At 59.9% G+C, this 56,002-nt stretch carries 56 protein-coding genes (2 of these 56 cut by a window edge); 13 read left to right on the top strand and 43 right to left on the bottom strand.

Features of this window, described 5'->3' with window-relative positions; translation table 11 throughout:
* The 4 genes from C7534_RS05820 to C7534_RS05805 form a co-directional block, all read right to left on the bottom strand.
* A protein-coding gene (locus C7534_RS05820; RefSeq protein WP_175649043.1) for a DsbA family protein crosses the window boundary here: on the bottom strand, positions 1-534 show its 5' portion. Its footprint begins 69 nt before the window's first position; 534 of the gene's 603 nt are visible here — the first part of the coding sequence; the start codon lies at positions 532-534; its stop codon lies off the left edge, out of view.
* Between the two features lie 39 nt (positions 535-573).
* The gene (trhO, locus tag C7534_RS05815; protein WP_046031738.1) at positions 574-1,515 is read right to left on the bottom strand and encodes an oxygen-dependent tRNA uridine(34) hydroxylase TrhO; all 942 of its coding nucleotides are present in this window, start codon (positions 1,513-1,515) and stop codon (positions 574-576) included.
* Between the two features lie 101 nt (positions 1,516-1,616).
* The gene (locus C7534_RS05810) at positions 1,617-1,916 is read right to left on the bottom strand and encodes a BolA family protein (protein ID WP_008151216.1); all 300 of its coding nucleotides are present in this window, start codon (positions 1,914-1,916) and stop codon (positions 1,617-1,619) included.
* A 12-nt stretch (positions 1,917-1,928) separates the two neighbouring features.
* A complete protein-coding gene (locus C7534_RS05805; RefSeq protein ID WP_046031737.1) occupies positions 1,929-2,453 on the bottom strand; it encodes a DUF2059 domain-containing protein in 525 nt (174 codons plus the stop codon).
* 192 nt (positions 2,454-2,645) lie between these two features.
* Here C7534_RS05805 and C7534_RS05800 point away from each other — a divergent pair, with 192 nt between their 5' ends.
* Complete coding sequence (locus C7534_RS05800; RefSeq protein WP_109785236.1) at positions 2,646-4,040, top strand: class II fumarate hydratase; 1,395 nt, start codon at positions 2,646-2,648, stop codon at positions 4,038-4,040.
* 131 nt (positions 4,041-4,171) lie between these two features.
* On the opposite strand, the gene C7534_RS05795 is transcribed toward C7534_RS05800, so the two are convergent.
* Positions 4,172-5,131, bottom strand: a complete 960-nt coding sequence (locus C7534_RS05795) for a DMT family transporter (RefSeq protein ID WP_109785235.1) — start codon at positions 5,129-5,131, stop codon at positions 4,172-4,174.
* Between the two features lie 198 nt (positions 5,132-5,329).
* Between C7534_RS05795 and C7534_RS05790 the strand changes: the two genes are divergently transcribed.
* Positions 5,330-5,524, top strand: coding sequence for a DUF6316 family protein (locus C7534_RS05790; RefSeq protein ID WP_046031734.1), 195 nt, complete (start codon positions 5,330-5,332; stop codon positions 5,522-5,524).
* Between the two features lie 110 nt (positions 5,525-5,634).
* Here the strand turns inward: C7534_RS05790 and C7534_RS05785 are convergent, their stop codons facing one another.
* The gene (locus tag C7534_RS05785; RefSeq protein WP_109785234.1) at positions 5,635-6,819 is read right to left on the bottom strand and encodes a thiolase family protein; all 1,185 of its coding nucleotides are present in this window, start codon (positions 6,817-6,819) and stop codon (positions 5,635-5,637) included.
* A 102-nt stretch (positions 6,820-6,921) separates the two neighbouring features.
* Complete coding sequence (gene pap / locus C7534_RS05780; protein ID WP_046031732.1) at positions 6,922-8,436, bottom strand: polyphosphate:AMP phosphotransferase; 1,515 nt, start codon at positions 8,434-8,436, stop codon at positions 6,922-6,924.
* Positions 8,437-8,596: 160 nt separating this feature from the next.
* Between pap and mnmC the strand changes: the two genes are divergently transcribed.
* From mnmC to C7534_RS05755, 5 genes are all read left to right on the top strand, one after another.
* Positions 8,597-10,576 (top strand): bifunctional tRNA (5-methylaminomethyl-2-thiouridine)(34)-methyltransferase MnmD/FAD-dependent 5-carboxymethylaminomethyl-2-thiouridine(34) oxidoreductase MnmC, encoded by a 1,980-nt coding sequence (mnmC, locus tag C7534_RS05775; protein WP_109785233.1) that lies wholly within the window; start codon positions 8,597-8,599, stop codon positions 10,574-10,576.
* A gap of 265 nt (positions 10,577-10,841) precedes the next feature.
* Positions 10,842-12,614: an N-acetylglutaminylglutamine amidotransferase gene (locus C7534_RS05770; RefSeq protein ID WP_109785232.1), complete on the top strand. Its 1,773-nt coding sequence runs from the start codon at positions 10,842-10,844 to the stop codon at positions 12,612-12,614.
* Between the two features lie 3 nt (positions 12,615-12,617).
* Positions 12,618-14,363 (top strand): N-acetylglutaminylglutamine synthetase, encoded by a 1,746-nt coding sequence (gene ngg / locus C7534_RS05765; RefSeq protein ID WP_109785231.1) that lies wholly within the window; start codon positions 12,618-12,620, stop codon positions 14,361-14,363.
* A gap of 34 nt (positions 14,364-14,397) precedes the next feature.
* Entirely contained in the window at positions 14,398-15,588 is a 1,191-nt protein-coding gene (locus C7534_RS05760) for an osmoprotectant NAGGN system M42 family peptidase (protein WP_109785230.1), read from the top strand.
* A gap of 166 nt (positions 15,589-15,754) precedes the next feature.
* Complete coding sequence (locus C7534_RS05755; protein ID WP_003199186.1) at positions 15,755-15,982, top strand: YheU family protein; 228 nt, start codon at positions 15,755-15,757, stop codon at positions 15,980-15,982.
* 5 nt (positions 15,983-15,987) lie between these two features.
* Here the strand turns inward: C7534_RS05755 and csrA are convergent, their stop codons facing one another.
* The 3 genes from csrA to C7534_RS05740 all read right to left on the bottom strand — a co-directional run bounded on the left by csrA (position 15,988) and on the right by C7534_RS05740 (position 17,539).
* Positions 15,988-16,173, bottom strand: a complete 186-nt coding sequence (gene csrA, locus C7534_RS05750) for a carbon storage regulator CsrA (RefSeq protein ID WP_077431567.1) — start codon at positions 16,171-16,173, stop codon at positions 15,988-15,990.
* A gap of 153 nt (positions 16,174-16,326) precedes the next feature.
* Positions 16,327-16,659, bottom strand: coding sequence for a YnfA family protein (locus C7534_RS05745; RefSeq protein WP_077431565.1), 333 nt, complete (start codon positions 16,657-16,659; stop codon positions 16,327-16,329).
* 64 nt (positions 16,660-16,723) lie between these two features.
* Positions 16,724-17,539 (bottom strand): SDR family oxidoreductase, encoded by an 816-nt coding sequence (locus tag C7534_RS05740; RefSeq protein WP_046031725.1) that lies wholly within the window; start codon positions 17,537-17,539, stop codon positions 16,724-16,726.
* 279 nt (positions 17,540-17,818) lie between these two features.
* Here C7534_RS05740 and C7534_RS05735 point away from each other — a divergent pair, with 279 nt between their 5' ends.
* Positions 17,819-17,977: a DUF3309 family protein gene (locus C7534_RS05735; RefSeq protein ID WP_172825980.1), complete on the top strand. Its 159-nt coding sequence runs from the start codon at positions 17,819-17,821 to the stop codon at positions 17,975-17,977.
* Positions 17,978-18,037: 60 nt separating this feature from the next.
* Here C7534_RS05735 and C7534_RS05730 read toward each other — a convergent pair whose 3' ends face one another.
* The 10 genes from C7534_RS05730 to C7534_RS05685 all read right to left on the bottom strand — a co-directional run bounded on the left by C7534_RS05730 (position 18,038) and on the right by C7534_RS05685 (position 27,578).
* Positions 18,038-20,131, bottom strand: a complete 2,094-nt coding sequence (locus tag C7534_RS05730; protein ID WP_109785229.1) for an LTA synthase family protein — start codon at positions 20,129-20,131, stop codon at positions 18,038-18,040.
* Between the two features lie 285 nt (positions 20,132-20,416).
* Positions 20,417-21,022 carry an START domain-containing protein gene (locus C7534_RS05725; protein WP_109785228.1) on the bottom strand — a complete coding sequence of 202 codons (606 nt, stop codon included), beginning with the start codon at positions 21,020-21,022 and terminating at the stop codon, positions 20,417-20,419.
* Between the two features lie 41 nt (positions 21,023-21,063).
* A complete protein-coding gene (locus C7534_RS05720) occupies positions 21,064-21,318 on the bottom strand; it encodes a YkgJ family cysteine cluster protein (RefSeq protein ID WP_046031722.1) in 255 nt (84 codons plus the stop codon).
* Between the two features lie 165 nt (positions 21,319-21,483).
* A complete protein-coding gene (locus tag C7534_RS05715; RefSeq protein ID WP_046031721.1) occupies positions 21,484-21,960 on the bottom strand; it encodes a hypothetical protein in 477 nt (158 codons plus the stop codon).
* 88 nt (positions 21,961-22,048) lie between these two features.
* Positions 22,049-23,488 carry an aminotransferase-like domain-containing protein gene (locus C7534_RS05710; RefSeq protein ID WP_046031720.1) on the bottom strand — a complete coding sequence of 480 codons (1,440 nt, stop codon included), beginning with the start codon at positions 23,486-23,488 and terminating at the stop codon, positions 22,049-22,051.
* Positions 23,489-23,699: 211 nt separating this feature from the next.
* Complete coding sequence (locus C7534_RS05705) at positions 23,700-24,512, bottom strand: OmpA family protein (RefSeq protein WP_109785227.1); 813 nt, start codon at positions 24,510-24,512, stop codon at positions 23,700-23,702.
* Positions 24,509-24,865: a DUF4398 domain-containing protein gene (locus C7534_RS05700; RefSeq protein WP_046031718.1), complete on the bottom strand. Its 357-nt coding sequence runs from the start codon at positions 24,863-24,865 to the stop codon at positions 24,509-24,511. Before C7534_RS05700 ends, C7534_RS05705 begins: the two co-directional genes overlap by 4 nt.
* 9 nt (positions 24,866-24,874) lie before the next feature.
* A complete protein-coding gene (locus C7534_RS05695) occupies positions 24,875-25,702 on the bottom strand; it encodes a substrate-binding periplasmic protein (protein ID WP_109785226.1) in 828 nt (275 codons plus the stop codon).
* A gap of 196 nt (positions 25,703-25,898) precedes the next feature.
* Complete coding sequence (locus C7534_RS05690) at positions 25,899-26,828, bottom strand: electron transfer flavoprotein subunit alpha/FixB family protein (protein WP_109785225.1); 930 nt, start codon at positions 26,826-26,828, stop codon at positions 25,899-25,901.
* Positions 26,829-27,578 (bottom strand): electron transfer flavoprotein subunit beta/FixA family protein, encoded by a 750-nt coding sequence (locus tag C7534_RS05685; protein WP_007945693.1) that lies wholly within the window; start codon positions 27,576-27,578, stop codon positions 26,829-26,831. It abuts the gene before it with no gap.
* A 547-nt stretch (positions 27,579-28,125) separates the two neighbouring features.
* Between C7534_RS05685 and C7534_RS05680 the strand changes: the two genes are divergently transcribed.
* Positions 28,126-29,790 (top strand): electron transfer flavoprotein-ubiquinone oxidoreductase, encoded by a 1,665-nt coding sequence (locus C7534_RS05680; RefSeq protein ID WP_109785224.1) that lies wholly within the window; start codon positions 28,126-28,128, stop codon positions 29,788-29,790.
* Between the two features lie 77 nt (positions 29,791-29,867).
* Here the strand turns inward: C7534_RS05680 and C7534_RS05675 are convergent, their stop codons facing one another.
* Positions 29,868-30,758 (bottom strand): AraC family transcriptional regulator, encoded by an 891-nt coding sequence (locus C7534_RS05675; protein WP_109785223.1) that lies wholly within the window; start codon positions 30,756-30,758, stop codon positions 29,868-29,870.
* A gap of 190 nt (positions 30,759-30,948) precedes the next feature.
* Between C7534_RS05675 and C7534_RS05670 the strand changes: the two genes are divergently transcribed.
* A complete protein-coding gene (locus C7534_RS05670) occupies positions 30,949-32,001 on the top strand; it encodes an NAD(P)-dependent alcohol dehydrogenase (RefSeq protein WP_046031713.1) in 1,053 nt (350 codons plus the stop codon).
* Here the strand turns inward: C7534_RS05670 and C7534_RS05665 are convergent.
* The 6 genes from C7534_RS05665 to C7534_RS05640 all read right to left on the bottom strand — a co-directional run bounded on the left by C7534_RS05665 (position 31,998) and on the right by C7534_RS05640 (position 37,815).
* Positions 31,998-32,801, bottom strand: a complete 804-nt coding sequence (locus tag C7534_RS05665; protein ID WP_046031712.1) for an IclR family transcriptional regulator — start codon at positions 32,799-32,801, stop codon at positions 31,998-32,000. The two genes, C7534_RS05670 and C7534_RS05665, sit on opposite strands and share 4 nt — an antisense overlap.
* Positions 32,802-32,861: 60 nt before the next feature.
* The gene (locus C7534_RS05660; RefSeq protein WP_046031711.1) at positions 32,862-34,172 is read right to left on the bottom strand and encodes an MFS transporter; all 1,311 of its coding nucleotides are present in this window, start codon (positions 34,170-34,172) and stop codon (positions 32,862-32,864) included.
* A gap of 175 nt (positions 34,173-34,347) precedes the next feature.
* Positions 34,348-35,496: a galactonate dehydratase gene (gene dgoD / locus C7534_RS05655; RefSeq protein WP_030131992.1), complete on the bottom strand. Its 1,149-nt coding sequence runs from the start codon at positions 35,494-35,496 to the stop codon at positions 34,348-34,350.
* Between the two features lie 47 nt (positions 35,497-35,543).
* Entirely contained in the window at positions 35,544-36,164 is a 621-nt protein-coding gene (locus C7534_RS05650) for a 2-dehydro-3-deoxy-6-phosphogalactonate aldolase (RefSeq protein WP_046031710.1), read from the bottom strand.
* Between the two features lie 19 nt (positions 36,165-36,183).
* A complete protein-coding gene (locus tag C7534_RS05645) occupies positions 36,184-37,176 on the bottom strand; it encodes a 2-dehydro-3-deoxygalactonokinase (protein WP_109785222.1) in 993 nt (330 codons plus the stop codon).
* A gap of 156 nt (positions 37,177-37,332) precedes the next feature.
* Positions 37,333-37,815, bottom strand: a complete 483-nt coding sequence (locus C7534_RS05640; RefSeq protein WP_109785221.1) for a GNAT family N-acetyltransferase — start codon at positions 37,813-37,815, stop codon at positions 37,333-37,335.
* A gap of 252 nt (positions 37,816-38,067) precedes the next feature.
* On the opposite strand from C7534_RS05640, the gene C7534_RS05635 reads away from it, so the two are divergent.
* From C7534_RS05635 to C7534_RS05625, 3 genes are all read left to right on the top strand, one after another.
* Complete coding sequence (locus C7534_RS05635; RefSeq protein WP_109785220.1) at positions 38,068-38,721, top strand: HD domain-containing protein; 654 nt, start codon at positions 38,068-38,070, stop codon at positions 38,719-38,721.
* A 112-nt stretch (positions 38,722-38,833) separates the two neighbouring features.
* Positions 38,834-40,039 (top strand): MFS transporter, encoded by a 1,206-nt coding sequence (locus C7534_RS05630; RefSeq protein ID WP_109785219.1) that lies wholly within the window; start codon positions 38,834-38,836, stop codon positions 40,037-40,039.
* 82 nt (positions 40,040-40,121) lie between these two features.
* Positions 40,122-40,445 carry a hypothetical protein gene (locus C7534_RS05625; RefSeq protein WP_109785218.1) on the top strand — a complete coding sequence of 108 codons (324 nt, stop codon included), beginning with the start codon at positions 40,122-40,124 and terminating at the stop codon, positions 40,443-40,445.
* A 218-nt stretch (positions 40,446-40,663) separates the two neighbouring features.
* On the opposite strand, the gene C7534_RS05620 is transcribed toward C7534_RS05625, so the two are convergent.
* The 16 genes from C7534_RS05620 to C7534_RS05545 all read right to left on the bottom strand — a co-directional run.
* Complete coding sequence (locus tag C7534_RS05620) at positions 40,664-41,563, bottom strand: PfkB family carbohydrate kinase (RefSeq protein WP_256594752.1); 900 nt, start codon at positions 41,561-41,563, stop codon at positions 40,664-40,666.
* Positions 41,564-41,585: 22 nt separating this feature from the next.
* Positions 41,586-43,052 (bottom strand): purine-cytosine permease family protein, encoded by a 1,467-nt coding sequence (locus C7534_RS05615; protein WP_109785217.1) that lies wholly within the window; start codon positions 43,050-43,052, stop codon positions 41,586-41,588.
* Between the two features lie 157 nt (positions 43,053-43,209).
* On the bottom strand, positions 43,210-44,208 hold the full coding sequence (locus C7534_RS05610) for an ADP-ribosylglycohydrolase family protein (RefSeq protein WP_109785216.1): 999 nt from the start codon (positions 44,206-44,208) through the stop codon (positions 43,210-43,212).
* The gene (locus C7534_RS05605; protein WP_046031700.1) at positions 44,205-44,918 is read right to left on the bottom strand and encodes a GntR family transcriptional regulator; all 714 of its coding nucleotides are present in this window, start codon (positions 44,916-44,918) and stop codon (positions 44,205-44,207) included. The genes C7534_RS05610 and C7534_RS05605 overlap by 4 nt, the downstream gene beginning before the upstream one ends.
* A 195-nt stretch (positions 44,919-45,113) precedes the next feature.
* Positions 45,114-46,082 (bottom strand): L-arabinose ABC transporter permease AraH, encoded by a 969-nt coding sequence (gene araH, locus C7534_RS05600; RefSeq protein WP_046031830.1) that lies wholly within the window; start codon positions 46,080-46,082, stop codon positions 45,114-45,116.
* A 12-nt stretch (positions 46,083-46,094) separates the two neighbouring features.
* Positions 46,095-47,639, bottom strand: coding sequence for an L-arabinose ABC transporter ATP-binding protein AraG (araG, locus tag C7534_RS05595; protein WP_109785215.1), 1,545 nt, complete (start codon positions 47,637-47,639; stop codon positions 46,095-46,097).
* A gap of 66 nt (positions 47,640-47,705) precedes the next feature.
* Positions 47,706-48,710, bottom strand: coding sequence for a substrate-binding domain-containing protein (locus tag C7534_RS05590; protein WP_046031698.1), 1,005 nt, complete (start codon positions 48,708-48,710; stop codon positions 47,706-47,708).
* 123 nt (positions 48,711-48,833) lie between these two features.
* Positions 48,834-49,652 carry an SDR family oxidoreductase gene (locus tag C7534_RS05585; RefSeq protein ID WP_109785214.1) on the bottom strand — a complete coding sequence of 273 codons (819 nt, stop codon included), beginning with the start codon at positions 49,650-49,652 and terminating at the stop codon, positions 48,834-48,836.
* 195 nt (positions 49,653-49,847) lie between these two features.
* Positions 49,848-50,723 (bottom strand): SMP-30/gluconolactonase/LRE family protein, encoded by an 876-nt coding sequence (locus tag C7534_RS05580; RefSeq protein WP_046031696.1) that lies wholly within the window; start codon positions 50,721-50,723, stop codon positions 49,848-49,850.
* Positions 50,724-50,753: 30 nt separating this feature from the next.
* Positions 50,754-51,470, bottom strand: a complete 717-nt coding sequence (locus C7534_RS05575) for a FadR/GntR family transcriptional regulator (protein WP_046031695.1) — start codon at positions 51,468-51,470, stop codon at positions 50,754-50,756.
* Between the two features lie 89 nt (positions 51,471-51,559).
* Positions 51,560-52,120 carry a DUF1285 domain-containing protein gene (locus tag C7534_RS05570; RefSeq protein WP_109785213.1) on the bottom strand — a complete coding sequence of 187 codons (561 nt, stop codon included), beginning with the start codon at positions 52,118-52,120 and terminating at the stop codon, positions 51,560-51,562.
* 15 nt (positions 52,121-52,135) lie between these two features.
* Complete coding sequence (locus C7534_RS05565; RefSeq protein ID WP_077431539.1) at positions 52,136-52,741, bottom strand: DUF4823 domain-containing protein; 606 nt, start codon at positions 52,739-52,741, stop codon at positions 52,136-52,138.
* 228 nt (positions 52,742-52,969) lie between these two features.
* Entirely contained in the window at positions 52,970-53,938 is a 969-nt protein-coding gene (locus C7534_RS05560) for a GTP 3',8-cyclase MoaA (RefSeq protein ID WP_077431537.1), read from the bottom strand.
* Between the two features lie 137 nt (positions 53,939-54,075).
* The gene (locus tag C7534_RS05555; RefSeq protein ID WP_008152317.1) at positions 54,076-54,714 is read right to left on the bottom strand and encodes a TetR/AcrR family transcriptional regulator; all 639 of its coding nucleotides are present in this window, start codon (positions 54,712-54,714) and stop codon (positions 54,076-54,078) included.
* A 342-nt stretch (positions 54,715-55,056) separates the two neighbouring features.
* On the bottom strand, positions 55,057-55,842 hold the full coding sequence (locus C7534_RS05550) for a TatD family hydrolase (protein WP_077431535.1): 786 nt from the start codon (positions 55,840-55,842) through the stop codon (positions 55,057-55,059).
* Positions 55,843-55,857: 15 nt separating this feature from the next.
* On the bottom strand, positions 55,858-56,002 hold the 3' end of the coding sequence (locus C7534_RS05545) for a PilZ domain-containing protein (protein ID WP_046031690.1). The gene runs 212 nt beyond the window's last position; the window shows 145 of its 357 coding nt (coding positions 213-357); the start codon falls outside the window, past its right edge; the stop codon is at positions 55,858-55,860.

Genomic DNA, 56,002 nt, shown 5'->3' with positions numbered 1-56,002 from the left:
GTTGGTCAGCAACGCCAATTGACCATTACGCTCAGCCAGCAAGGTTGGGAAACCGGCGATGCCCAAGTCCTGGACCCAGGTGAAGTCGGCCGCCGTGGCGGCGTGCATATCGGCACGGTCGAAGGCGGCGGCAAACTCAATGCGCGGCAAACCGGCCTGCTCGGCGAGTTCGACCAGCACGCTGGCGCGGGTGACGTCGCGACCTTCGGCGTAGAACGCGTGCTGAATCAGGCCCAGCAGCTTCCACGCGCAATCCGGCGCCAGGCTGCGCGCAGTGACCAGAGCCCGGCACGCGGGCTCGGTGTCGTAGACAAAACCGTCGGGCAGCGCCCCCTCAAGCTTGAACGGTTGGCCGGTGGCCTCGGTGACCGCTTGCCAATGTTCAAGAATGTAGCGCCGTGTGGTGGGCTCCAGCGCCGCGCCGCTGCCGGTGCGCAAACCACCGACGATCAAATGCACGTCGACGCCTGCCGCCTGTGCTTGCGCGACCAAGGCGTTAGCCACTGGCGCAAAGCCCCAGCACCAAGAACACATCGGATCCATCACGTAAAGCAGGCGGCGCGCTGACATGGTTCAAGCCTCGGAAGGAGTTTGCTTGTAGTTGTAGCCGATCGGGTGAGGCAAGTTGCGCGCCTTGGCCAGTTCGATCTGCTTCTGCCGATCAATGGCACTGCGCCGGGTTTTCTCGCTCAAGGTGTCCCAGCAATGCGGGCAACTGATGCCGGCCACGTAGTGCTCTGAGGCGCGGTCTTCAACACTGACTGGCGTACGACAGGCATGACACTGATCGTAATCACCTTCGCTGAGGTCATGACGAACGGTCACACGGTTATCGAACACAAAGCAGTCGCCCTGCCATTTGGTTTCTTCCTGCGGCACCTCTTCGAGGTACTTCAGGATACCGCCCTTGAGGTGGTAGACCTCATCGAAACCTTCGCTGAGCATGTAGCTCGACGCCTTCTCGCAACGGATGCCGCCGGTGCAGAACATCGCGACCTTCTTGTGCACGGCGGGGTCGAAGTTGGCTTTGATGTAGTCGGGAAATTCGCGAAAACTGGTGGTTTTCGGGTCGATGGCGCCTTCGAAGGTGCCAATCGATACTTCGTAATCGTTGCGGGTGTCGATCAACAGCACTTCCGGATCGTTGATCAACGCATTCCAGTCCTGCGGATCAACGTAGGTGCCGACCTTTTTGTTCGGGTCCACGCCATCAACACCCAGGGTGACGATTTCTTTCTTGAGTTTGACTTTGGTGCGATAGAACGGCTGATCGTCGCAGTACGACTCTTTGTGATCGATGTCGTCCATGCGTGGGTCGTTCTTGAGCCAGGCCATCAGTCCGTCGATGCCTTCGCGGGTACCGGACACGGTGCCGTTGATGCCTTCTTCAGCGATCAGCAGCGTGCCTTTGATGCCGTTGTCGACCATGGCTTGCAGCAGTGGCTCGCGCAGGGCGACGTAATCTTGCAGGGTGACGAACTTATACAGTGCCGCCACGACAATCTGTTGTGTCATGGGTGTTTCTCCAGGTGGCTACCCTCGCAAAGGGTGAACCGGATTCAAAAAAAACGCGCCGGGTGAGCGGCGCGTTGCGGATTCTAGCAAAAAACGCGGGTTTAATGCTTGCTGCCGCCAGCACAGGTCGGTGAGGCCGGGGCCGCGTCGATCTGTGCCCATTCCTCGGGCGTGTAGGTATGCAGCGCCAACGCATGGAACTCGCCCATCAACTCGCCGAGCGTGCCGTAGACTTTCTGGTGACGCTTGACGCGATTCAGCCCTTCGAACTGCTGGCTGACCACCACGGCCTTGAAGTGAGTCTGCAACCCACGGCTGTGCATGTGGCTTTCATCCAGCACTTGCAGGTGTTGCGGCTGTAACAGGCCCAGTGTCGATTCGATGCGTTGTTGCATGGTCATACCGAACTCCGCTTAAGGCTTTTTCTTGGCTGGAGCGGCGGCGCCTTTCGGCTCCAGCTCGGCCGTCATGTCAGCCAGCAGCTTGTTGACTACAGGCACTGCGCTTTCCAGCTTGGCTTGAGTCATCTGGGCCGATTGCTGAGTCAGCTGTGGCATTTTTTCCAGGACTTTCTTGCCCAGTGGCGACTGGTAGAACGCAACCAGGTCTTTGAGCTCGGACTCGCTGAAGTTGGCGGTGTAGAGCTTGACCATTTCCGGTTTCAGCTTGTTCCAGCCAATGGCTTGGTCCAGCGCAGCGTTGGCTTTGGCCTGATACGTTTCCAGCAACGCTTTTTTCGATTCAGGGGCTTTGGTCTGTTCAAAGCGCTGAGCGAACATTTGCTGCACTTGCATGTACACCGGAGTGCCCAATTTGTCAGCGTGCGCCAGGGTCAGGAAAGCTTCGGCACTGGCGTTATGGCTGGCGGTATCGGCAAAAACAGGGCCGCTGGCGCAAACCAGTGCAACCGCGGTACAGATGGCACGAAGACGAGTCATCGAGTTTCCTTTTCTAGCAGGCGAGGTAAAACCCCAAGGGCGTCCATTCTGCGCCTAAAAAAGTGTGTCGCTCAACCCCAAGCCTTGTCGGGCCTGAATTAGAGGGGTTGAAGGCTCAAAAACCTGTCAGATGGAACCACTGCCGACGATCACGGCCTAAACTGCGCTATCAGACCTACAGGAGTGTGCATGATGAGCCGTATCGAAACCGACAGCCTTGGCCAGGTGGAAGTCCCCGATGAAGCTTACTGGGGCGCTCAGACGCAACGCTCGCTGATTAACTTCGCCATCGGCAACGAAAAAATGCCGCTGGCGGTGCTGCATGCCCTGGCACTGATCAAAAAAGCCGCGGCGCGAGTCAACGACCGTAACGGCGACGTGCCCGCCGACATCGCCCGGCTGATCGAACAGGCGGCGGACGAAGTGCTCGATGGCAACCATGACGACCAGTTCCCGCTGGTGGTCTGGCAGACCGGCAGCGGCACCCAAAGCAATATGAACGTCAATGAAGTGATCGCTGGCCGCGCCAACGAACTGGCCGGCAACCCGCGCGGCGGCAAGTCGCCGGTGCACCCCAACGATCACGTCAATCGCTCCCAGAGCTCCAATGACTGTTTCCCCACCGCCATGCACATCGCCGCGGCGCAGGCCGTTCAGCAGCAGTTGTTACCGGCGATCAGTGAATTGTCGGGAGGCCTGGCCGAGCTGGCAGCGCGCCACATGAAACTGGTCAAGACCGGCCGAACGCACATGATGGACGCCACGCCGATCACGTTCGGCCAGGAAGTTTCGGCGTTTATTGCGCAACTGGATTACGCCGAACGGGCGATCCGCAGCGCGTTGCCAGCCGTGTGTGAGCTGGCCCAGGGCGGTACCGCGGTCGGCACGGGGCTGAATTCGCCTCACGGTTTTGGCGAAGCGATTGCCGCCGAACTGGCCGCCCTCTCCGGCCTGCCTTTCATCACGGCGCCGAACAAATTCGCCGCACTGGCCGGTCATGAGCCGCTGACGACCCTGTCGGGTGCACTGAAAACCCTGGCGGTGACCCTGATGAAAATCGCCAACGACTTGCGCCTGCTGGGCTCCGGGCCACGAGCCGGTTTTGCTGAAGTGAAATTGCCGGCCAACGAACCGGGCAGCTCGATCATGCCGGGCAAGGTCAATCCGACGCAGTGCGAAGCGCTATCGATGCTGGCTTGCCAGGTCCTGGGCAACGACGTCGCCATCGGGTTTGCGGCGAGCCAGGGCCATCTGCAATTGAATGTGTTCAAACCGGTGATCATCCACAACCTGCTGCAATCTATCCGCCTGCTGGGCGATGGCTGCAGCAACTTCCAGCAGCACTGCATTGCCGGACTTGAGCCGGACGCAGAGAAAATGGCTGAACATCTGGAGCGGGGCTTGATGCTGGTGACCGCGTTGAACCCGCACATCGGCTATGACAAATCGGCAGAGATTGCCAAGAAGGCGTATGCGCAGGGGCTGACGTTGCGGGAGGCGGCGTTGCAGTTGGGTTATCTGACCGATGAACAGTTTGATGCGTGGGTGCGGCCGGAAAACATGCTGGAGGCCGGGGCCAAGGGCTGAGATGTGTAGCGCCTGACAGTCAGCCATCGCGGGCAAGCCATGCGCCTACGGGTTTTGCGTCGATCAAAATGTCCGGTATCGACACAAAACCCGTAGGCGCATGGCTTGCCCGCGATGAACGATGACGCGGTTTAACCGGCCGCCATCCGCACCTTCCGGGCCTTGAGCCCGGCAATCAACGAAGGCCCCAACGCCACCAGCGCCGACCCCAGCACCACCAGCACGGCGCCGCCATAGCCCAGACCGTTGATCGTCTCGGCATGCACAAAATCAGGCCACAACCATGCCGCCACGGCCACCGCGGCAAACGTCACCAACGGCGTGATCGCCAGCGTCGCACTCACCCGCGAAGCTTCCCAATGGGCCAACGCTTCGGCAAACGCGCCATAGGCAATCAGCGTATTCATGCAGCACGCCAGCAGCAGCCAGCCTTGCAGCGGGCTCAGTTGCAGCGCTTCCAGTGGGTGCACCCACGGCGTCAGCAACAGCGCACAGAACAGGTAGATCACCATCATCACCTGCAACGAATTCCACACGGTCAGCAGTTGCTTCTGCCCCAAGGCGTAGAAGGTCCAGACCGTGGACGCCAGCAACACCAGCAGCACGCCGGTGGTGTATTCGGTCAACGAAGTGAGTAACTCGGCCAGGCGCTGATTGAAAAACAGGGCGAAACCGACCAGCAGCACCAGCAGCCCAACTCCCTGCCCCACGCTGAAACGTTCCTTGAACACAAACAGACTGGCGATCAGCAACATGATCGGGCCCATCTGCACCACCAATTGCGCGGTGCCGGCGCTGAGCAAGTTCAAACCCATCAAGTACAACACGTAGTTACCGACCAGACCGAGCACCGCCATCAGCACCAGCCAGCCACCGCGTGGACCGAGGGCTTTACGGCTCGGCAAGCGCTTGGTCGCCGCCAGATAAACGAACAGGCACCCGCCGGATACGATCAAGCGAAACCAGGTGACGGTCACCGGGTCCATCACCAGCAGCACTTGCTTGAGTTTGATCGGCAGGATTCCCCACAGCAGCGCAGTCAGCAGGGCCAGAAACAGACCGTAAACCCAGCGACCGGATGAAATGTGCATGCGAACCCCAACAGCCAGATGGCGAGAATCGTCATTCTAGGCGCAGAGAGGCCTGGCACACAGGGACAGTTGGCGAGCAGGCGCAAATGAAACTGTGCAGGTCGCAGCAACTAATTGACGATCGGCCGTCGATCAGTTGCTCAGGCGTGCCAAGGGGTTCGTGCATAAGCTCATCGGATCACTTTCAGGAGAATCGCCATGTACGGCATGCGCGCCCAGGACAAAGCCCCCGCGACACACTTTCGCAGTGACCGGTTGTGTCGCGTGAATGGGGAGTTGTTTTTCAGCACCCGTGAAAACACGCTGGAGGGGCCGTTTAATAATGCAGAGGCGGCGCAGCGCGAGATTCAGGCGTACATCGAGCGGATGCAGGCATCGAGTGCCCAGCTTTAGACCGAGGCGCTACCTTCGCGAGCAGGCTCGCTCCCACAGTTGATCGCATTCCAATGTGGGAGCGGGCTTGCCCGCGATAGCGGTTGATCAGGCGACACAGCTTTGCGAATTTAACGCACCGCCTCAAACAACCCCGTCGCGCCCATCCCGCCGCCCACGCACATGGTAACGATGCCGTAGCGCAAATTGCGGCGCTGCAACTCACGCACCAGATGCCCGACCTGACGCGAGCCGGTCATGCCGAACGGGTGCCCGATGGAAATCGAACCGCCATTGACGTTGTACTTCTCGTTATTGATCTCCAGCCGATTTCGGCTGTACAGGCACTGCGAGGCAAACGCTTCGTTGAGCTCCCACAGATCAATGTCGGCAACCTGCAAGCCCTTGGCCTTGAGCAACTTCGGCACCGAGAACACCGGGCCGATGCCCATTTCATCCGGCTCGCACCCGGCGACCGTGAAACCACGGAAAAACGCTTTCGGCTTGAGCCCCAGTTCCAGGGCTTTCTCCAGGCTCATCACCAGCGTCATCGAGGCACCGTCGGACAGCTGCGAGGAGTTGCCCGCCGTCACCGAGCCGTCTTCAGCAAACACCGGCTTCAGTCCCGCCAGGCTTTCCAGCGTGGTGTCCGCCCGATTGCAGTCATCGCGATCAACGATGCCATCGAGGATTTGAATCGCACCGGTGGCCTTGTCTTCCACGCGGTACTTCACCGCCATCGGCACGATTTCATCATCGAACAGACCGGCGGCCTGCGCCTGGGCGGTGCGCTGCTGGCTTTGCAAGGCGTACAGGTCTTGCTCCTGGCGGCTGACGTTGTAACGACGGGCGACGATTTCGGCGGTCTGCCCCATCGGGAAGTAAATGCCCGGCACCTGCTCCTTGAGCAGCGGGTTGATCAGGTTATCGGTGTTGACGCTTTTCATGGTCAGGCTGATGGATTCGACGCCACCGGCCACGATGATGTCGCTGCACCCCGAAGCAATCTGGTTGGCGGCAATGGCAATCGCCTGCAAGCCCGAGGAGCAAAAGCGGTTGAGGGTCATGCCGGCGGTACCAATGCCCAAGCGCGAGAGCACGGCGACATTGCGCCCGATGTTGTAGCCCTGCGCGCCTTCGTTGGAGCCCGCACCGACGATGCAATCCTCGACGCTGGCCGGGTCGATGCCGTTGCGCGCTAGCAACGAGTCGACACAATGCGCCGCCATGTCGTCCGGACGGGTCTGGTTGAACTTGCCGCGAAAGGACTTGGCCAGGCCGGTCCGCACGCTGTCGACGATCACCACTTCACGCATGGCATACCTCATTGTTGTTATCGGTTGAGAGTGGACCGAGCATATGTCCACCTCATAACCGACCGCGACAATCATTCATCCCGCGTATGCGCAACCATCGACTCAGTCCTTGTGTTTCTTCGCCTTCTTGTCGGACTTTTCGAACGCCTCTTCCAGCGCCAGATTTATGGTGCGCAACACCTTGACCCGCGCCCAGCGCTTGTCATTGGCTTCCACCAGGGTCCACGGAGAGATTTCCGTGCTGGTACGGTCAACCATGTCGCCGACCGCGGCGCGGTACGCGTCCCATTTGTCGCGATTGCGCCAGTCATCCTCCGTAATCTTGAACCGCTTGAAGGGGATCTGTTCGCGCTCCTGGAAGCGTTCCAGCTGCGTCTGTTTGTCGATGGCCAGCCAGAACTTGACCACGATCACCCCGGCATCAGCGATCTGCTCTTCGAAATCGTTGATTTCGCTGTAGGCGCGCAGCCAGTCCGCCGGGCTGCAGAATCCTTCGATGCGCTCTACCAGCACCCGTCCGTACCAGGAACGATCGAACACGGTGAACTTGCCCCGCGCCGGAAGGTGTCTCCAGAAACGCCACAAATAGGGCTGCGCCCGCTCTTCTTCGGTGGGCGCGGCAATCGGCACGATGCTGTACTGACGCGGATCAAGCGCCGCCGCCACCCGGCGAATCGCCCCGCCCTTGCCCGCCGCATCGTTGCCTTCGAACACCGCCACCAGCGCATGTCGGCGCATGCGCTTGTCACGCATCAACCCGGAAAACCGCGCCTGTTCAGTTACCAACTGCTCTTCGTAGTCGTCTTTGTCCAGTTGCTGGGTCAGGTCGAGGCTGTCGAGCAGGTTCACTTGATCGACGCTGGGGAATACGGGCGCGGCACTGACTTTTTCCGGGTGTATCTTCGGCCGCTTCAACGCGCCGTGCAGGCTATCGAGCAGAATCTTGCCCACCACCAGGCTGCGATAGCGTGCGTCCATTCCGGCGATTACATGCCACGGCGCGTAGTCACGACTGGTGCGACGCAATACCCGCTCGCCGAACTTCACGAACCGGTCATACGTTTGCGATTGCTGCCAATCCAGCGGGCTGATGCGCCAGCTGTGTAACGGGTCGTCGGCCAACGCTTTAAGGCGGGCCTTCATTTGTTTCTTGGAGAGGTGGAACCAGAACTTGACGATCAACGCGCCTTCATCGCACAGCATTTTCTCCAGACGCTCGGCCGCGTTGATGGCCTGGTCGAGCCGAGGGTCCTTGAACTCGCCATGGACCCGGCCTTGTAGCATCTGGCTGTACCAGTTTCCGAAGAAAATCCCCATGCGTCCCTTGGCGGGAAGCATCCGCCAATAGCGCCAGGCCGGTGGCCGTGACAGCTCTTCGTCGGTTTGCTGGTCGAACGTGCGGACCTCGATCAGGCGCGGGTCCATCCATTCGTTGAGCAACTTGACCGTCTCGCCCTTGCCGGCACCTTCGATGCCGTTGATCAGAATGATCACCGGAAACCGGCTCTGCTGGCCTAGCTCAAACTGAGCTTCGAGCAAGGCTTCGCGCAGTGCCGGCACTTCGGCGTCATAGGTTTCTTTGTCAATGGCGTGGTCGATTTCAGCAGACTCAAACATGGGCGGCTCCCTTCCAGATGTGAGCAAGACTAGCGGATTGATTCCTCCAGCGGGGGAGAAATCCGATTTTCACTGTCGGGACCGCCATGGACCTTGCCATGGATCAGGCAGCGTCCCGGCGATCGGCTAGAATGGCGGCCTTGCCGTTGCCGAGCCTGCCATGAAACCTGTATTGCCTCACGCCCAACTCGACTGGGATGACCAGGGTCGTCCGTACTCGCGAGTGTTCGACGATGTCTATTTTTCTGACAAGTCGGGCCTCGAAGAAACCCGTTACGTGTTCCTTGAGCAAAACGCTCTGCGTGAGCGTTTCAGCGCGTTGGCGGACGGCGGCCGACTGGTGATTGGCGAGACGGGCTTCGGCACCGGGTTGAATTTTCTGTGTGCCTGGCAATTGTTCGAACAGCACGCTGTGGCGGGTGCACGGCTGCACTTCGTCAGCGTCGAAAAGTACCCTCTGAGCTCGCCCGACCTGCAGCGAGCCCTGGCGTTGTGGCCAGAACTCAAACCGTTCGCCGATCAATTGCTCGCCCAATACGTGGCAATTCACCACGGCTTCCAGCGTCTGATTCTGGACAACGGCCGCGTGACGCTGACCCTGTTGATTGGCGATGCACTGGAACAATTACCGCAACTGGACGCACAGGTTGACGCGTGGTTTCTCGACGGTTTCGCCCCGGCAAAAAACCCCGACATGTGGACCGCCGAACTGTTTGCCGAACTGGCACGGCTGGCAGCGCCCGGCTCGACCATCAGCACGTTCACCAGTACCGGTTGGGTGCGACGCTTGCTCAATGGCGCAGGGTTCAAGATGAAACGCACGCCGGGCATCGGCCACAAGTGGGAAATCCTGCGGGGCGTGTTCCTCGGATGGCCCGAGGACGCCGTTGCGCCCATTGCCGTAAAACCCTGGTTTGCGCGTCCGGCGCCGTTGACGGGCGAGCGTCATGCCTTGGTCATCGGTGCCGGCCTGGCCGGTTGTGCAAGCGCTGCCAGCCTGGCGGCGCGGGGTTGGCAGGTGAGCCTGCTGGAGCGCCACGACGCGCTGGCGCAGGAAGCCTCGGGCAATCCACAGGGCGTGCTGTACCTCAAGCTTTCGGCCCATGGCACGGCGCTGTCGCAATTGATTGTCAGTGGTTTTGGCTACACCCGACGCCTGCTTGAACATTTGCAGCGGGGCCTCGACTGGGACGATTGCGGCGTCCTGCAACTGGCCTTCAATGCCAAGGAGGCGCAGCGTCAGGCGCAACTGGCGGCGGCGTTCCCCGAGGATTTATTGCACACACTGGATCGAGAGCAGGCCCAGAGCCGTGCCGGCATCGGCCTGCAATCGGGCGGCCTGTTTTATCCCGAAGGCGGTTGGGTGCACCCGCCCGCCTTGTGCCAATGGCAAGCCGGGCAACCGAATATCAAGCTCCTGATGCACCACGAGGTCCTGGAACTGCGTCGCCAGGATAATCAGTGGCAAGCCTGGGACGGCGAGACCTTGCTGGCGAGCGCACCGGTCGTGGTGCTGGCCGGCGCCGCCGAGATCAAGCGCTTCCCCTACAGCAGCGAACTGCCGCTCAAACGCATTCGCGGACAAATCACTCGTCTGCATCAGACACCTGGCAGCCAAAGCCTGAGTACTGTGGTCTGCGCCGAAGGGTATGTCGCGCCGGCCCGGATGGGTGAACACACACTGGGCGCCAGTTTCGATTTCAACAGCGATGACCTGACACCCACGGCGGCCGAGCATGCCGGCAACCTGAACATGCTCGAAGAGATTTCCGCGGATCTGGTCACACGGCTCGGCGCGCACACCCTGCAACCTGAAGCACTTGAAGGTCGCGCGGCGTTTCGCTGCACCAGCCCGGACTACTTGCCGATTGTCGGCCCCTTGGCCGATCACCAGGCTTTCGCCGACGCTTACATCGCCCTGAGCAAGGATGCCCGGCAAACGCCGGACATCCCTTGCCCATGGCTGGACGGCTTGTACGTCAACAGCGGCCATGGTTCACGGGGATTGATCACCGCGCCGTTAGCAGGCGAATTGCTTGCCGCCTGGCTCGATGACGAACCCCTGCCACTGCCCAGGGCCGTGGCCGAAGCCTGTCATCCAAACCGTTTTGCGCTGCGGCGTTTGATTCGGGGTCAATGACCCCGAAGCAACTCGCTCAACGACCGATGAACAACACGAAAATCTGGTCTGTTCAGTGGTTGATACAGCAGGATTTTCAATGCTTGGCAGCAATATGTACCGCACGTCCCCACCTTTTTTCGGGTAAGACCGCCCCGTCCACCACACGGGCTTATTACTTATCGATCTAAAACTCCCACAGTCCCACTGGGTCAGTTTCTGAGTACTCGCCGATTTGGCCGGGTATCGATTGACCCTCCCCAACGGAAAAACCGGTAAGGACTTTATGTGCGGATTAGCTGGCGAGTTACGCTTCGATCATCAACCTGCGGACCTCGCGGCCGTTGAACGAATCACCCATCACTTAGCCCCTCGTGGCCCTGACGCCTGGGGTTTTCATGCTCAAGGACCGATTGCCCTGGGCCATCGGCGCTTGAAAATCATGGACCTGTCGGACGGCTCGGCGCAGCCGATGATCGACAATCAACTGGGCCTGTCCCTGGCCTTCAACGGCGCGATCTATAACTTCCCCGAGTTGCGCACCGAGCTCGAAAACCTCGGTTATACGTTCTACTCCGGCGGGGACACCGAAGTGCTTCTCAAGGGCTATCACGCCTGGGGTGAAGCCTTGCTGCCCAAGCTAAACGGCATGTTTGCGTTCGCCATTTGGGAGCGCGACGCCCAACGATTGTTCATCGCCCGCGACCGACTCGGTGTGAAGCCGCTGTACCTGTCGCGCACCGGTCAGCGCCTGCGCTTTGCCTCAGCGTTGCCGGCGTTGCTCAAGGGTGGCGACATCAACCCGATTCTCGACCCGGTGGCGCTCAATCATTACCTGAACTTCCACGCCGTGGTCCCGGCGCCGCGCACCCTGCTGGCCGGCATTGAAAAACTGCCACCGGCGACCTGGATGCGCATCGAAGCGGACGGCAGCAGCGAACAGAAAACCTGGTGGACGCTGCCCTATGGTCCACGCGCCGACGAGATCGACCTGACCCTCGAAGACTGGCGTGACCGTGTCCTCGATAGCACGCGCGACGCCGTGGCGATCCGCCAACGGGCGGCGGTCGACGTTGGCGTTCTGCTCTCGGGCGGCGTGGATTCAAGCCTGTTGGTCGGGCTGTTGCGTGAAGTCGGCGTGGAAAACCTGTCGACCTTCTCCATTGGCTTTGAGGATGCCGGCGGCGAACGCGGCGACGAGTTCCAGTATTCGGACCTCATCGCCACCCACTACGGCACCCGGCATCATCAATTACGCATTGATGAAAAAGAGATCATCGAGCAACTGCCGGCGGCGTTCTGCGCCATGAGCGAGCCGATGGTCAGTCATGACTGCATCGCCTTCTATCTGCTGTCACGCGAAGTGGCCAAGCATTGCAAAGTGGTGCAAAGCGGCCAAGGTGCGGACGAGTTGTTCGCCGGTTATCACTGGTATCCGCAGGTCGATGGCGCAAGCGATCCGTACACGGCTTATCGCGAGGCGTTCTTCGACCGCAGCCATGAGGAGTACGCGGCCACTGTGCAGCCGAAATGGCTGACGGCGAATGACGCCGCCGGTGACTTCGTGAAGGAACATTTCGCACAGCCCGGTGCCGAGGCGGCAGTGGACAAGGCCTTGCGTCTGGACAGCACGGTGATGCTGGTGGACGACCCGGTCAAACGCGTCGACAACATGACCATGGCCTGGGGGCTGGAGGCACGCACGCCGTTTCTTGACTATCGCCTGGTGGAATTGTCGGCCCGCGTGCCGGGCAAATTCAAACTGCCGGGCGGTGGCAAACACGTCTTGAAAGAAGCCGCGAGATCGGTGATTCCGAGCGAAGTCATCGACCGCAAGAAAGGTTACTTCCCAGTGCCAGGCCTCAAGCATTTGCAAGGTGACACGCTGAACTGGGTACGCGACCTGTTGCTCGACCCCAGTCAGGATCGCGGCCTGTTCAACCCGGCCATGCTCGACCGGTTGCTGACGGATCCGCAGGGTCAATTGACTCCGTTACGCGGCTCAAAGCTGTGGCAACTGGCGGCCCTGAACCTGTGGCTCAGTGAGCAAGGAATCTGATCGATGAAACCCCACGCCACGGCTTATAGCCAACGCTTGCTGCGCGGCCAGCCACCTTCTTATGAACGCTTGCAGGCGCGTCTGGCCGAAGATGGCAGCGCCTTGAGCGCCGCGCCGATTGCCGTGCATTGCGGCTGGGGCCGGTTGCTGATCGGGCACACCTTCCCCGATCCGGCCAGCCTCGCCCAAGCGTTGCTCAACGAGCAGCCGGGCGAGCGCGACATTGCCCTGTACGTCGCCGCGCCCCAGCAAATCCTGGGGCTGGAGCCGGCTCAGCTATTTCTCGACCCCTCGGACACCTTGCGCTTGTGGTTCAGCGATTACCGTCAGGCCACTCGCGTGTTTCGTGGTTTCCGCATTCGTCGGGCACAAAGCGAGGCGGACTGGCAGGCCATCAACCAGCTGTATCAGGCGCGCGGCATGTTACCGATCGATGCAAGTCTGTTGACCCCACGGCATCTGGGCGGCCCGGTGTATTGGCTGGCCGAAGACGAAGACAGCGGCGCAATCATTGGCAGTGTCATGGGCCTCAACCACCACAAGGCGTTCAACGACCCGGAAAACGGCAGCAGCCTGTGGTGCCTGGCGGTCGACCCGCAGTGTTCACGACCGGGTGTGGGCGAAGTGTTGGTGCGTCACTTGATCGAGCACTTCATGAGCCGTGGGCTCAGTTGCCTGGACTTGTCCGTTTTGCACGACAACCGACAGGCGAAAAGCCTCTACGCCAAACTCGGGTTTCGCAACCTCTCGACCTTCGCCATCAAGCGCAAGAACGGCATCAATCAGCCGCTGTTTCTCGGACCGGGGCCGCAGGCCAATTTCAATCCATATGCGCGAATCATCGTCGAAGAAGCCCATCGGCGCGGCATTGACGTACAGGTGGATGATGCCGATGCGGGCCTGTTCACCCTCAGCCATGGCGGACGCCGGGTGCGTTGTCGCGAATCGTTGAGCGACCTGACCAGCGCCATCAGCATGAGCTTGTGTCAGGACAAAAGCCTGACGCACAAAGTGCTCAAGGCCGCAGGGCTGAACCTGCCTGCGCAACAATTGGCCGGTAACGCCGATGACAATCTGGCGTTTCTCGATGAGCACGAGCGCGTGGTGGTCAAACCACTGGATGGCGAACAAGGCCAGGGCGTTGCCGTGGATTTGCGCACGATTGAAGAGGTGCAGCACGCCATCGAAGCCGCCCGCCAATTCGACAGTCGCGTGCTGCTGGAAAGCTTCCACGAAGGGCTGGACCTGCGGATTGTGGTGATCGGGTTTGAGGTGGTGGCGGCGGCGATTCGGCGCCCGGCGCAAGTGATCGGCGATGGTCAGCATGCCATCGGCGCATTGATCGAAGCCCAGAGCCGGCGTCGGCAGGCCGCCACCCGTGGTGAAAGCAAAATCCCGCTGGATCATGAAACCCAGCGCACGTTGCATGCGGCGGGTTACGACTACAACAGCGTCCTGCCAGCGGGCGAGCAGCTGTTCGTACGCAAGACAGCGAATCTTCATACAGGCGGGATTCTGGAGGACGTCACGGCGATCCTGCACCCGACCCTGGCGGACGCCGCGGTGCGGGCGGCACGGGCGCTGGATATCCCGATGGTCGGGCTCGACCTGATGGTGCTGTCCGCCGACCAGCCTGAGTATGTGTTTATCGAGGCCAATGAACGCGCCGGGCTGGCCAACCATGAACCGCAGCCGACGGCTGAGCGGTTTGTGGACTTGTTATTTCCGCACAGTCAGCCGGCGGGCTAGCGCCCGTCATGATCGTTACTCATCAGGAGTTTCCATGATCAGCAAAATCCCTGAACCGGATCTCGATTACCTGCAAAAAGTCCTGCTGGAAATGCTCGCCATTCCCAGCCCGACCGGGTTCACCGACACCATCGTGCGTTACGTCGCCGAACGCCTGGAAGAGTTGGGCATTCCATTCGAAATGACCCGGCGCGGAACCATCCGTGCAACCCTCAAAGGCAAAAAAAGCAGCCCCGACCGTGCGGTTTGCGCTCACCTGGATACCATCGGTGCGGCGGTTCGTGCCGTGAAGGATAACGGTCGCCTGGCCTTGGCGCCGGTCGGTTGCTGGTCCAGCCGTTTTGCCGAGGGCAGCCGGGTCAGCCTGTTCACCGATAACGGCGTGATTCGCGGCAGCGTGTTGCCGCTGATGGCATCCGGGCATGCTTTCAACACGGCCGTGGACGAAATGCCGATCAGCTGGGATCACGTCGAACTGCGCCTGGATGCCTACTGCGCCACCCGCGCCGATTGCGATTCGCTGGGGATCAGCGTGGGCGATTTCGTGGCCTTCGACCCGCTGCCGGAATTCACTGAAAGCGGCCACATCAGTGCCCGCCACCTCGACGACAAGGCCGGGGTCGCCGCACTGCTCGCGGCGCTCAAGGCCATCGTCGACAGTGGTGAAGCGTTGATGATCGATTGCCATCCGCTGTTCACCATTACCGAGGAAACCGGCAGTGGCGCGGCGGCAGCGTTGCCGTGGGACGTCAGCGAATTCGTCGGAATCGACATTGCGCCCGTCGCACCCGGCCAGCACTCCAGCGAACACGCCGTCAGTGTGGCAATGCAGGATTCCGGCGGACCTTACGACTATCACTTGTCGCGCCATTTGCTGCGACTGGCCAGTGACAATGAACTGCCCGTGCGCCGCGACCTGTTCCGTTACTACTTCAGCGATGCGCACTCGGCGGTGACCGCCGGGCATGACATTCGCACCGCCCTGCTCGCCTTTGGTTGTGATGCGACCCATGGCTACGAACGCACCCACATCGACAGTCTGGCGGCGCTCAGTCGATTGCTCGGTGCCTACCTACTGAGCCCGCCGGTGTTTGCCAGCGATGCGCAACCGGCGACGGGATCGCTGGACCGGTTCAGTCATCAGATCGAACATGACACACAGATGGAAAGTGATACGCGGGTGCCGTCGGTGGACAGTCTGGTCGGGCAGCGGTCTGAAGGCTGATCCGGGTACTTCGTTGTCAGGTAGATCCCTTCGCGAGCAGGCTCGCTCCTACAACTGATCGCATTCCCCTGCTCGCGAAGGCGGTAGGTCAGAACGCATGAGGCCGAGACTAGTCGCAAGCGGTCATTCGCCGTAGCATCCCGACATTGTTTTAGCCGAGGTGCCCATGCTGATTCCCCACGACCAACTTGAAGTCGACACCCTGACCCGCCTGATCGAGGACTTCGTGACCCGTGACGGCACCGACAACGGTGACGATACACCGCTGGAAACCCGCGTTTTGCGGGTTCGCCAGGCATTGACCAAGGGCCAGGCGCTGATTGTCTTCGATCCGGAAAGCGAGCAGTGCCAATTGATGCTCAAGCACGATGTGCCCAAGCATCTGTTTGACTGAACGGTTCAGCGGCCCTTGGCCTTTGCCCGCTTGGCCTGGATGCGCTCATAGACTTCGGCGCGATGCACATTGACGTTTTGCGGCGCTTCGACGCCAAAGCGCACATTGGCGCCGTTGACGTTGAGGATACGCACTGAAATGTTGTCACCGATGGAAATCATCTCGCCCACAACACGACTGAGTACAAGCATGGCATTGGTCCTTCAGGATTACCGGTCCTTGAAGATGCCCGGCGCATCGAAGGGCTTCAATGCGATGACGACAAATCAGTCCGGCCCTACAGCACCGGACGACCACCACTGACGGAAACATCCGACAAATTGTTCGGACGCAGGAACAATCCTTCAGGAAACCGAGAAGCGCGGGCCGAACAAAATGACGCTCGCGCCGATCACGCACAACGCCACGCCGATCCAGTCCGAACTCAATGGACGAATCCGCTCGACGACCGCCAGCCAGCCAATTGAAGCGATGATGTAAATGCCACCGTAGGCCGCGTAGGCGCGACCGGCGTAGGCGGCTTCGACGCGGGTCAGCAGCAGCGCGAACAAGGTCAGGCTGAGCAGTGCCGGCACGACCCACCACACACTTTTGCCTTGGCGCAACCACATCCAGAACGCGAAACAGCCAGCGATTTCGAACAGCGCCGCGAGGAAAAACCACAGGTAATTGAGCATGCAGATGCCTCGTGAGGATGGCCGATGGCGGCCACCCTAACGACGCTGACACCCATGGGCAAGTTCAGTCAGCGTTTTGTTTGGCCTTGGCGCGCATTTTGTCGGCCATGACGGTCATTTCGTTGTAGAGCAGTTGCGGGTTCTTCTGTTTGATCGCCCACGCCATGCGGCCTTGTTCGTGAGGCAGGATCATGAATTCGCCGGCGGCCACCTGTTTGTAGATGTAGTCGGCAATGTCGGTGGCGGTGATTGGCGAACTTTCCAGCAATTTGCCGACCTGGGCTTTCATCGCCGGGGTCGGGCCGCGGAAAGAGTCGAGCAAGTTGGTCTGGAAGAACGACGGGCATACGACATGCACGCCTACTTCCTGTTGTGCCAGTTCGATCAACAGGCTTTCCGACAACGCCACAACGCCGGCCTTGGCCACGTTGTAGTTGCTCATGGCCGGGCCTTGCATCAGGGCGGCCATCGACGCGATGTTGATGATCTTGCCTTTGCTTTTCTCCAGCAGCGGCAAGAACGCCTTGCAGCCCTTGACCACACCCATCAGGTTGATCGCGATCTGCCAGTCCCAATCCTCCAGGGACAGTTCGCTGAAGAAGCCGCCCGACGCCACGCCCGCATTGTTGACGATGACATCGATGCCGCCGAGCTTCTCTTCGCACGCCTGGGCGAAGGCCGTCAGTTGGCTGTAGTCGCGTACATCGCAACGCTGGATAAAACCATCACCGCCGGCGTCGCGAACGAGTTTGAGGGTTTCTTGCAGGCCAGGCTCGCTGACATCCGACAAGGCCAGTTGCCAGCCTTCACGCGCCCAGCGCAGCGCGATTTCGCGACCCAGGCCCGAGCCCGCGCCAGTGATCATCATGCGATTTTGCATAGCAAACAGCCTTGTGGTTCCGGGGAAGATGCGCTGAGTGTAGCGAAGGACATAACCCGACCCACGCTGTATCAGATTGCTGAATGGCCCGAGCAAACCGCGGGCGCGTGTGCTCCAACTAATCCTGTGAAAAAGAAATAGCCGGGTCTTCAAAAAACATTAAAAAAACATGGAATTTTCCGACTCGCGCATCAGTCGGACTTTGTAAGCAGCTTGAAATTTTAACCTTCCAGCAGACAGTTAAAAGTCAGGTCATTCCATAACACTTCCAACAAGGTAATAGACATGGGCACAATTTTGATCGTTATTCTCATTCTCTTGCTGATCGGTGGTCTGCCGGTCTTCCCGCACTCCAGAAGTTGGGGCTATGGCCCGTCGGGTATCATCGGCGTGGTATTGGTGGTGCTGTTGATTTTGCTCTTGCTTGGCCGGATATAACGGTTTAACAGGCAAAAAAAGAGGCCCTTGAAAAGGGCCTCTTTTTAATGCGCTGGAAACTTAGTCCGGTTTGCCGTCAACCACACCGGCGGTGTTGTCGAGCAGGCTTTTGGTCGCCGTTTGCAGGAACGACTCGAGCTTGAGTTTCAACTCGGCAGTGCGCGGATCGTTAGGAACGATCTCGGCGTGCGGGTTGGCGCCCAGTTCGTAGCGGTACACCTTCGGCTCCATTTCCTTTTCTTTTGGCAGCACCAGGATCTGGTCAGCCGTAAGGATGGCGGTAGTCTGCTCGCTCCCCGACGGTTTGATCACACCAAAACCGGCATCGCCTTCAGGCAGGTTGAGCAGGTCACGTCCCCAGCACTGATGGCGCACTTCGCCACCGATACGGCCCATGATGGTCGGCACGATGTCGATCTGAGTGCCGACGGTGTGGTCACGCTGGCCGAACTTTTCCTGGATACCCGGCGCGATCATCAGCATCGGAACGTTGAAGCGGCCCAGGTCCATTTCGGTGATTTGCTGTTCGTTGCCGAAACCATGGTCACCCACGATCACGAACAGGGTTTCCTTGAAGTACGGCTCTTTACGCGCCTTCTCGAAGAATTGCCCGAGCGCCCAGTCGGAGTAGCGCATGGCGGTCAGGTGTTCGTTCAGGTTGCCGCGATCAGTCACGCGTTCAACCGGCAATGGCGTCGGCAAGGCATACGGCGTGTGGTTCGACAGCGTCTGCAGCAAGGCATAGAACGGCTTGCCATTTCCACGAGCCTTGAGCTCTACCAGGCCACGGTCGAACATATCCTGGTCAGACACGCCCCAAGTAGGGTCGGAGAACACCGGGTTCACGTAGTCGTTACGCCCGATGAAGTTGGTCATGCCCTGGTTGCTGAAGAAACCCGACTGGTTATCCCAGGCGAAATCGCCGTTGTAGACGTATACGTCGTCGAAGTCGCGGGCACTGAGCAACTGCGGCAGGCCGGACAATTTGTGGCTGCCTTCCGGGGTTTGCATCAGGTATTCGAAACCCGGCAGGTTCGGGAAGCAGGCCATGGTGGCAAACATGCCCTGGTGGGTGTGGGTGCCATTGGAGAAGAAGCGGTCGAACAACAGGCCTTCCTTCGACAGTTTGTCGAGGTAGGGGGTGATGTTACCCGGGCCGCCCAACGCGCCGACCGAGTGACCGGCCATGCTTTCCATCAGGATCACCACCACGTTCTTGATCGGCAGGGTCTTGTCGGCCGGTGGCATGTAATCGCGACGCACGGCGGCGATGTCGGCATCCACCAGTTTTTCGTCTTTCATCACCAGCATGTCACGCACGGTCTGCTGAGCCTGAGGCTGCGGCAGCGTAGCTTTCCAGATGTTGTCGCGATCTTCGGACATCCGGCTCTTGGCCGCCGCGATCAACGACAGTGTGCCGTTGAGGCCCAACTGGTTGGCGAAATTCGAGTCGGTGGTGTAAACGTCACCCCAGCGCAGCGGCGGGCCCTGACGCAAAGTGCCACGAGCGGCCACTACGCAGATCAGCAGGCAAACGACGAACACGCCGATGCGCGCATACCACGGGGCGATCTGGCGAGTGCCGATGCTGCCGCCGCTGAACGGGCCGCGAGGACGGGTCGCACGATCAGCGCCCTTGAACGCCAGGGTCAGAATCAATGTGCCAAAGGCCCAGGCCAGCAGATAGCGAACCACCGGGAAACCGTACCAGAGCATGCTCATCACGGTTTTCGGGTCTTCCTTCACGTACTGGAAGACCAGACCGTTGAGGCGCTGGTGGAACTCGCGGTAGAAGTCCATCTCCATCAGGCCGAGGAACAGCGCGATGCTCGACGCGATGGTCAGCCAGAAACGGAAGAAGCCGCGCGCAGCCATGGCCCGCGCGCTGAACAGTGCCAGCAACAGCGGAACGCAAAGGTAGACCACCAGTCGCAGGTCGAAACGCAGACCGTTGGCGAATGCTTCAAGGAAAGTGGAAGCCGGTGTGTCGAGGATCATCGAGCGGTTGTAGACCAGCAGCGCAACACGCAGCAGGCTGAACATGACCATCATGATCAAGGCGCACAGCAGCGTGTAGGCCAGGTGCGATTTGACGGTCGGTTGCAGCAGGCGACTAGAAGCTCGCTGCTGATTCAGGGCGTCCGGGTTTGCCATGTCGTTTTAGGACCCATTGGAAGTTGAAGTTTCAAAAAATACTGCGGCGCCCTGCCCTCTGTTAGCCAATACCTGGCCCCGGGGCTTGCGCGGTGCGCAAATGTTGCACGATCACCCGCCTCATTGCCATTGATTACTGTTTGACTGGCGGGTGCGGGCGGATTGTCTTGGAGCCATTGTGAAAATTTTGTGCAACGCATATCCGGAAACACAATAAAACCGGGGCCTGCGTTAAAACGCAAACGCCCCGAACCAGTCGGGGCGTTTTGTAGAACAACGCTGTGATTACTTCTCGGCGCGTTGTTTCAGGGCTTTCAAAGTATCGAACGGCGCATCGACCACAAACTTGTTGGCAACCATCGACGGCACGCTGCCGCCTGGCTCGGTGTGAACCTGATAGGTCACTTCAACCTGGTCACCCTTGGGTACGAACTTCCAGAAGCCGTCGACCTTGGTGACGCGCACGAAACCTTTTTCTTCCGGGACGTATTTCGGTACGCCTTCGAGCTTGCGGGTCAGGCTGCCATCGGCACCTTCGACGGTGGTGACGTGCAGCACCGAGTCACGCGGGGTAACCGGCCATGGGGTATTGAATTGGGTGTAGGTCCAGCTCTGGTCACCTTCATGCTTGAGCAGCTTTTGGGTTTTGCATTCGTGAATCCAGGCACAGGCACCGGACACGTCTTCCTGCAGTGCGCGCAGTTTGGCAACAGTGGTCTTCATCAATACGACGCCCTGGTAGGCCTTGTAGTCCGAGCCAGGCACTTCACTCAGGGAGACCTTGATGCCGTCCTCGTTCTTGGCGACTTTCCAGTCTTCAGCCTGAACGGCCGTGGTGGCCAACGCGGCGGTCAGTCCACACAAAACAGCAATACGATGCAGCGAACCCATAGTCTTATTCCTTATTGTTGAAGTTCCGTTGTTTGAACACATCACGCCGCGGTCATTTGCTCCCACCATCCCAGCAATTTGATCGCCTCGTCACTGCTGCTTCCGCACACTTCGACGTCGGCTTCAAATGCCGAACACACCGCGGGGCGCTCCGGGTTGCCGAAGATGCTGCACAGGTTATCGACCGAAAGTTGTACGCAACGTTCGCCCGCGGCTTTGCCATTGGGCATACCGGGAATCGGTGAACTGATGGAAGGGGCAATGCAACAGGCGCCACAGCCTTCACGGCATTTCATGACGACGAGCTCCTCACGAGGTGTGATATGTAAAAGGACGGGGCACAGAGTAACCGCTAAAACAGTTGTTTAAAATTACCTGAACCGGGGTTTTTTCGTTCAAATCAACGTGACTGACCAGTCTCCGACAAAGCGTCTGGCCTGCGGGTCACGGATGGGAATGATTTACTGCTTGAACTCGAAATCCAGCGCCGCCCCTTCGACTTCCCGGCGCTCTTCATTGCGCAGTTGCAACTGCATTTCGTTGCTGAGCAAACGGCCGTTCAATTGAAAAGGGCTGCTGTCCGGCTTTTTTTCGCCAAACATGGGCGGCAACAACGGATCGTGCCTGGGCAAAGGCACAGTGCCGAGCGGTTTGAATTCTTCTGCCATTTGCGGGGGCAGTCTCAAATCAAGATTGGCGGAAGGAAGCTGGGTTTTCACCACTTCACTGGCCGGTTTCGACTTGGAGGCAATGGGTGGTCGCTTTTTCACCACAGCCGCATTCTTTTTGGCTGGCGCGGCTTTCTTGGCGGGTGCCGGCTTTTTCGACGTTGCGCTGACTGCCGGTTTTTCCTGACCAGCCGCCGCCATGACGCCTTCGGCTTGAACGGTCATCAACAGGCAAAAAGACAGGCAGACGGCAGGAAAAATCGGCTTCATGAACCCAACAGCGCTAACGGCAGAGGGCCATATGCTCGCCTGTTGCACGTCACATGACAAGCACCGCGCAAAACGACCGCACGACGGCTTAGAAGCCGCCGGCCATCTCCTGGCAAAGTTGCGTCGCCAACATCCCCAAGGTCATCAAGGCACGTTCGGCTTCTCGATTCCAGGGGATGCCACAGTTCAGCCGAATGCAGTGATTGAACTGCTCGGTGTTACTGAAGATCAGCCCCGGCGCGATGCTGATGCCCTGCTGCAACGCCCGTACGTGCAGTTCCTGTGTGTTTACCCGTCCCGGCAAACTGACCCACAGAATGAAGCCGCCAGTAGGCCGGGTCATCTGCGTGCCTTCCGGGAAGTATTGCTGGACTGCGAGCTGAAAGGCGCTGAGGTTCTTGCGGTATTCCTGACGGATGTAGCGCAAGTGCCGGTCGTAACCGCCGTTTTCCAGATAAGCCGCAATGCCCATTTGCGTGACGCTGCAGGCCGAATGGGTACTGAACGTCTGCAAGCGCTGGATTTCCTGCTGGTACTTGCCAGCGATCATCCAGCCGATCCGCACGCCCGGCGACAAGGTCTTGGAGAAGCTGGAACAATAGATGACCCGATCCAGCCGATCGTAGGCCTTGAGCGATTTGGTGCGCCCCTGCTCGAACATCAGCTCGCCGTAAATATCATCTTCGACAATCTGGATGTCGAAATCCGACGCCAGGCGCAGCAATTGTTTCTGGCGCTCCTCGGGCATGGTTCCGCCCAATGGATTGCTCAGACGCGTGGTCAACACCAGCGCCTTGATCGACCATTGATTGGCCGCCAGTTGCAGGGCTTCCAGGCTCATGCCGGTAGCGGGGTCGCTGGGGATTTCGATCACTTTGAGACCGAGCAAGTCGGCCAGTTGCAGCAGACCATAATAAGTCGGTGATTCGGCGGCGATCAGGTCGCCGGGCCGAGTCAGTACCCGCAATGACATCTGCAATGCGTCGACGCAGCCGTGGGTGATGACCACTTCGGAGGGATCAACCACCACACCGGCATCGCGCATGCGGATCGCCACCTGCCGGCGCAACGGTTCAAAACCTGGGCTGAACATGTAGCTGAAGGCACGCGGGCTATGGAATCGGGTGACTTTGGCCAATTGCTGATGCAGCGCCCGCACCGGCAGGTAATCGACGCTGGGCACTGCGGCGCCCAGCGGAAAAACGCCTTCGCGGCGGGATTCGACCAACACTTGTTGAATGATGCTGCTGCGCGTGACCAGGCCTGGGCGCTCGACCCGGGCAATGTCGGGAGTCGGCGCGGTCAGGGCCGGTGTCTGGTGAACGTAATAACCCGACTGCGGCCGGGCACGGATCAGGCCCTGATCTTCAAGATTGGCATACGCCTGCAACACCGTCGCATGGCTGACGTTGAGCTGCGAACTCATCTTGCGCACCGAAGGCACGCGCTCTCCCGGTTGATAGACACCACGGCGGATGTCTTCGGCCAGTTGTTGAGCAATACGTTGGTAGAGCAAAAGATTGGTCATGACGCAGCACTCGATTTCACGGGCATTTTATTCTTGTGGGGAACAATACCGGAACAGTTTAGAAGTGTACTGGGACAGTTGCCACAATAGTCGACCATACAGTGCAGTGTCAGCAAAATCTGTACTGCTTTTTGGGAGAACGTGAAGCCGTTTGCAGGCGTAAAAAAACCCGGCGCTGACTGGCAGGCCGGGCTTTCCAATGACGCAGCCCTTAGCGAGCAGCGCCCAATTGGCCTTTTTCGTCGGAGAAAACAATTTCCACGCGGCGGTTTTGCGCACGACCGCGCTCGGAGGCGTTCACGTCCACCGGGTATTCATCCCCGTACCCTTCGACATGAATGCGCTTTTCATCGATCCCCAGATCCATCAGCACATCGGCTACCGACTGTGCACGGTCACGGGACAGCTTGATATTGTCCTGCTTGCCACCGGTGCTGTCGGTATACCCCTCGATCCGCACCACGCGGTTGGGGTTGAGCTGCAGGAACTGCACGATCTTCAATACCACGCGGTTGGCCGAGTTCTTCAGCTCCGCCTCGCCCGTATCGAACAGCATATCGCCCAATGTCATCACCAGACCGCGGTCGGTCTGAGTAGTGGTCAATGCGAGGATCTGTTCTTCGAGCCATTTGCCTTGCTGTTGCACGCTAACCAGTTTGGATTCACGCAGAGCCAATTGCAGACGCTGGCGCTCCAGTTCGAGCTTCACCGCGCGCTCTTCGTTGAGCACTTGATTGGTGTGCTCACGCGCAATTTCGCTGTAGCGCTGGCTCAAGTAGGCGTAATGCACGACGTCCCAACCACTGCCCCAATAGCTGGACAGACGATCGGCGCGGGCCAGGGATTCACCGGCGCGGATCACGTCTTTGGGCGCGATACGCAGCACATTGGAGTCTTCCTTGACCTTCTGGAAGTCTGCGCCAGCCTCTTGCAAGGCGGCTTCACTGTGTTGACCGGCGCACCCATACAGGCTTGCACAACCGGCGAGGATCAAGCCGCCGAGAACTGTTGACTTGAGGCTCATTGGGCATCTCCCAGTTGCTTGCGCAAACGAGTGATGCGGGTGTTGAGCACATTCAATTGCTCCTCGCTCTTGAGGGTCAGCACTTTGGCTTCAGCCAGACGCGCGTCCAGCTCGGCCTGCTCGGCCCGCATGCGCGCATGTTTGTAGGACTGGTCAGCCATGTTGCCTTGGGCACGGGCGAATTTTTCTTCGGCCAGCTTCATTTCCGGCACGTCTTCGGCGGTGGCACCCACGGCTTTGGCTTGTACGAGTGCCTGTTCGGTCAGGCGAATCTGTTCATTCGGCGCAGGGTCAGCTGCACAACCCGCCAGAGCCAGAACGGCCAGGGCAGCGAAAAGAGGTCGAATACTCACTAAAAATCCCTACTGTTTTGGGGCGCTGACAGGTTGTTGCTGTTGCTGCGCTTTCCAACGCTCGATATTGCGCTGCAATGCGGTGTCCGCCAGTCCTGAGGCGGGCAATTCTGTCATCTTTTTGGCCAGCTGTCCGCGCAACCAAGGATCGTTGCAGGCGGAGTTATGAGACACCGCGAGGAACAGGCCGGGTTTGTCGACGGGTTCGGCATGGGCGATCAGGTCGTTGGCCATGCTCAATGCCTGCGCGGCCGCCATGCCTGAATAGCGGCCCGCGAGAACAAACTCCACTTCACCCAAGAGCAGTTTCTGAAACGCCTGGGTCAGGTTGGGCGTGCGGCTGAGCGTCAGTTGCTGCTCGGCAAAAGTGCTGAATGCCGGGGTCATTCGAGACTTTTCCGACAATGCGCCGTGATGGCCGTGAAGGTCTTGCACGTTGTTGTAGACCAGTTTCGAGTCTTTACGTGTCCAGACCAGGTAGTCGTTTTCCAGTAGGGGCGGATGAATGTAATCGAGGGTTTCCAGCTCAGTGACCGTCAATGGCGTGTCCGCCAGCAGGTCCATGCGCCCGCTGCGCACTTCGTCCAGCGCCTGGGAGCGTTTGCCGGCGTAGAGCAACTCGACTTTGATGCCCAATTCCCCCGCCACGTGCTGCAACAGATCAGCACTGGCACCGATCAGGTGCTTTGGATCTTGCGGGTCTTGCCACAGGTACGGCGGCGCATCCGGACTTCCGGTTACCACCAGCCGCTCGCACTTGCCCGCTGCACTGGACAATGCCGGCAACACCGTCAAGCCCAGCAGTAATGACCAGCCACATACGCAGCGCAGATCCATGGCAACACTCTCCACTAAAACCCTGTTATCGCCTGTAGGAGCTGTCGAGTGAAACGAGGCTGCGAATTTTCAGGTCCACTCGAATCCCAAGCGGAAGATCAAAAGATCGCAGCCTCGTTTCACTCGACATCTCCTACAGAAGAACAAAAAAAAGCCCGACCAAAAGGTCGGGCTCTTTATAAGTCAGGCCGCTGGATTAGACCAGCTTCTCGAACTCGGGGATGGCTTCGAACAGGTCCGCCACCAGGCCGTAATCGGCCACCTGGAAGATCGGCGCTTCTTCGTCCTTGTTGATCGCAACGATCACTTTGGAGTCTTTCATGCCGGCCAGGTGCTGGATCGCGCCGGAGATACCGACGGCGATGTACAGCTGTGGAGCAACGATCTTGCCGGTCTGACCGACCTGCATGTCGTTGGGTACAAAACCTGCGTCGACCGCGGCGCGCGATGCTCCGACAGCAGCGCCCAGCTTGTCGGCCAGGGCGTACAGGTGTTTGAAGTTGTCGCCGTTCTGCATGCCGCGACCGCCGGAAACGACGATTTTGGCAGCGGTCAGTTCCGGACGATCGGACTTGGCCAGTTCTTCGCCAACGAAGCTCGAAGTGCCAGCGTCGTGAGCAGCCGCAACGGCTTCAACAGCAGCCGAACCACCTTCAGCAGCCACCGGGTCGAAACCGGTAGCACGCACGGTGATGACTTTCACCGAAGCGGTCGACTGAACGGTAGCGATAGCGTTACCGGCGTAGATCGGGCGCTTGAAGGTGTCAGCGCTTTCAACCGAGATGATCTCGGAGATCTGGTCAACGTCCAGCGCGGCAGCAACGCGCGGCAGGATGTTTTTGCCGTTGGAAGTCGCGGCAGCCAGGATGTGGCTGTAGCCCTTGCCCAATTCAGCGACCAGCGGAGCAACGTTTTCCGGCAACTGGTGAGCGTAAGCGGCGTTGTCGGCCAGCAGCACTTTAGCCACGCCAGCGACTTTCGCAGCGGCTTCAGCCACGGCGCCAGCGCCCTGACCTGCAACCAGAACGTGGATGTCGCCACCGATTTTGGCAGCAGCAGCAACGGTGTTCAGCGTGGCCGGGGCCAGCACTTTGTTGTCGTGTTCAGCAATAACCAAGATAGTCATTTAGATTACCTTCGCTTCGTTTTTCAGTTTCTCGACCAGTTCAGCCACCGACTTGACCTTGATACCCGCGCTGCGTGCAGCAGGGGCTTCGACTTTCACGGTCTTGTTGGTGGAGGCGGTGGAAACGCCCAAAGCATCCGGAGTCAGCACTTCGAGAGGCTTCTTCTTGGCTTTCATGATGTTTGGCAGGGACGCATAACGCGGCTCGTTCAAACGCAGGTCGGTGGTGACGATCGCCGGCAGTTTCAGGGAAACTGTCTGCGCGCCGCCGTCGACTTCGCGAGTCACGGCAACGCTGTCGCCGCTGATTTCGACTTTCGAAGCGAACGTGCCCTGACCGTAGCCGCTCAATGCAGCGAGCATCTGGCCAGTCTGGTTGTTGTCGCTGTCGATGGCTTGTTTGCCAAGGATCACCAGCTGAGGCTGTTCCTTGTCGACAACCGCTTTCAACAGTTTGGCAACGGCCAGGGAAGTCAGGTCTTCGGCGGACTCGACGAGGATGGCGCGGTCGGCACCCAGAGCCAGCGCGGTGCGCAGTTGCTCTTGAGCGGTGGACGGGCCGACGGAGACGACGACGATTTCAGTCGCAACACCTTTCTCTTTCAGGCGTACGGCTTCTTCCACTGCGATTTCGCAGAACGGGTTCATCGACATCTTCACGTTAGCGAGGTCGACGCCGGAATTGTCCGCCTTGACGCGAACCTTGACGTTGTAATCCACAACGCGTTTGACAGCTACAAGAACCTTCATGGATTCCTCGTTACTCTCCGGTGAAAAGAAAGTCGCCTAGGCGAACCTGGCGGTTGATGCTCATCGGGCGCAAGGGCACCTCTAAAAACGCCGGCAATCGTGTCAAGTGACCTTCGCTCACGATGATGATGACCGTTCGTCAGTAGTGACTGAGGAGTCATTCATTATCGCGGCGTGTAAACTGCGCGCCAAACCTGCGCTACGCATCACCTTGTACGGCCTTCGCCCTGTCTTTAGAGGTGCTCTTGAAACCAACAGCCAGCCTACGGCGAGCGCAAAACCGACCGTATCTTGACCGGAACGCCTATTCCGGTCAATACGGCAAAATGGCCGTTCGTAAGCCGCGTGACTTTGATTTCTCTGGCTTTGAGCCAATTCAAACAAACGTTTGTATTGGACGCTGAGAGTGGTGTAGATATAATGCGCCACCCAGAGAGAAAGGTGGCTCATCGATTATCCTCTCCTGGCATTGTGCCGGGATTCATGGATGCGACACCAAACCTCCAATTAGAAAAAAAACTGTTGAGCCTTGAGTAGGAGATAACCTGTGGAACGCGAATACATGGAATTCGACGTGGTCATCGTCGGTGCCGGCCCCGCTGGTCTTTCCGCCGCCTGCCGTTTGAAGCAGAAGGCCGCCGAAGCCGGTAAGGAAATCAGCGTCTGCGTGGTCGAAAAAGGCTCCGAAGTCGGCGCACACATTCTTTCTGGCGCGGTGTTCGAACCTCGGGCTCTGAACGAACTGTTCCCGGACTGGAAAGAACTCGGCGCCCCACTGAACACGCCGGTCACCCGCGATGACATCTTCGTTCTCAAGAACGCTGAAAGCGCGCAAAAAGTTCCGGACCTCTTTGTGCCCAAGACCATGCACAACGAAGGCAACTACATCATCTCCCTGGGTAACCTGTGCCGCTGGCTGGCCCAGCAAGCCGAGAACCTGGGCGTGGAAATCTACCCGGGCTTCGCCGCTCAGGAAGCGCTGTTCGACGAGAACGGCGTGGTTCGCGGGATCATCACCGGCGACCTGGGTGTTGACCGTGAAGGCAATCCGAAAGAAGGCCTGTACACCCCTGGCATGGAACTGCGTGGCAAATACACGCTGTTCGCCGAAGGCTGCCGTGGCCACATCGGCAAGCAACTGATCAAGCGCTTCAACCTCGACAGCGAAGCCGATGCCCAGCATTACGGCATCGGCCTGAAAGAGATCTGGGAAATCGATCCAGCCAAGCATCAGCCGGGCCTGGTGGTTCACACCGCTGGCTGGCCGCTGGACATCATGGGCACCGAGAACACCGGCGGCTCGTTCCTTTATCACCTGGAAAACAACCAGGTGGTCGTCGGCCTGATCGTCGACCTCTCCTACAGCAACACTTACCTGTCGCCGTTCGACGAGTTCCAGCGCCTCAAGCATCACCCGGTGCTCAAGCAGTACCTGGAAGGCGGCAAGCGCATCAGCTACGGCGCCCGTGCTATCTGCAAAGGCGGCTTGAACTCGTTGCCGAAAATGGTCTTCAAGGGCGGCGCGCTGATCGGCTGCGACCTCGGCACCCTGAACTTCGCCAAGATCAAAGGCAGCCACACCGCGATGAAATCCGGCATGCTCGCCGCTGAATCCGTGGCCGAAGCGCTGTTCGCCGAGAAAGACGGCACCGAAGAGCTGACCACTTACGTCGACGCCTTCAAGAAGAGCTGGCTCTACGACGAACTGTTCGCCAGCCGTAACTTCGGCCCGGCGATCCACAAGTTCGGCGCGATCGTCGGCGGTGGTTTCAACTGGCTGGACCAGAACATCTTCGGCGGCAAACTGCCGTTCACCTTGCACGATACCAAGCCGGATTACGCTTGCCTCAAGCTCGCGGTCGACTGCAAGAAGATCGACTACCCGAAACCGGACGGCAAGATCAGCTTCGACAAACTCAGCTCGGTGTTCATCTCCGGTACCAACCACGAAGAAGAGCAGCCGTGCCACTTGAAACTGGCTGATGCGAGCATCCCGATCGGCAAAAACCTGCCGCTGTACGATGAACCCGCTCAACGTTATTGCCCGGCCGGCGTGTACGAAGTGATCACCAAGGAAGACGGCGAAAAGCGCTTCCAGATCAACGCCCAGAACTGCGTTCACTGCAAGACCTGCGACATCAAGGACCCTGCACAGAACATCACCTGGGTCACACCGGAAGGTGCTGGCGGCCCGACTTACCCGAATATGTAAGCCGAACGCCTGAACATCAAGGCTCCCGAATGGGGGCCTTTTTGTTGCCCGCTAATATTGTAGGAGCCATTGCCAACTCAGGCGGCGCGTTCTTCCCCAGGATTACGCTCGAAGTACCGCTTGTACTCACGACTGAATTGCGACGTGCTTTGATACCCCACACGGTGCGCCACCTGCGCGACGCCCAGCCCCTCTGACATCAGCAACGCCTGCGCCTTGAGCAGCCGCAAACGCTTGAGATACTGCACCGGCGACAACAATGTGCTGCGCTTGAAGTGCTCGTGGAACGTCGACGCACTCATGTTCGCGCAACTGGCCAGGGTCTCGACATTCAACGGTTCGGTGTAATGCGCATGCAGATGACTGAGTGATGCTGCAATCCGGGCGAATTGCCCCTGTTGCTCCACCAGCGCCCGCAACACGTCGGCCTGAGGTCCACGCAGCGCCACAAACAACAATTCACGCAATCTCGCCGGGCCCATGATCCGGCTCTCCAGCGGATCGTGCAGACAACGCAGCAGCCGCTCGACACATCCGCGCATCTCATCATCGAGCACCGCCGAAGTCATGGACTCTGGCGTTTGCGCCGCAATATGACGCCCCGGCGCCAACCCCATTGCCAGCACCAACTCGCCCAGCATCACCCTGTCGATCGCGACCGACACCCCCAGCATCGGCCCGCCGGGTGCCGCAAAGGTTTCACACTCGAACGGCACCGGCAGCGCCTGAATCAGATAATGCCCGGCGCCATATTCAAGGGTGCGCGGCCCCAGATACGCCAGTTTGCTGCCCTGGGCGATGATCACCAGGCTCGGTTCATAGATCTGTGGCCCACGGGCGACATCGCAACTGGCGCGTAAAACCTGCACGCCCGGCAATGCAGTCGGCACGAAGCCATCACGGGTGGACAGTGGCTCGATGAGCGAAACCAGGGAGGCATTGGCATCGAGGTGACGGGTCAACTGCATGGAAGCTCTTCACAAAAAAGTCGCGAGAAAAGGGATGAAAGCATCATCGCAGGTCTGGTTACCAATGGGATCGGTCAAAGGCTGATGCCGGAGGAATAGGCATGACACCCGGAGGAATCGCCATGGCCGGTGATCGGCGTGGCGCCCAAAATGCGCCGCTTCACCTGTCACTGCTTTTGCGAGGTTCCTCATGTACACCGCCATCGGATACGCCGCCCAGTCGCCCTCCACGCCCCTCGCCCCGATGAAATTCGAACGCCGCAGCCCTCGCGCCGACGACGTTGCCATCGAGATTCTCTACTGTGGCGTCTGCCATTCCGACATCCACCAGGCGCGAAACGAGTGGGGCATTGCCGTGTACCCGCTAATGCCCGGCCACGAGATCGTAGGCAAAGTCACCGCCATCGGTGCGAACGTTACCCAACACCAAGTCGGCGATTTGGTCGGTGTCGGTTGCATGGTCGACTCCTGCCGCAGCTGCGAAGCCTGTCAGTCCAACCTTGAGCAATATTGCCTGGAAGGCCCGACGATGACCTACGCCACCCCGGACCGGGTCGATGGCAGCAACACCATGGGCGGCTACTCCGACAGCATCGTCGTCAGCGAACACTTTGTGGTGCGCATCCCGGAAAAACTTGCCCTGGCCAGCGCCGCGCCGATCCTGTGCGCCGGCATCACCACCTACTCGCCGCTCAAACACTACGGCGTGAAGCCTGGCGACAAAGTCGGGATTCTCGGCATGGGCGGCCTCGGCCACATGGGCATCAAGTTCGCCAAGGCGATGGGCGCCGAAGTCACGTTGTTCACCCGTTCGGCGAGCAAGGCTGAAGAAGCCCGGCGTCAGGGCGCGGACCATGTGATCGTGTCCACCGATGCCGAGCAGATGAAAACAGCGGCTGGCTATTTCGACTTCCTGCTGGACACCATTCCGGTGCAGCACGACCTCAATCCCTACCTCGACACCCTGCGCTTCGACGGCGTGCACATTCTGGTCGGCTTGATCGAACCGGTGGACCCGCCCGTGCACGCCGCCAAACTGGTGTTGGGCCGTCGCATGCTGGCTGGTTCGTTGATTGGCGGCATTGCCGAAACCCAGGAAGTGCTGGATTTCTGCGCCGAGCACAACATCACGTGCGACATCGAAATGCTCGACATTCGCCAGATCAACGAGGCCTACGCCCGCATGATCGCCGGCGACGTGAAGTACCGCTTCGTGATCGACATGGCGACCCTCAAGGTTTAAACCTTCAGGCCAAGCTCCGCCGACAGCCGGGCCGTGACCCCTTTGATCAGGGGAATCAGCTCGGCCATTTTTTCCAGCGGCATGTACGGCACGGTGCTGGCGATGCTGATGCCGGCGACGATGCGTTTGCTCGCATCACGGATCGGTGCCGCCACGCAACGGATCGACGGTTCGTTGTCTTCCAGGTCAAAGGCGTAACCACCCGCCACGTACTCGACCATGCGCTGCTGAAACTGCTCCCAGGACTGCTCCGGGTGCAGCGGCCAGAACTGATTTTTCCCACCCGCCGGCAAGCTGACTTCGTACAGCCGTTGCCACTCTTGCTGCGTGTCATCGAGCATCAACGCCTTACCGATCCCGGTGCGCGCCAACGGCATGCGATGGCCGACCCGCGAACGCATTTCCGGGCCATTGCGCCCCGGATTCTTGTGCAGGTACAGCACTTCGTCACCTTCACGAATCGCCAGGTGCACGGTGTCGCCAGTCAACGCCGACAACTCATCCAGATACGGCCCGGCCAGCGTCACCAACGGCAACTCTTCGCGCGCCTGGAAACCCAGTTCGATCAACTTGGGCCCCAACAGGTAACCGACCTGCGGCACCACGCGCAGATAACGTTCGTCCACCAGGCAACTGGCCAGACGATGGGTGGTGCTGCGCGTCGTGCCGATCAGCCGGGCGATTTCCTTGAGATCGCGGGCGCCGCTGGCCACGGCCTGAACCACACCCAGACCACGAAGCAGTGTCTGGGTGCCGGTCGGTGCGGCGTCCTTGGCGATTTTTGGGGCGTCTTCCTGCATATCCAGCCTTTACCGTTGAGCGAGTGAACGGGCGGCATTATGGTCGCCCGATGCCTGCGACTACAACTTGATACGCTCGACTTTGCCGACCAGCAAGATGTAGGAAAGCGCGCCCATCAACGCCAGCACCGAGATGTAGGTAATCGCCGGGGCAAACGAATCACCGGTCGCCAGGAAGCCGATGACAATGGGCGTGGCAATCGCCGACAGGTTGCCGATGAAATTGAACACCCCGCCGGTCAGTCCCAGCAACCGTGCCGGGGCCAGGGTCGATACCAGCGACCAAGTGATCGAAGCCAGACCGTTGCCGAAAAAGGCCAACGCCAGGAATGCAATTACCAACGGCGTCGACTCGACGAAATTGGCGCCGATGATCGAGGTGGAAATCAGCAGCCCACCAATGATCGGCAGCTTGCGGGCGAAGCCTACGGTGTAACCACGACGAATCAGAAAATCCGAGAAAAACCCCGAACACAGCACGCCGACGAAGGCCGCGAGAAACGGCAGCGACGCCAGCAGGCCGGACTTGATGAAGTCCATGCCGCGATATTTCACCAGGTAGGTCGGGAACCACGTCAGAAAAAACCACAACGTCGAGTTGAGGCAGAACTGCCCGAGGTAGATGCCCCACAGCTTGCGCTTGGTCAGAACAATCCCGAGGTCCGTCCAGCTGAATTTCGCTTTGACTTTGGCTTGTTCAGCCTGGATATCCACCAACCCGCCGCCCTCGCGAATCAAGTCGATTTCAGCGTCGTTGGCGCCTTTGAAATCCCGGGGCTCGCGGTACACCGCATACCAGATCACCGCCCACAGAATCCCCACTGCGCCGGTGCTGACGAACACCATGTGCCAGCCGTAGGCGTGTTGCAGCCAGGCCAATACCGGCGTCAGGAACGCCAGGCCGACGAACTGCCCGGAGGTATAGAAACCGATGGCCGTGGCGCGTTCTCGCTCGGGAAACCAGGTGGTGACCACGCGGCTGTTGATCGGGTATGCCGGTGCTTCCAGGGCACCGACCGCCATGCGCAACACGAACAACGCGATGAAACTGGCGGCGAAACCGAGCATCACCGTAGCGATCGACCACAGCAGCAAGGCGACGCTATAGAGGATACGCGGCGGTACACGGTCCACCAGCCAGCCGCCGGGGATTTGCATCGCGGCGTAGGTCCAGCCAAACGCCGAGAAGATCAACCCGACGTGGATCGGATCAATGCCCAGTTCGCTGGTCAGCGCCGGGGCCGCGATGGACAGGTTGCTGCGGTCCAGGTAGTTGATCACCACGGTGATGAACAGCAGGACCATGATGAAAAATCGCTTGCGACTGGGCGTCACCAACGACGCTTGCCCAGTGAGGGTTTGCGGTTGCATGAGGAGTGCCTCTTCTTATGGTTATTGAGGTCAGTGGGCGCAACGCACCCCTGTAGGAGCAAGGCTTGCCCGCGATTGGGCCTTACACGGTCCAGCGGATGGTCAGCGGCGTCAGTACTGACGCCATCGCAGGCAAGCCGTGCTCCTACAGGGGCGGTGTGGAGTCAGGGATCAATCACCACTCGGCAAAACTGCCATCGGCATGGCGCCAGATCGGGTTGCGCCAGCGGTGGCCGACCGCTGCGCGTTCGATCACGTATTCCTCGTTGATCTCGATCCCCAGGCCCGGGCCATTAGGGATCTTCACGAAGCCTTTGTCGTAGTCGAACACCCGCGGATCTTTCACGTAGTCGAGCAGGTCATTGCTCTCGTTGTAGTGGATGCCCAGGCTCTGTTCCTGGATGAACGCGTTGTAGCAAACCGCGTCCAGTTGCAGGCACGCCGCCAGCGCAATCGGCCCCAACGGGCAATGCAGCGCCAGCGCCACGTCGTAGGCTTCGGCCATGTTGGCGATTTTGCGGGTCTCGGTGATGCCGCCGGCGTGGGAGGCGTCCGGCTGAATGATGTCGACGTAACCTTCGCTCAGCACACGCTTGAAATCCCAGCGCGAGAACAACCGTTCGCCGAGGGCAATCGGGGTGCTGGTCAGTGGCGCGAGCTCTTTCAGCGCTTCATAGTTTTCGCTGAGCACCGGTTCTTCGATGAACATCAGTTTGTACGGATCAAGCTCCTTCATCAGCACCTTGGCCATGGGCTTGTGCACCCGGCCATGGAAGTCCACACCGATGCCGACGTTCGGCCCGACCGCATCACGCACGGCTGCGACGTTGGCCAGGGCGAGGTCGACTTTCTCGAAGGAATCGAGGAATTGCAGCTCTTCGGTGCCGTTCATTTTCACCGCCGTGAAACCACGGGAGACCGCTTCTTTCGCCGCACGCGCAGTGTCTGCCGGGCGGTCGCCACCTATCCACGAATACACACGAATCTTGTCGCGCACCTGGCCACCGAGCAGATCGCTGACCGACACGCCCAGGGCCTTGCCCTTGATGTCCCACAACGCCTGATCGATACCGGCCAGCGCGCTCATGTGGATCGCGCCGCCCCGGTAGAAGCCGCCGCGATAGAGCACGGTCCATATGTCTTCGATGTTGCGTGGGTCTTTGCCGATCAGGTAGTCGGACAACTCCTCAACGGCAGCCGCCACGGTGTGGGCACGGCCTTCAACCACGGGCTCGCCCCAACCGGTCACGCCCTCGTCGGTTTCGATCTTGAGGAAGCACCAGCGCGGCGGAACGATGAAGGTGGTCAGTTTGGTGATTTTCATTTTCTTGTCTCTCTTATTAGAGGCAGCGCTCACAGCGCCAAACAGTCTTAGCGAAGGGCTTTCCAGGCAGCCACGTAGGCCTTGGCATTGACGGCCACGTCCTCTGGGGTCATTCCCGGTTTGAACAAGCCAGAACCGAGACCGAAACCTTTGACACCCGCGTCGATAAACACCTGCATGTTGTCCGGCGTGATCCCGCCAACCGGCGCCAGAATGGTCCCGGCCGGCAATACCGCGAGCCAGGCTTTGACGACGGCCGGGCCCATCTGCTCGGCGGGGAACATCTTCAACACGTCGGCGCCTTCGGCCAGTGCGGCGAAGGCTTCGGTCGGTGTCGCCACACCCGGCGACAGGAACAACCCCGCCGCTTTCGCTGCGCGCAGCACTTTCGGATCGCTGTGCGGCATGACGATCACTTGGCCGCCAGCGGCTTTCACCAGCTCGACCTGCTCCGGTGTCAGCACCGTTCCCGCGCCGATCAGGCAATCGGCGGGCAAGGTACTGCGCAGGATGCGGATGCTTTCGTACGGTTCAGGGGAATTGAGCGGCACTTCGATGACGCGAAATCCGGCGGCGTACAGGACTTCGCCGATGGCCGCCGCTTCTTCGGGGCGCAGGCCGCGCAGGATCGCGATCAGGCCGTTTTGCGCCAAGGCGTGTTTGAGCATGTCAGACCTCCAGTCAGGTTTAACGGGATGGGTTGGAAGTGATCAGTCCGGCGGCGAGTGCCAGTTGCCACAATCCGCGTTCGGTGGCTTGTTCGGCCAGCGTCACCCGGGCAAATCCGCAGGCGTCGAGGGCCCGGCTGTAGCGGGCACAGAGTTGGGCATTACCGATGAGGACGATCGAAGGCAGGTGCACGCTGTTGCGTCGACGCCGCTGGGCCGTCGCCAGCGCCGCCAGCTCATGACCGATCAACAAGCCCGACAAATAATCCGCCTGGGCCGTGGCGCTCAGTTCGCCGGTCAGTCCGAGGCTGCGGGCACTGAACACCGTCGACAGCGGGCCGATCTCGCCGTCCGCCGACAACGCCACTTGCACCCCACGATCAAAAGCCTGGCCATCTAAGGACGCGCCTTGCTGCTGGGTGCGCCCCAGAATGCTGTGTTCGCTAAGCACGGCGAAGATTTCGCCGGTCATGAAGGTATCGAAATGCACGATGCAGCCATCGGCCACTTCCACCCATTTCGAATGACTGCCCGGCAGGCCGATCAACAGATCGTTGCCCGCCTCGCTCGACAGGGTTTGCAGAACACCCAGCACCTGGGTTTCTTCGCCGCGCATCACGTTCGGCAATCGCGACCGCTGAATCACACCCGGCACGATGTGCACATCGACACCGCGAAGACTGCGTACTGTTTGTAGGGAAGTTCCGAGAGTGGCGACGTTCGCCGGTGTATCGCGGTAAGCCGCTTCAAGCCAACCCTGGGCGCTGCCGACCATGCCACAGGCAATCACCGGCAAATCCGGCTGCGCATCGAGCCAGTCACCGCAGGCCTCATCGAAAGCCAGTTCAAAACCGTCAGCGCACACCTGACCGGCAATCACTCGCGGCGTGTTGGGCAACTGCATGATCCCCGACGACAGCGCACGCTGTTCGAGCACCTGGCCACCGTCGGCGAGTTTGTAAGCACGTAATGAGGTTGTCCCCCAATCGAGCGCGATCAATTGCGCCAGCATCGCTTCACCTGTTTTGTTTATTGGCAGTGAGTGAGCGGGACTATAAACCCGGAAGCGGGATAATCTCAATATATAAATATCACTCCCATATATTGGGATGCATGCAAAAAAAATCGCAGCTCATGGCTGCGACCTTTTAACCGACAAGGCTGACGATCAATGGCCCTCGGCAAACTCGCGCAATACCTTCCCATCCATCCGATACCGAACCCACTCCTCCTGCGGCTGCGCACCCAGCGATTTATAAAACTCGATCGCCGGTTTGTTCCAGTCCAGCACGCTCCACTCAAACCGTCCGCAATCATTGGCGCAGGCGATTTTCGCCAGGTGGCGCAGCAAGGTTTTGCCGGCGCCGCCGCCGCGCTGTTCGGGGGTGATGTAGAGGTCTTCGAGGTACAGGCAGTTGCTGCCAAGCCACGTGGAATAGCTGAAGAAGAACACCGCGAAGCCGATCGGCAGGCCGTCGCGCAGGCAGATCAGGCCGTGAGCGGTGGCCCCTTCGCTGAACAGGCTGCGCTCGATGTCGGCGACGCTGGCGATGACTTCGTGGCGGGCACGTTCGTAGTCGGCCAGTTCAGTGATGAACCCGAGGATTTGCGGAGCATCGCTGGGGGTCGCCGGGCGGATCTCGATCGTCATGGGGACGTGCCTTCGTCAAAGGTTGAAAAACGCCATACTAAGTCGCCTCGCGGCGCTCGTCACACTGGAAATTCAAAGCTGATCTGTAGAGCATGTGTAGCAGCTGGCGAAGCCTGCGTTCGGCTGCGCAGCAGTCGTAAAACCTGAGCACGCGGTTTTCCTGTAACACCCCATTGTCTGATCTCACGACTGCTGCGCAGCCGAACGCAGGCTTCGCCAGCGGCTACAACACTTTCACTTCAAAGGACTGTTATGACAATTCATGCTTTCTCCCCTCTGCAAACCCTTGCCGCTCAATTGCTGCCCCATGCGCTGGAACCCTCAGAGGACGGCGCCCACGATCTGTCGCATTTGCAGCGGGTCTGGCACACCGTGCGCACACTTCACGCGCAAGAAGGGGGTGATCTTGAGGTGCTGCTGGCAGCGGTGCTTTTGCATGATTGCGTGGCGATCGAGAAGAACTCGCCATTGCGATCGCAGGCGTCGCGAATGGCTGCCGAGAAGGCGTGCGGCGTGTTGGCCGACCTGCATTGGCCAAACGAACGAATCCGCGCAGTTGCCCACGCCATCGAAGCGCACAGCTTCAGCGCCAACCTTCCCCCCACGTCACTCGAAGCGAAAATCATGCAGGACGCCGATCGCCTCGACTCCCTCGGCATGCTCGGTGTAGCGCGCACGTTCTACGTGGCCGGGCGCATGGGCAGCGCGTTGTATGACCCGTTCGACCCGGAGGCGAAGCACCGCGACTACGACGACACGCGTTTTTGCCTCGACCATTTCCAGACCAAGCTGCTGCACCTGGCGGACGGTTTCCAGACCCCGACCGGTCAAGGCCTGGCGCAGATCAGGCATGCACGATTGAAGGGTTTCATGGAGCAGTTCAAGGAAGAGATCGGCGCCTGCTGACGGCAATACTCCGGCCAGCACTAACCCTGAAATCGGTAACCAGGGACCTAACATCGACGCCATGCGTGATAGATAGAGGACGCTCACTTCTATCGGGTCAAGGAACCGTTTCATGTCCAGCGCAACACCCCCAGTCTCCGGCCGGTTGTTCGGCTTGTTTTGCCTCGCCAGCTATTTGCTGTCGCTGTCCTATGGCTCGACCTTTTTGCTGTCGTTGCTGATCGGCTCACGCGGCGGCAATGAACACGATGCCGGCAGTGTGATTTCGGCCGCCATGCTCAGTACCTTCGCTGCGGTGATTGTCTCCGGGCACTTGTCCGATGCGCTCGGCGCTGCGCGTTCGATTGCCGTGTTTGGCGTGTTGCTGGCAGCGGCCAGCCTTGGTTTCGCCTTGACGCCTGGCTTCGGCAATCTGCTGTTGTTTTTCGGACTTCTGCTGGGACTGGGTTGGGGCGTGTTCTATACCCTCGGACCGATCATTGTCGCCAGTCTGGTGACGCCGGCCCAACGCGCGAAATACTTTGCGCTGCTGTCGGGCAGCATGATGACCGGGATCGGCAGCGGGCCGTTGCTCGGCCGGGCGGCCAGCGCGCTCGGCTATCCGGTGACGGCAGCGTTTTACCTTGCTGCGCTGGCCAGCCTGATCGGTGTTTTGCTGTTCTGGCGACTGGATGCACAGCTGAAAAAATCGCCCGCGCCGTCCACTTCGGCCGCCAGGATTTCCTGGCGGGCGACGGCGCAGGTGCTGTCGTCCAAAGCGGTGTTCCCGATCATCATGGTCGGCCTCGGCGGGTGCGTGTTCGGCGGGCTGTCGAGCTTCCAGACCAGTTACGCCGCATCGCGTTCGCTGGACTACTCGCTGTTTTTTTTCGGCTTCATGGGCGCGGCGATCAGCAGCCGGATGCTGATTGCCGGGATCGTGGTCAAGCGCGATCCGTTGCGGGCCTCCTGCCTGTTGTCCGGCCTGATGATGGGGTCGATAGTGATGTTTGGTTTCGTCGTCGACAGCGGGTTCAGCTATGTGCTGGCGGCCGTGATGCTTGGGGTCGGATACGGGCTGACTTATTCGGTGATCAATGGCCTGGCGGCCAACGAAGCGCCGCATGGCACCACGTCGCAAGCCTTGTTGCTGTTCAGCCTCTGCTACTTCATCGGCGTGTTTGGCTTTCCGCTGCTGGCGGGGAAAATCATCGTCGAGCACGGCATGCCGGCGCTGCTGATGACTGTGCTGGCCGTGGCCTTCGTCAATTGGTCGATCACCGTGGGCCGGTTGATCTGGCGTCGGGTGGCAGCACCTAAAGTCGTGCAGCAGGCCTAGACCATTCGTCGTTCATGAGGCACCAATCCAGATTGGGGCGGACCAACATCAGGTAAGGACTCTATTAAACGGAGACGATGCCATGATCCTGTCCAGGTTGACCGCCCTCTCCTTTACCGCCCTGTTGTCTTGCGCATCCCTGGCCGGAACGCTGGGCCCGAGCACCGGTCCGACCAACCCGATCGAGAGCCCGAAGGCACCCGCCATCCAGAGCGCCCCCGGCATGGACACCAACGGCACAGACCTCGACAGCAGCCTGCCGCCCTCCACCGGGACGGACCCGAGGACTCAGGGCAATGATGCCGGCCGCCAGGGCGGGTTGAATTTACCGGACACCAAGACACCCAGCGAAGGCGGTCTCGGTTCGAGTGATAGTTCGGGTAAAAAAGGTGGCCTCAGCCCATAACGATCAACATCCCTGAAGCCAGGAGAAATCCCATGCCTCGTGGAAGCAAAGACATACCCTGATCGAGGCGTTGCGCAATGCTGGGTAAGGTCAGAATAGCGGTTGAATCCACTGGCCCCTTCGCGGGCAAGCCCGCTCCCACAGGTTCGGTTGTGAACACAAGAATTGTGTTCGACGACGTTCATTGTGGGAGCGGGCTTGCCCGCGAAGGCGATAAATCAGACGCCAAACGTCTCGCGAATCAACGCATCCACTTCATCCGCCATCGGCGAAGTCGCCGGCCCCCACCGTGTCACCGCCAACGCCGCGGCCGCATTCGCCCGGCGTGCCGCCTCCAGCGCCGACAAGCCTTGCGCCAATCCGGCAACAAACACCCCGGCATGTGCATCACCGGCGCCGTTGCTGTCTACTGCCGCCACCTTGAAACCCGGCACATGCTGACGATCGCCACGCTGGCTGATCCAGCACCCTTGCGGGCCATCGCGAACCACCATCAGCACCTCGGCCGGCAGATGATCGACCAAGCGATCCAGCGCCAAGGCGATGTCCGGTGCGCCGGTAAAGCGCAGGGCTTCGACACTGTTGCTGGTCCAGATATCGATGCGCGCCAGCAAGGCTTGCATCAATGGCTTATCCGGCGAATCCACCAGCGGGCCCGGATCGAACATCACCGTGATCTCTTTCGGCAGTTCCAACACCCAATCCACCAGCGCCTGAGCCTTGCCAACCTGCAGCAGGCTGTATCCACTGACGTAGACAAAGTCGCCCGCCTGCGCCGGCACACTTGCCAGGTCGCCAGCAGTCAACTCGCCTTCGGCACCGATGTAGGAAATGAAACTGCGCTCGGCCGACGCTTCCGTCACCGCTACGCACAATCCCGTGTCCCGTTCAGCGCGGTGGGCGATGCCGATCCGGATGCCTTCAGCGCTCATCGCCTCACGCGCCAGGTCGCCGAAACGACCAGTGCCGTGACGTCCGAGGTAAACCACGGCCAGGCCATTACGCTGCGCGGCAGCCATCACATTGAAGCCACCGCCGGCTTCGAAACTGGCAGACTGGGCCAATACATCGCCGCCCGCCTGCGGCAGTTTATCCACGGCCATGACCAGGTCGATGATGACCTAGCCGGTGTGTAGCAATCTAGGCATGAGCATTCTCGGTCATGGCGGCGCGGCGATCTTTTGCGCCGCCGAGTACCCAGTAGATCCCGCCGGCCACCAGGAAGGTTACGATCCAGCCCAGGCCGTTATGACCCAGCCACGAATCGGACAGGAAGCCGCGGAACCACACAGTTTGTTCGGTGGTGCCGATGGTGGTGAAACTGAAGCCCAGCACGATCGCCACCGCCCACGCCCCGAACGCGCGCCATTCGATACCGCCGCTGTACCAGTAAGCGCTGCTCGGGCTGACGTCGAGCAGATCTTTGGGGCTGTAGTAGTGACGGTGAATCAGGTCGACGACGAAGATCCCGACCCACGCGGTGATCGGTACCGCCAGCAAGGAAATGAAGGTAATGAACGGGCCGTAGAAGCTGTCTGCAATCAGCATGAAGTAGATCGAACCGGCGAAGATCGCGACGATATCGACCACCACGGCGTGCACGCGCTTGACCTTCAGACCGAGGGTCAACGTGGTCAGCCCGGCGGAGTACACCGACAGGTTGTTCGACAGCAGTAACCCGCCGAACGCCGTGATCAGGTACGGCACCGCCATCCAGGTCGGCAGCATGTCGCGGATCGCGACGATCGGGTCGGTGGCCGAGGCCAGGTCGTTGTTACCCACCGACAGCAGGCCGCCGAGGGTGATCAGCAACACCAGCGGAATCCCCGCGCCGAACGCTGCCGAGGCCACGAGGCGCACGGCTTTGACGCTGCGATGCTGGTAGCGCGACATGTCGGCACCGGCGTTGGCCCAACCGATCCCGGTGCCGGCGGCCATGGTGCCGACGCCGATGATCATCGCGCTCAACGGCGCGGGCGTGGCGTTGAACACCGCACTCCAGTCGATGGTGGCGCAGAGGAAACCGCCGACCAGAATGTTCAACGCGCCGAACACGTAAGTCGCCCACTTCTGGATCACCAGCAACGTCGCGTGGCCGAGGCCGGACACCGACAACGTCAGCAGCACGAAAATCGCGATAAACACCAACGTCAGGACCGGCGCGCTTTTGGCTTCTACCGGCGAGCCGAACAGGATCGAGCAGAGCGACAACAGCACGAACGCGGCGGTGGTGGTGTTGACGGTTTCCCAACCCAGACGCGACATCAGCGAGACCAGGGTCGGACCGATGTTGCCGCGCACACCGAAGATCGCGCGCGACAAGGTCAGGCTCGGTGCGCGACCACGACGGCCGGCGATGGAGATGATCCCGACGACGGCGAAGGAACCGGCGGCGCCAAGGATCGCGACGATGATCGCCTGCCAGATCGCCAGCCCCCGAAACGCCACCAGCGTGGCACCCAGCGGCAGGCCGAGGATGGAAATGTTCGCGGCGAACCAGACCCAGAACAGTTGCAGCGGATGACCGTTGCACTCCGCTTCCGGCACCGGTTCGATGCCGCGTGTTTCCAGTTGCCCGGCACTTTGCCCGGCGGTTGATGAACTCATGAAAATGCTCCTGTTGCCATTTTTGTGGTTGTGGGCAATGACGGAAGTTGCGGTGGAAAATTCAAATAGGTGGCGCGCCCATCGCGGGCAAGCCCGCTCCCACAGGGGATGCATCGTACTTGTGGGAGCGGGCTTGCCCGCGAAGGCGTCAGCGCGGTCAGCGCAAGGCCAACAGCCCCTGCACCAACGGTTCCAGCTCCAGATCGTTGACCGCTTTGACCGTATCGATCATTGCCGCTGGCCAACTCTCAAGGCCCAGGCAGGCCCCGAGCATGGCGCCGAGAATCGCCGCGATGGTGTCGGTATCGCCGCCTAAACCGGCGGCCATGCACACGGCTTCGAAGGCGCTCATCTCGCCGATGGCCACTTGCTGAGCCAGGGCAAACGACACCACCACCGACTCCTGCGAGGCCACCGAAGTACCGATCACGTCATACAGCAGATCCGCCAGCAACGCCTTGTCACTGTCGACACTGATGCTGCGCGCCCAACTGATGCGCGAAGCCATCCGCCCGCCCGCCACCCAGTGGCCATGACCTTCGGCTTTTTGAGCGATTTGCTGACCGAGGTTCAATGCCTCGCCCAGGTCCATGCCATTGATCCCGGCCGAAACCACCGCCGCCACCGCCGCTGCGCTGGAGATGCCCAGCGTGGTGTTGTGGGTGACCTGACAGGCCTGCACCACGGCGTCGATAAAGCGCTCAGGGTCGGCGACATCCGCCGCAATCCCGATGGGCGTAATACGCATCGCGGCGCCATTGGTGGTGCCATAGCGCCCCGCCTCTTCAGGCGAATGACCCGCCAGGATCATCTCGATCGCCCGCTTGGTCGAAGGCCCGAGCAAGTCTTGCGAGCCCTTGGCCTGCATCTCGGCTTCCCACTCGATCAGGCGTTGCGCAAGCATCGACGGATCAATCCTGCCCTTGCCTTCAACCAGCAACTGCCCGACCAGCATCGCCTGTTCTGTGTCGTCGGTGATCGAGCCTTTGGGCATGTTGGCGGCGATGGGTTGATCGGGGCCGGCATCCTGCAAATCGGTGATTTCGCCGAAGCGGGCCTTGATCTCGGTACGGCTCAGCGATTGGGTCGGCATGCCCAGCGCGTCGCCCAAGGCCAGTCCGTAGAACGCGCCCAGGGCACGATTGAGCGCGGTCATGAAGAAGTTCCAAATTGCAGGTGCAGGCGAAAATGCACGGGGTCGAGCAGGCTTTCGACCTGTTCCATGAAGCGGTTTTGCCGGTCGTAGGTAGTGCGCAACGCTTTGAGGAACACCGTGCCGACCGGACGGCCCAGCAGCTCGGCGTCTTCCGCATTCAAGGGTTCTGCGCCGATCCATTGATCGCCGCGCTCGCCGATGTAGCCGTAAGCGGCCAGAGTGATGGTCAGGGAGTTGTCGATCAGGCCAACGCGCGGCAGGCTTTCCAGGCCTCCGGTGGCGGGCATCAATGAGCGTTCAAGGGAAACCAGCGTGCCGTCGTTGGAGCGGCGACGACGGTCGAGGGTGATGAACTGGTCGGTGCCAAAGCGTGGCAGCAGATCGGGACGGGTGACCGCCTCCAGCCGCAGCACTTCGGTGTTGATCAGCGCGCCGCTGTCGGCCAGTGCCTGCGCCCAGCCACTGCGCTGATCGAGCACCACACCGTCGAAGGTGACGATGGAACCGACCCCGCTTTGCGTCGCGATGTAGTTGCGCCGTTTCAACTCGGCCAGGGCTTCACGCAGCGTACCTCGGCTGACTTTGAATTCTTGAGCCAACTGATGCTCGCCCGGCAGCAGAAAGCCGTCCTCCATGAGGCCGCTTTCGATGCGCCGGATGAGTTCGTCGACCACCCGTTGTTTCTTGTCAAATCGTACCTGTCTAATCATGTACAAAGTGATAACCGAAACGGGCGACGGCGGGCAAGGGATATTTCAGGGAAGTGACGGGAGGCGCCGCACCTGATCGTTCCTACGCTCCGCGTGGGAATGCCTCAACGGACGCTCTGCGTCCGCTCTTGGGACGCGGAGCGTCCCTGGCTGCGTTCCCACGCAGAGCGTGGGAACGATCAGTCAGCAAGAATCTCAGCGTTGCTTGAGGCGGTCGATGACAACGGCCAACAGCAAAATCGAACCGCGAATCACGTACTGGTAAAACGTGTCGATGTTCTTCAGGTTCATCGCATTCTCAATGATCGCCAGAATCAGCACCCCGGCAATCACGTGCCGGATCATGCCGATCCCGCCACTGAGCGACACCCCGCCCAACACACAGGCCGAAATCACCGTCAGCTCAAAACCCTGGCCAATCATCGGCTGACCGGAGGTCATGCGCGAAGCCAGAATCACCCCGGCCAACGCCCCGATCACGCCGTGCACGGCAAAGATAATGATCTTGGTCCGATCAACGTTGACCCCTGCCAGCAACGCCGCTTCCTGGTTACCGCCGATGGCCATGGTGTTGCGCCCATAGGTGGTGTAGTTCAACAGCCAGCCGAAAAACAAAAAGCAGACAATGGTGATCAAGATAGGCACCGGCACGCCAAACAACTGGCCGTTACCGAAGACGAAGAACTGCTCTTGCGAAACGCCGACCGCTTTACCGTTGGCGAAGATGTACGCCAGACCGCGAACGATTTGCATGGTTGCCAGCGTGGTGATCAACGCGTTGACCCGCAACTTGGCGATCACGATCCCGTTGATCAGCCCGACAATCAGCCCCATGAACAGCGCCGCCACCACACCGAGAAATACGCTGTTGGTGTCGCGCATCACCACTGCCGCCACCACGCCGGCGCAGGCAATCACCGAGCCCACCGACAAGTCGAAGTGCCCGGACGCCAGGCAATACAACATCGTGCACGCGGCAATCCCGGTGGTCGAAATCGCCAGGCCCAGGCCGCGCATGTTCAGCGGCGAGAGGAAGTTGTCGATCAGCAACGTGCACAGCACGAAAATCCCGACCGCCGCCAGCAGCATCACCCAGTCATCGAGAAAGCGCCGCAGGTCGAGCGGTTTGCGCTGGGTCGGCAAAGTGTTGTTTTGGGTTGTCATCATAGTCACCTCTCAGTTCGCCACGCCGTCAGCGCGTTGGCGCGGCAAAGCCAGTTGCAGCAGATTGGATTCGTTGGCCTCGGCGCGAGACACCTCGCCGCGCATCGCGCCTTCGCAGAGCACCAGAATACGGTCGGAAATGCCCATCACTTCCATCAGGTCGCTGGACACCACAATCACCGCGATGCCGCTTTCGGCCAGGTTATGGACGATCTGGTAAATTTCGGCTTTAGCACCAATGTCGATACCGCGAGTCGGTTCATCCAGCAGCAGGACTTTCATCGGCATCGATAGCCAGCGACCCAGAATGGCCTTCTGCTGATTGCCGCCGGACAGGTACATGATTTTTTGCTGGGCGCTCGGCGTCTTCACCTTCAGCGCCTTGATCTGTTTGTCGGCATTGCCCTTTTCCCACAAGCCGCGCAACAGGCAGCCGAAGGTGGAGTGCGCACCGCGAGCGCTGATGTTGATGTTCTCGGCGACACTGGCGAGCGGCAGGATCCCCTCCTTCTTACGGTCCTCAGGGCACAGCAGCACACCGGCCGCGATGGCATCGCGGGGTGAACGCAGTTTCAATTCATGGCCCCGTAATTCCAGGCGCCCGGCGGTGTTGCGCTCCAGTCCGCTGAGCAAGCGGAACAACTCTGTGCGCCCCGCGCCGACCAGGCCGAACAACCCCAGGATCTCGCCTTTGTGCGCCTCGAAACTGACCGGTTCACGCAAGCCTGGCCCCAGCAGTCCTTCGACTTTAAGCGCCACTGCACCCCGTTTCCGGGGTCGGTAATCGTAGATGTCCTGAATATCGCGACCGACCATGCACGTGACCAATTGATCGTGGGTCAGCTCGCGCATGTCTTCGAACGTGCGTACGTAACGGCCATCCTTGAACACCGTCACGGCGTTGCAGATGCGGAACACTTCTTCCATGCGATGGGAGACGTAGAGCACCACTTTGCCTTCATCGCGCAGGCGCCCGATGATCGCCATCAAACGGTCGATTTCTCGCGCCGACAGGCTGCTGGTGGGCTCGTCGAACGCGATCACATGAGCGCCGCGGGACAGTGCCTTGGCGATTTCCACCAATTGGCGCTGACCAAGGGACAGGCGCCCGACCTTCTCTTGCGGATCAATTTCATCGGCCAGGCCTTTGAGGCAGGCCAGCGCCTGTTGGCGCAAGGCGCCGCGATTGATCAAGCCGAAACTGGCAGGCAGATGCCCCAGGAACAGGTTTTCCGCGACGGTCATTTCGGGCACCAGGTGCAGCTCCTGATGGATCACCGCGACGCGGCTGGCGATGCTGTCGGCGGTGGACTTGAAGACCATCGTCTGCTCGCCGATCTGCAGGGCGCCACTGCTTGGAGAGTAGGCGCCGCCGAGTATTTTCAGCAGCGTGGATTTGCCGGCACCGTTTTCGCCCATCAAGGCGTGAACCTGCCCCGGATGCGCGACGAAGCTGATGCCATCCAGCGCCTTCACGCCGGGAAAGGTCTTGCCGATCCCGTTGAAACGCAGGCTGCCGCCAACGCTGTGTTCGTGTGTCTGTAGTTGCGCGTGCATAAAACCACCTCTTCACACAGGTCAGGCAGCCCCGTCGCCAGGGCCGCCGTTGAACTCAACCAGCCGTTAATTCCAGAGGCCGATCTTTTCCAGTTCCTGCTTGAAGTTGTCGCGCGTGATCAGTGTCACGTCGTCCATGGCGGTGTACTTTGCCGGTTCGGTGCCGGTGGTGACCCACTCGTACATCATGCTGGCGGTGTTGTAGCCCTCGATGTGGGGGCTGGGCAGCATCGAGCCGAAGAAACCGCTGTCAGGTTTCTTCAGTTCACCGATGGCGTCGGTGCCGTTGATGCCGATTCCGATGACGTTGGCCGCGGCAAAACCGGCGCTTTCGGTGGCGCGCACGCCGCCGAGCACGGTGTTGTCGTTCATGCCGCCGATGATCAGGTTTTTCGCCGCGCCCGGCAGTTTCACCAGTGCCGAGTTGGTGGCGTCCATGCTGCCCGGTACGTCGAGGGTTTTCAGCGCCGAGAACAGGATGTGGTCCTTGGGCATGCCGGCGTCTTCCAGCGCCTTGACCGAACCGTCGGTGCGTTTCTTGCCGGTGTCGAGTTCGTTGTAGGTGTTGATCACCGCATAGGTGTCTTTCCAGTCCCAGCCGCGTTTTTTCGCTTCGGTGGCCATGGCGTGGCCTTGTTTCTGACCGACTTCAAAGGCGGCCATGCCGAGGTACGGAACGTCCTCCATGAACTTGCCGCCAGCATCGACAAAGCGGTCATCGACGGCGATCACTTTCAAGCCGTTGAGCTTGGCCTTGGCCATGATCGCAGGGCCGAGGGACACGTCGGGCGGGCAAATCACGAAGCCCTTGGCACCGTTGGCGGCCAGGCTGTCGATGGCGGAGAGGGTTTTCTCGCCGTCCGGCACGGCGATTTTGATCAGGGTAAAGCCCTTCTCTTTGCCGGCTTTTTCAGCGAACGCCCATTCCGTCTGGAACCACGGCTCTTCCGCTTGTTTGACCAGAAAACCGATTTTCACTTCCTCGGCCGCCAGCAGCGTACTGCTCAGGCTGACCGCAGTAACCGCCAAAGCGGCACAGCACAGGGAACGGATCCCACGACGACGATTCATAAGCAGACTCCTTGTTATTTTTTTTGAGCGTTATTTGAAAGCCGGTGCAAACGGTGAAGCTAATAGTCATATCGTATGATGATTGGCTTTCAGGCGTAATTCCGCGCCTGAAAGCCGTTTTGTTCAGTCGTGGTACATCACCGAGCGACCACCATCGATGGTGATGCACGACGCATTGATGAACGGCGCTTCATCACTGGCCAGGAAAACAGCGGTCATGGCCACTTCAATCGGCTGACCGATGCGGCGTGGTGGATGCAAATCAAAGGCGCGCTGACGCTCGGCATGTGGATCGGCAAAACCGTTCCAGTAATCAACGTTCAGTTGGGTTTCGATATAGCCCGGCGCGATGGCGTTGACGCGAATGCCCTTGGGCGCGTATTCGATGCCGAGTGCGCGTGTCAGGCCGAGCAAGCCGTGCTTGGCCACCGGGTACGGGAAGCAGCCCGGAATGATGTGGGTGGAATGGGTCGAGGCAATGTTGATGATGCTGCCGATGCCTTGCTCGATCATTTGCGGCAGCACAGCCTTGCAACCGTACCAGGCGCCGTCGAGGTCGATGGCGAAGCAGCGGCGCCAATCTTCTTCAGTCATTTGCAGTGGATCGCGGAACACGTTGACCCCGGCGCAGTTGACCAACACGTCGATTCGCCCGTGAAGGTCGATCGCCAGCCTGGCCATGGCGTGCAGGTCTTGCTGGCTCGACACGTCGGCCTTGATCGCCACCACATCGGCGCCCTGCTCACGCCAATGCGCCGCGACTTTCTCGACTTTTTCGGCCTGGATGTCGCTGATGATCAGCTTGGCCTGCTGCGATGCGAACGTCGCGACGATGGCCTCGCCAATACCCTGGGCGGCACCGGTCAGCAGGACCACTTTGTTTTTAAGACGCTCGCCTTTGGGCGGCTCAGGCACCGGCGGCAAGGAAAGGGGTTCAGCCATGAATCAAGACTCCTTTTTCGGGCACGAAAAAAACCGGGCATCTGTCGATGTCCGGTCAAAAGGCTGTATGGAAAATCGCTGCATCACTTCACCTGTTTTGTTTTTTTAAGTGTGAGTGCGTGTAACTGATGGCCGACTATAAACCTGCCCGATAAAAAATCTCAATATATAATTTTGCATCCCATATTTTGGGATTTATCCAGCGAAGCGCGTACAAGGCTTTCCAGCCACGTCCACTCGAATGGACAACATCGCGCCGTCCAGCGGGTGGTTGAGCGGGCTCGCAGCGCTGGTGATGTACAGGGTTTTCAAGTCTTCGCCGCCAAACACGCAACTGGTGGGCCGGCTGACCGGCAGTTCGATGACTCGATCAATATGGCCGTCCGGCGTCAGTCGGATCAGGCAATTGCCGTCCCAGCGGGCGTTCCACACATAGCCTTCGGCATCCATGGCCGAGCCGTCGGGAACGCCCCGTTTGTCGGGACCGAACCAGACATAAGCGGTGTCCAGGTTGCCGTCGGCATGGATGAAATACCGGTACAACGTGGCGTCGAGGCTGTCGGCGAAGTACAGCGTCGTGGCGTCTTCGCTCCACAGCAGCGTGTTGGGAATCCCCAACCCCCGCAGCAGCGGCGTGACCCGGGCATCGCGGTCGATGCGAAACAGACCGCCGGAGCGACGCGTGACGGGCAAGTCTTCGCCGTTTTCACCGATGTTGTTTTGCATGGTGCCGAGCCAGAGCCGACCCTGCGCATCGCAACGGGCTTCGTTGGGGCGATTGCCGGGTTGCGGGTCGGCGACGCAGAACAAGGTCAGGCGCGGCTCAAGGCCTGGGGAGTCGAGGTCCAGCCGATAGACGCCACTGCTCAACGCGACTAACGCATCACCGCTTTCACAGGGGATGAACGCGGAGATGTGTTCCGGCATTTCCCAGATCTGTACGTTGGCACCGATCAGCCGCAACGCCTGTTTGCCGGCGATGTCGACCCAGTACAAGGCTTGCGTGCGCACGTCCCAGAACGGGCCTTCGCCAAGCCGTGCACGGTGCTGGGTAACCGCATTCAACGCCATGAAACCTCCATTCTTATTGCTTTTATGTGATCAGCTGACCTTTTTGTCGGCCATGACTTGCGGGTAGTAACGCTTGATCGCCAGCTCCGCGTTGTCGATCAGGGTCATGCAGGCCCACACCCCGCGCGCAGCATCGCGGGCGGCGATGGCATCGGCCATGTCTTTGTGAATCGGCAACGTACGACGCAGCTCATCCGGATCAGCGGCGGAAACCTCGAAGGATACCGCCAGCAGCGCGCCGAGGGCCGGGACCATTTGCTCGATGAATTGATTGTGGCTGGCGGCGAGGATGCACTCGTGGAATATCCGGTCGGCGCGGTTGTAATCGACGCCGCTGTCCACCGCCCGCGCCAGCGCGTTATAGGCCAACAGCACGGCTTGCACCTGTTCGACAGTGGCCCGCTCGCAGGCCCAGCGTACGGCCATGGGTTCGATGGTGCGGCGCAGGTCGAGCAAGTCGTCGACGAAGTTTTCCGGCAAACCGCTGCGTGACAGCCAGCCGACGACTTGCGGATCGAAGAGATTCCAGCGACGCACCGGCAACACTCGCGTGCCGACCTTCGGCCCGACTTCGAGCAGGCCTTTGGCGACCAGGGTTTTGATGGCTTCGCGGATGACCGTGCGGCTGACACCTAATTGCTCGCCCAGATCGGCTTCTACCTTGAGGGTTTCGCCGGGCTTCACCTGGCCTGCGGCAATCCAGCAACCGAGCCAATCGACGGTCGACGCATGAAAACTGCTGGACATGGATACCTCAGAACCGGGCGCGATGGAGCCCCACGCTAATCATCATACGATTAGGTGTCAATTTGATTTTTGGATGAACACTGGGAGCGTCAAGGCTCCAGGCCGATGGGAAAGAACTCCCCGCCACTCCACACACCCAACCAGCGCTGCCCGTCGATCTCACGGTTCACTGCCAGCTCCACCAATTGGTAGAACACATTGCGGTGAATCAAGGCTTCGAGGTTAGTACGCACATGAACGTAAGGCGCAGGCTCTTGCGTGACCGGGTCGATCACCACGCGGATCGGATGTTCGGCACCCGCCTGCGCAGTTTCGTCGACGTTGGTGGTGAAGTTCAGGATCTGAGCCTCGCCCTCGCCTTCCACATCAACGGCAACTGCCACAAACGGTGCATCATCGACCTTGATCCCGACCTTCTCGACCGGTGTGATCAGGAAATAGTCGTCGCCATCGCGGCGAATGATGGTGGAGAACAGTTTGACCATCGGCTTGCGCCCGATTGGCGTGCCCAGGTAATACCAGGTGCCATCGCGGGCGATGCGCATGTCGATGTCGCCACAGAAATCGGGGTTCCACAGATGGACCGGCGGCAAGCCTTTGGTTTTGGGGATTTGCCCCAACAAGTCGTTGGCTTTTTGCGGGCCACTCATGGCGTTCTCCCTGGATTACTGGTTACTGATCCCGATCAGGCTGCGCGCATATTGCTCTAGCGGTGGGCCAATCAGGTCTTCTGGCTTGTTGTCGTGGAACGTCAGTAAACCGCCACGACTCTTGATGCGTGCAGTATCAATCAAATACTGGGTGCTGGTCTCGATCAACATGATCTGAATCACGCCGCTGTCGATGCCGAGACGGTCCACATACTCCTGATCGATCCACTCATCGGTGTTGCCAATACGGTCGTCCGCCTTGGCGAACCGGGTGTAAAGCAAGTAATGCGCACCGGCGGCACGGGCGTCCGCCATAGCCTGGTCGAGGCCTTCGGGAGTTTGGGCGCGGCGCACCATCGGGAAGTATTCGATAAAGCCGTTGAAAGCTTCTTCAGCCACCGCGTTTGGTCGCGGATAAACGATACCTGGTGGCGCGAAAGGACCTTGGGCGATGTAAATGAACGAGTCCGGCTGAATGCGCAGATTGTTCACCCGACGGCTGTCGCTGTGATCCAGCAGTCCCACGTCACTCATCTGGTAGTGAGTCTCTTCAGCCATGTCGCTGACTTTCATGCAGCCACCAAGCGCCAAAACGGCCAGCAGCAAAACCAGGCTACGCATCCTACCCTCCAGAGGCCGGTGACGGAAAACCGGCGAATGGCCATGGGATGCAGCTTCCGCGCCAGCTCGGGAGAAGCACGCCCCTGTAGCAGCTGGCGAAGCCTGCGTTCGACTGCGCAGCGGTCGCAAGATCAGGCGATACGGTGCTCCAGATATATTTTGATTACAGGATTTACGGCTGCTTCGCAGCCGGACGCAGCCTTCGGCAGCTGCTACAGGGGAGCCTGCTCAGCCGCCGATGATCTTCATGATGGTTGCACCACCGGAGAACGCCACTTCCTGCTTGTCGCCCAAGGCTTTCACCAGCAGGCGCTGCAAGGCGGGCAGCGCTTGATGACGCGGTTTGTCCAGCAAGTCGCCGACATAATGGCGATTGCTCGACGACAGGCAGCCATGCAGCCAGCCCGTGGACGAAAGACGCAAGCGTGAGCAGGTGCGGCAGAACGGCACACTCTCGTTGGCGATGACGCCGAAATGGCCCAGGCCGGAAATCTCGTAACGCACCGCCGTGGCATCGACCGGCGCATCGGCTTGCAGATACTCATAACGCTCGCCGATCAGGCTCAGCAACTGCTGAAGGCTGACGAACTGCTGCAGGAACGCATTGGAGTCGGTCGCCAGATGGCCCATGCGCATCAGCTCGATGAAACGCAATTCATAGCCGCGCTCCAGGCAGTAATCGAGCAGCGGCATCACCTGATCAAGATTCTGGCCACGCAGCGGCACCATATTGACCTTGATTTTCAGGCCAGCGGCCTTGGCTTGATCCATGCCATCGAGCACGGTCGCCAGATCGCCGCCACGGGCGATGCTGCGAAAGGCGCCAGCGTCCAGGGTGTCGAGGGAAACGTTGATACGACGAATGCCGGCATCCACCAGCAACGGCAGCTTTTTCGCCAGGAGCTGACCATTGGTGGTCAGGCTGATGTCTTCCAGGCCCATCTTGCCGACGGCCGTCATGAAGGCTTCGAGTTTGGGGCTGACCAGCGGCTCGCCGCCGGTGATGCGCAAGCGTTCGATGCCCGCTGCTTCGATCAGATAAGCTACGCCGCGTGCCATGGCCTCGGCCGACAACTCATCCTGCGCAGCCACCAGCCGCTTGCCGTTAGGCACGCAGTAGGTACAAGCGTAGTTGCAGGCGGAGGTCAGACTGATCCGCAAATTGCGAAAACGCCTGCCTTGACGGTCAACGATCATGGATCACTCCGGCGAAAGTAATAGAACGCTTAAAACTTGACTCACAAATCAAGTTTTAGCAAGTCCCATGCCTGAGTATATTCCTGCGGTACTGCGCCATATAGCTAAATCATGGCGCAATCAGGCGGCTGAATGGTTCAACTGCTCGGGGTGTCGGTATCGCGCTTGCGCTTGTTGCCCATACGCACGCCGATGTCCATCAGGAACTGGAAGAAACCTTCCTGATCTTCCAGCACATTGCTCCAGAACGGCGAGTGATACAGCGCCACGGCGCCATGCACCAACGCCCAGGAAGCGCAGTAGTGAAAGTAAGGCGGCACGTCTTCGAGCTTGCCTTCGCTGATCCGGCCTTTGATCAGCAGGGTCAGGCGCTCGAAGTTAGAGGCGCGGATCTTGTGCAGTTCCTCGACCATCTCCGGCACTTGATTGCCCTTGACCACCTTCTCTTCCAGCCGGTCGAACAACCGATAGCGTTGCGGGTCGCGCATGCGGAATTCGAAGTAAGCCCGGGACAGCGCTTCTTTGTCCTTGTCGACATCGGCCGAATGCAACAGCTCGTTCAAATCACGCTCGTAATCGAGCATCAGGCGCAGATAAATCTCGGCCTTGGACTTGAAGTGCTTGTAGATCGTGCCTTTGCCGATACCGACGGCATCAGCAATCATCTCGACGGTGACACTGTCTTCACCTTGATCGAGGAACAGCTTGAGCGCGGTATCGAGAATTTCTTGCTCGCGGCGACGAAACTCACGGACCTTACGAGGTTCTTTATGCATAAGAAAAGGTCTGTTGGGGTCAAAATTCGAAGCCGCGTATTATGCCTAACTTACGCAAAAATGCACGGATCATCCGACCATATCTGTGTTTCTTGATGATTTCCCGCAGAGTCGCCAGTGGATGAGAACGCTTCCGAAGCGGGCGTATTCCAAAATTGTTTAAAAACCTTGGCCGGGAAACTGGACGAGGCGCAATAGTGATCAATACTTGAAATGTCGGCGGGACATCTCCCCCAAGTGTTGCGCCGATATTGGTACCAACGGACCGCGTGCCATTGTTTTACTCCTAATGGTCTTAACCCGGATTCACCCCCCAGAACCCGGGTTTTTTTTGCCTGCGATTTAACCTTTCACATGCGCCAGCGGGAACAGCCGCTTGAAGTTCGCCGTGGTCTGCTCGGCAAATCGCTCGTAAGGCTCGCCTCGCAACATTGCCAGAAACTCCGCGACTTCACGCACGTACTGCGGCAGGTTCGGCTTGCCGCGATACGGGATCGGCGCGAGGTACGGCGAATCGGTTTCCACCAGCAACCGGTCGGCAGGCACCTTGCTGGCCACATCGCGCAGCGCATCGGCATTGCGGAAAGTGACAATACCGGACAGGGAAATGTAATAGCCCATATCCAGAGCCGCCTTGGCCATGTCCCAATCCTCGGTAAAGCAATGCAACACGCCAGCCTGAGGCAACGCCGCTTCACGTAACAGGTTCAAGGTATCGGCGCGAGCGCCCCGGGTGTGGATGATGACCGGCTTGCCAGTCTGTTGGGCCGCTTGCAGGTGCAGGCGAAACGACTCCTGCTGTAACTCGGCCGCTTCCGGTTCGTAGTGATAATCCAGACCGGTTTCACCGATCGCGACGACGCGCGGGTGATTGAGTTCGCGCAACAACCAATCCAGCGCCGGCGCTGCGCCCGGTTGCACATCCAGCGGATGCACGCCGACCGAGCAATCGACGTCGTCATAACGTTCGGCCAGGGCTTTGACCTCGGCGGCGTTGTCGACGCTGACGCCGATGCACAGAAAATGCCCTACCCCGCGCTGACGGGCTGCATCGAGCGCAGCATCCAGAGAGCCGTCGTGGGCGGCGAGGTCGAGACGATCAAGGTGACAATGGGAATCTACGAGCATAAAAAGGGCTGCAACTTACATCGTATGAGTGGGACGGTCGGACTTGAGGGCTCCGGCCAGATGGGTTTCGATTCGACTGCGCGCAGTGTTGTCGCCGTCGTTGAACTGCACGCCGACCCCGGCGGCCCGGTTGCCCTGAGCGCCTTTGGGGGTGACCCAG

Source organism: Pseudomonas sp. OV226 (genome assembly GCF_003148705.1).
Classification (GTDB): Bacteria; Pseudomonadota; Gammaproteobacteria; order Pseudomonadales; family Pseudomonadaceae; genus Aquipseudomonas.
The sequence above is the reverse complement of the archived record's forward strand: the minus strand, read 5'-3'. Positions and strand labels throughout refer to the sequence as shown.

What these genes read in the sequence shown, in the direction of transcription:
- trhO (WP_046031738.1), bottom strand. Translation starts at nt 1,515, where the DNA reads ATGACACAACAGATTGTCGTGGCGGCACTGTATAAGTTCGTCACCCTG.
- C7534_RS05810 (WP_008151216.1), bottom strand. Translation starts at nt 1,916, where the DNA reads ATGACCATGCAACAACGCATCGAATCGACACTGGGCCTGTTACAGCCG.
- C7534_RS05805 (WP_046031737.1), bottom strand. Translation starts at nt 2,453, where the DNA reads ATGACTCGTCTTCGTGCCATCTGTACCGCGGTTGCACTGGTTTGCGCC.
- C7534_RS05800 (WP_109785236.1), top strand. Translation starts at nt 2,646, where the DNA reads ATGAGCCGTATCGAAACCGACAGCCTTGGCCAGGTGGAAGTCCCCGAT.
- C7534_RS05795 (WP_109785235.1), bottom strand. Translation starts at nt 5,131, where the DNA reads ATGCACATTTCATCCGGTCGCTGGGTTTACGGTCTGTTTCTGGCCCTG.
- C7534_RS05790 (WP_046031734.1), top strand. Translation starts at nt 5,330, where the DNA reads ATGTACGGCATGCGCGCCCAGGACAAAGCCCCCGCGACACACTTTCGC.
- C7534_RS05785 (WP_109785234.1), bottom strand. Translation starts at nt 6,819, where the DNA reads ATGCGTGAAGTGGTGATCGTCGACAGCGTGCGGACCGGCCTGGCCAAG.
- pap (WP_046031732.1), bottom strand. Translation starts at nt 8,436, where the DNA reads ATGTTTGAGTCTGCTGAAATCGACCACGCCATTGACAAAGAAACCTAT.
- mnmC (WP_109785233.1), top strand. Translation starts at nt 8,597, where the DNA reads ATGAAACCTGTATTGCCTCACGCCCAACTCGACTGGGATGACCAGGGT.
- C7534_RS05770 (WP_109785232.1), top strand. Translation starts at nt 10,842, where the DNA reads ATGTGCGGATTAGCTGGCGAGTTACGCTTCGATCATCAACCTGCGGAC.
- ngg (WP_109785231.1), top strand. Translation starts at nt 12,618, where the DNA reads ATGAAACCCCACGCCACGGCTTATAGCCAACGCTTGCTGCGCGGCCAG.
- C7534_RS05760 (WP_109785230.1), top strand. Translation starts at nt 14,398, where the DNA reads ATGATCAGCAAAATCCCTGAACCGGATCTCGATTACCTGCAAAAAGTC.
- C7534_RS05755 (WP_003199186.1), top strand. Translation starts at nt 15,755, where the DNA reads ATGCTGATTCCCCACGACCAACTTGAAGTCGACACCCTGACCCGCCTG.
- csrA (WP_077431567.1), bottom strand. Translation starts at nt 16,173, where the DNA reads ATGCTTGTACTCAGTCGTGTTGTGGGCGAGATGATTTCCATCGGTGAC.
- C7534_RS05745 (WP_077431565.1), bottom strand. Translation starts at nt 16,659, where the DNA reads ATGCTCAATTACCTGTGGTTTTTCCTCGCGGCGCTGTTCGAAATCGCT.
- C7534_RS05740 (WP_046031725.1), bottom strand. Translation starts at nt 17,539, where the DNA reads ATGCAAAATCGCATGATGATCACTGGCGCGGGCTCGGGCCTGGGTCGC.
- C7534_RS05730 (WP_109785229.1), bottom strand. Translation starts at nt 20,131, where the DNA reads ATGGCAAACCCGGACGCCCTGAATCAGCAGCGAGCTTCTAGTCGCCTG.
- C7534_RS05725 (WP_109785228.1), bottom strand. Translation starts at nt 21,022, where the DNA reads ATGGGTTCGCTGCATCGTATTGCTGTTTTGTGTGGACTGACCGCCGCG.
- C7534_RS05720 (WP_046031722.1), bottom strand. Translation starts at nt 21,318, where the DNA reads ATGAAATGCCGTGAAGGCTGTGGCGCCTGTTGCATTGCCCCTTCCATC.
- C7534_RS05715 (WP_046031721.1), bottom strand. Translation starts at nt 21,960, where the DNA reads ATGAAGCCGATTTTTCCTGCCGTCTGCCTGTCTTTTTGCCTGTTGATG.
- C7534_RS05710 (WP_046031720.1), bottom strand. Translation starts at nt 23,488, where the DNA reads ATGACCAATCTTTTGCTCTACCAACGTATTGCTCAACAACTGGCCGAA.
- C7534_RS05705 (WP_109785227.1), bottom strand. Translation starts at nt 24,512, where the DNA reads ATGAGCCTCAAGTCAACAGTTCTCGGCGGCTTGATCCTCGCCGGTTGT.
- C7534_RS05695 (WP_109785226.1), bottom strand. Translation starts at nt 25,702, where the DNA reads ATGGATCTGCGCTGCGTATGTGGCTGGTCATTACTGCTGGGCTTGACG.
- C7534_RS05690 (WP_109785225.1), bottom strand. Translation starts at nt 26,828, where the DNA reads ATGACTATCTTGGTTATTGCTGAACACGACAACAAAGTGCTGGCCCCG.
- C7534_RS05685 (WP_007945693.1), bottom strand. Translation starts at nt 27,578, where the DNA reads ATGAAGGTTCTTGTAGCTGTCAAACGCGTTGTGGATTACAACGTCAAG.
- C7534_RS05675 (WP_109785223.1), bottom strand. Translation starts at nt 30,758, where the DNA reads ATGCAGTTGACCCGTCACCTCGATGCCAATGCCTCCCTGGTTTCGCTC.
- C7534_RS05670 (WP_046031713.1), top strand. Translation starts at nt 30,949, where the DNA reads ATGTACACCGCCATCGGATACGCCGCCCAGTCGCCCTCCACGCCCCTC.
- C7534_RS05665 (WP_046031712.1), bottom strand. Translation starts at nt 32,801, where the DNA reads ATGCAGGAAGACGCCCCAAAAATCGCCAAGGACGCCGCACCGACCGGC.
- C7534_RS05660 (WP_046031711.1), bottom strand. Translation starts at nt 34,172, where the DNA reads ATGCAACCGCAAACCCTCACTGGGCAAGCGTCGTTGGTGACGCCCAGT.
- dgoD (WP_030131992.1), bottom strand. Translation starts at nt 35,496, where the DNA reads ATGAAAATCACCAAACTGACCACCTTCATCGTTCCGCCGCGCTGGTGC.
- C7534_RS05650 (WP_046031710.1), bottom strand. Translation starts at nt 36,164, where the DNA reads ATGCTCAAACACGCCTTGGCGCAAAACGGCCTGATCGCGATCCTGCGC.
- C7534_RS05645 (WP_109785222.1), bottom strand. Translation starts at nt 37,176, where the DNA reads ATGCTGGCGCAATTGATCGCGCTCGATTGGGGGACAACCTCATTACGT.
- C7534_RS05640 (WP_109785221.1), bottom strand. Translation starts at nt 37,815, where the DNA reads ATGACGATCGAGATCCGCCCGGCGACCCCCAGCGATGCTCCGCAAATC.
- C7534_RS05635 (WP_109785220.1), top strand. Translation starts at nt 38,068, where the DNA reads ATGACAATTCATGCTTTCTCCCCTCTGCAAACCCTTGCCGCTCAATTG.
- C7534_RS05630 (WP_109785219.1), top strand. Translation starts at nt 38,834, where the DNA reads ATGTCCAGCGCAACACCCCCAGTCTCCGGCCGGTTGTTCGGCTTGTTT.
- C7534_RS05625 (WP_109785218.1), top strand. Translation starts at nt 40,122, where the DNA reads ATGATCCTGTCCAGGTTGACCGCCCTCTCCTTTACCGCCCTGTTGTCT.
- C7534_RS05615 (WP_109785217.1), bottom strand. Translation starts at nt 43,052, where the DNA reads ATGAGTTCATCAACCGCCGGGCAAAGTGCCGGGCAACTGGAAACACGC.
- C7534_RS05610 (WP_109785216.1), bottom strand. Translation starts at nt 44,208, where the DNA reads ATGACCGCGCTCAATCGTGCCCTGGGCGCGTTCTACGGACTGGCCTTG.
- C7534_RS05605 (WP_046031700.1), bottom strand. Translation starts at nt 44,918, where the DNA reads ATGATTAGACAGGTACGATTTGACAAGAAACAACGGGTGGTCGACGAA.
- araH (WP_046031830.1), bottom strand. Translation starts at nt 46,082, where the DNA reads ATGACAACCCAAAACAACACTTTGCCGACCCAGCGCAAACCGCTCGAC.
- araG (WP_109785215.1), bottom strand. Translation starts at nt 47,639, where the DNA reads ATGCACGCGCAACTACAGACACACGAACACAGCGTTGGCGGCAGCCTG.
- C7534_RS05590 (WP_046031698.1), bottom strand. Translation starts at nt 48,710, where the DNA reads ATGAATCGTCGTCGTGGGATCCGTTCCCTGTGCTGTGCCGCTTTGGCG.
- C7534_RS05585 (WP_109785214.1), bottom strand. Translation starts at nt 49,652, where the DNA reads ATGGCTGAACCCCTTTCCTTGCCGCCGGTGCCTGAGCCGCCCAAAGGC.
- C7534_RS05580 (WP_046031696.1), bottom strand. Translation starts at nt 50,723, where the DNA reads ATGGCGTTGAATGCGGTTACCCAGCACCGTGCACGGCTTGGCGAAGGC.
- C7534_RS05575 (WP_046031695.1), bottom strand. Translation starts at nt 51,470, where the DNA reads ATGTCCAGCAGTTTTCATGCGTCGACCGTCGATTGGCTCGGTTGCTGG.
- C7534_RS05570 (WP_109785213.1), bottom strand. Translation starts at nt 52,120, where the DNA reads ATGAGTGGCCCGCAAAAAGCCAACGACTTGTTGGGGCAAATCCCCAAA.
- C7534_RS05565 (WP_077431539.1), bottom strand. Translation starts at nt 52,741, where the DNA reads ATGCGTAGCCTGGTTTTGCTGCTGGCCGTTTTGGCGCTTGGTGGCTGC.
- C7534_RS05560 (WP_077431537.1), bottom strand. Translation starts at nt 53,938, where the DNA reads ATGATCGTTGACCGTCAAGGCAGGCGTTTTCGCAATTTGCGGATCAGT.
- C7534_RS05555 (WP_008152317.1), bottom strand. Translation starts at nt 54,714, where the DNA reads ATGCATAAAGAACCTCGTAAGGTCCGTGAGTTTCGTCGCCGCGAGCAA.
- C7534_RS05550 (WP_077431535.1), bottom strand. Translation starts at nt 55,842, where the DNA reads ATGCTCGTAGATTCCCATTGTCACCTTGATCGTCTCGACCTCGCCGCC.